This window comes from Phytohabitans flavus, from assembly GCF_011764545.1.
GTDB classification, from domain to species: domain Bacteria; phylum Actinomycetota; class Actinomycetes; order Mycobacteriales; family Micromonosporaceae; genus Phytohabitans; species Phytohabitans flavus.
The window spans coordinates 5,660,803-5,718,473 of sequence record NZ_AP022870.1; the positions used below are offsets into that span (position 1 = coordinate 5,660,803).

Sequence of the window (57,671 nt, forward strand, 5' to 3'; positions counted from 1 at the left end):
CTCAGGTCGAGGATCGCGCGCCAGGCGGGCTCAGGGTAGGCACCCCAGTACCGCGCCCAGCCTTCGGCGACCGCGGACCAGCGTTGCGGGTCGGCTCCATCCACGGCCCCAAGCCTGCCAGCGGTTGTCAGAAATCCAAGCAGCGAGCACTGGCCCGCCGGCGGCATGGGCCGGCGGGCCCGCCCCGCGTGGGCATGGCTGGTCTCAGCCCAGTCGCGAGCGGAGCAGCTGCTTGCCCTGCTCGGCACCCTTCCGGCTCTCGCCCTGCGCGCGCCGGAAGAAGTCGGCGAGCTGGCTGTCGCCATCGCGCTCGGCATCCTGGATGTACACCTCCAGGCGCAGCGCATTGCGCAGGCACGCCTCGGTGAACCCGATGATGTTGTAGTCCTTGTCCTTCGTGCCGGTAATCTGGCCGGTCTCCTGCATCATCGTCATGCCTACGGCCTACCCATGACGGCCCGATCCATGCGCCAGACGCCGCCGATGGGCACCGCGCACGCCCGGCAGGTAGTCAGATGTCGTCGAAGGGTGCGGCGTACGCGAACGGGCCGCGCAACTCCGGGCGGTACGCGCTCAACGGCCGCGCCTGGAAGTGCGCTCCCCACTCCTCCACCGGCGGCGTGATACCGAGCTCGCTGGCCAGCTGGAAGCCGAAGCGCGGGTAGTACCAGGTGTGACCCAGGAGCACCACGACCGGCTCGTCCAGCGCGTCGGCGGCGCCGAGCACGGCGTGCATCAGCGCGGAGCCGACGCCCCGCCGCTGCCAGGCGGGCGCTACACCGAGCGGGCCGAGGCCGAGCGCCACCGGCTCGCCCGCGATGCGGGCGCGGGTGCAGACCACGTGCCCGACGACCTCGCCGTCCGCGCCGGCACAGACCAGCGACAGCGCGGGCAGCCAGGCGTCGCTCGCACGCAGCGCGTCGACCAGGCCGGCTTCCACGGGTACCCGATCGGGAGCAGCGGGATCGGCGAAGGCCGCGGTGTGGACGGCCCGGACCGCGGCGGCGTCCTCGGGGGTTTCGCGTCGGATGAGCATCCGGGTCACCGTAGCCGGGCGTCCGACCCTCGGCAGCCGGGTTTTCGCCGGCCCAAATAAAGATCAGGCATGGGCCGGTACCGGCTATAAGATCGCGGCCGTGCGACCTGTGACTGACGAACTGCTTCTCGGTATCGCCGGCGTCGCCGCGACGGTGATCGGTCTCTTCTTGGTGGGCGTGCTGTTCTTCGTGGAGGGTGGCATGCGCGGGCCGGCTCGGGAGGGCCGAGCCGAGCTGTGGCGGTACATGCGCTCGGGTACCCGGATTGTCATGCTCCTCTTCGCGATGGCCCTGCTGCTCTCGCTCGCGCTGGTCGCGCTGGAGCTGCCGTGGGCGCGGGCGCTCTTCGTGGTGCTGAGCGCGGTGCTCGTGGTGGCCAATGTGGAGACCGCCCTCAAGGTGCGGGCCACGCTGGTCACCCAATCGCGCACGCTGCTGCTCAACGAGATTGCCGGTACCGTCGGCGTGGTCGCGATTGTCGCGCTGCCGTGGATCCTGGGCGGCCTGCGACCGAACCGCGAAGACCTCACGCTGGCGGCACTCATCGCGCTGGCGACGGCGTTCACGAGCGTGGGCGCGATCGCACTGTCCACTTTCGACATCGCCCGATTGGACGCCGTGCCATCGGGCGGCGGCCGTGCCCCGCAGCGGGCAGGGACCGAGGCGCTCACCGAGGTGCGGCTGCTGCGCCCGGCCGGCGGGATCTACCCGGCGACCGACGACTACGCGCACGGTGTGGAGATCCGCAACCCGCAGCGCCTCGTCTTCGTCGCCGGCACGATGGGCCTGGATTCGGCCGGCGCGGCCGGTGCCTCACTGGAGGAGCAGCTGAGGCTCGTCTGGGACAACGTCCGCGCGGTCCTCGCGGCCGCGGGCATGACGCTGGACAACGTGGTACGGGTGACGAGCTACCTGCGCGACGTCGACTACGCGGAGGAGAACGCCAAGGCCCGCGTCGCCGCCCTCGGCCGCGCGGTGCCGACCACCGCGATCGTCACGCAGACCCTCGCCGAGGACTGGCTCGTCGAGATCGAGGTCATCGCCGCAGGCTGAGAGGCTGCCACCGCAGCCCGATTATTACAGGTTCTTGACATAGTTAGTCAACCTTACTTACCGTTCTTCATCGACACCCCTCATATCGATGGAGGAGACTATGGCGAGGGTGCGAATCCTGTTGGCCACGCTGGCGGCTTTGGCCGTGGGCGCCGCCGGCATCGTGTTGGCCGGTCCGGCGCAGGCCGCCGCCGTGACGGCTACGTTCAGCAAGGTGCAGGACTGGGGATCCGGCTACGAAGGCAAGATGACCATCACGAACGGCACCGGCGCCACGCTCACGGGATGGACGGTCGCCTTCGACCTGCCGGCCGGCACGAGCGTCGGCAGCTACTGGGACGCGCTGCTGACCAGTTCGGGCGGCCGGCACTCGTTCCGCAACCGGGAGTACAACGGCACGCTTGCCGCCGGGGCGAGCACCACGTTCGGCTTCATCGGCAACGGCTCGGGCGTTCCGGCCGGCTGCACGATCAACGGCTCGGCGTGTGGCGGTGGGCCAGGGCCTTCTACGCCCCCGCCGTCGTCACCCCCGCCTTCCTCACCGCCGCCGACGTCGCCTCCCCCTGGCTCCGGGACGCCGGTGGCGAACAACGGCCAGCTCAGGGTGTGCGGCACCAAGCTCTGCAACCAGCAGGGTCGCCCGGTGCAGCTGCGCGGGATGAGCACCCACGGCATCCAGTGGTTCCCGAACTGCTACAACAACGCGGCCTTCGACGCGCTGGCCACCGACTGGCGGGCCGACGTGGTGCGGATCAGCATGTACGTGCAGGAGGGCGGCTACGAGACCAACCCGCGCCTCTTCACCGACCGGGTGCACAGCTACATCGAGCAGGTCAGCGCCCGCGGCATGTACGTCATCGTGGACTGGCACATGCTCGACCCGGGCGACCCCAACTACAACCTGTCGCGCGCCCGCACCTTCTTCACCGAGATCGCCCAGCGGCACGCCGGCAAGCCCAACATCATCTACGAGGTCGCCAACGAGCCGAGCGGCGTGAGCTGGTCGAGCATCAAGTCGTACGCCGAGCAGATCGTCCCGGTGATCCGCGCCCAGGACCCGGACGGCGTGGTGCTTGTCGGCACGCGGGCCTGGTCGTCACTCGGCGTTTCCGAGGGTGCGAACGAGAACGAGGTCGTCAACAACCAGGTCAACGCCACGAACATCATGTACACGTTCCACTTCTACGCCGCCTCGCACGGACAGTCCTATCTGGACACGCTGTCGCGCGCGGCCGACCGCATCCCGATGTTCGTGACCGAGTTCGGCACCCAGACCTCCAGCGGCGACGGGGCCAATGACTTCAACCGTGCCCAGCAGTACCTGAACCTGATGGCCACCAAGCAGATCAGCTGGGTCAACTGGAACTTCTCCGACGACTCCCGGAGCGGCGCCGTCTTCACGACCGGCACCTGCCCGAACGGCCCGTACGCCGGCACGAGCCGCCTCAAGCCGGCCGGCTCCTGGATCCGCGACCGGATCCGCAACCGCTAACTCTCTTGGCGAAACGAGCGGGCGGGGCCTCGCGGCCTCGCCCGCCCGCCATGCTGACGCCGTGATGACGTGCCGGTGGGACGCTGCGGCACGGGTCGCTGTCTGGCGGCTGGAGCAGCAGGAAGGGACCGATCATGAAGGCACGAGCAATGGTCGTGGCCGCTGTCACCGTGGCGGCGGCGCTGCTGGCGCCCGTAGGCGGGCCGGCGCAGGCGGCAATCGTCCAGTGCGACATCGTGGGGGACGTCATCGAAGGCGGACCGGGCGACGACATACTTTTCGGAACGCCCAGGGCCGATGTGATTCGCGGCCTTGGCGGCAACGACGAAATCCACGGTGGCGGCGGCAGCGACACGATCTACGGCGGAGATGGCGTGGACTCGCTATTCGGCGACGACTGTGCCGACACGTTGCACGGTAACGAGGATGGCGATCTGTTGGCCGGGATCGACGGCGACGACACGCTGCTCGGAAATCGGGGCGATGACTACCTGATCGGCGGGAACGGCACGAACGACGTCGACGGCGGAGTGGGTACCGATGAGTGCTCCGACCTCACCTCAACCACCTCGTTGGACATCATCTACATCGTCGGCGGCGGATGGGACACCCCGTACGCCTGCTGACCGCCGCTCAGCGGCCCGGTGGTGGCCGGCGGTGGCCACTCAGGAGTGGCCACCGCCGAGCAGGTCACCACGCGCAGGTCGGGGCCGTGTTGTAGGTGAGCTGGTCGTTGCAGGTCCCGGTGATGAGGCAGGACAGCGGGCCGCAGTCCCTCGGCTTGAGCGCGTGATCCTCCGTCGTCTCCTCGGGCAGCATCTCCAGTGCGGCGATGTCAGACATCGGTACTCCCATCGTTGGTTGCTTGTGGACTGAGAGATCGGTCGGATGGAACGGACGGCCACGCCGGCAGCCATGGGTTGGCACCGCCGTGCCGCAGCCTGAGGAGGAAGTCCAGGACGCCGGCCGAGCCGTGTCCGTAGTCGAACCCGGTGTCCGGCGCGCGGACAAGCTCCACCCCGTCCACCACGTGGCGCTGGGCGTGGATGACGGCCGCGATCTCCTCGGCCTGGACGCGGTACCGCTGCTCCCCCGTGAGCTCGGCCAGGTCCAGCAGAAACTGCCCGTCGCCGGCCAGGCCGCAACATGCGCTCAGCGAGGCACCCCACATGTCCTGGCGCACCGCGACGGCGGCCCCCTCGGCGAGATCCGCGAAGCGCCGCTCGCCGGTCGCGGACCAGAGTCGGGCCAGGAAGATGCCGATGCCCGCCGAACCGCCGCACCAGTGGCCGATCGAGCTCGCCGGTACCCGCGCGTGGGTGCCGCCGGCGCCGGCGGGCCAGCGGGCCGCCGTACCGTCGAAGCGGGCCGCCCTGGCGAGGGTGTCCCCCGCGCCGGCCGCCGCCGCGAGAAACCGCCCGTCCGGGTCCGCCCGCGCCACCGCCAGCAGGAACGCGCCCACGCCGGCCACGCCGTGCGCGAAGCCGTACACGTCGATCCCGGCGAGCACGGAGTCGGCCCGCGGCGAGGTCGGCCAGTACCAGTCCGGGCCGTCGCGCCGGGCGGCGGCGACCACTTCCTCGGCATACACCCGGGCCCGGCGCAGCAGGATGGGGTCGCCGCTGGCCTGCCACAGGTGCAGGTGCGCGAGGCCGGCGCCGGCGAGGCCGTGCGTGACGTCCGGGCTCGGCCCGCGCAGCGGCAGCCGCCGGGCGAGCGCGACCGCACGGGCGGTGGTGAGCTCGTCGCCAAGCAGGCTGGCCGCGTCGTGCAGTGCCCAGGCCGTACCGGCACGGCCGAAGCAGAGGCCGGGCAGCAGCCGGGGTGCGGCGTACAGCCGCTCGTCGATCCACGCCACCGCATGTTTCACCGTGTCGCGAAGTTCCGCCGGCTCGTCGACGACGCGGGCCGCACGCGCCAGGGTCGCCAGCACTCCAGCGGCTCCGTACCAGGCGGCGCAGTCGTCGCTGTCGCCCGCCTCGCTGCGCCGGCGCCACAGTACGGGGACGTCCGGCGTCATGCCGGCGCACAGGTCGGCGAGACCGTCCGCGAGCAGCCGATCCAACTCCCCTGGTGTCACCCGAGCCCCGGCGCCGTCGTACCCGATCCCGCCCGCGGCGCGCGGGAGTCCATGCCTTCGAGGTACTCCTGGGCGCGCGGCAGTGACCAGCGGTGCTCCGGCTCCGCCGCGGCGAGGCCGGCGATGAGTGGGATGAAAGCGTCGAGCACCGGGTGGTCGGCGGCGATCCGGGCCAGCACCTGCTCCAGGTCGGCATCGCTCGGCGGCGCCGCGGGCTGACCGGACACCCAGGCGGCCGGCAGCGCCGTGAGAGCGCAGAAGAGCGTCACGCCGAGGCTGTAGAGATCGGCCTGCGGGGCCGCGGTCAAGCGGCGTCCCTGCCGGCCGGCCGCCCACACCTCGGGTGCGAGGAAGCCGGGCGTACCGGCCGCTCGGCACTGCTCGCCGGCCGCGGCCACGAACTCGGCGTCGATAAGCTTGACCGCTCCGGCTGTACCGACCATCACGTTGCCGGGCTTGAAGTCGCGGATCACGAGCCCGGCACTGTGCACTATGGACACAAGGTCTACGAGCCGGCCGGCCATCGCCATCGCATCGGGCGGCGCGGGCGTACCGCCGTCGGCCAGGTCGCGGATCCATCCGCTCAGCGGCGTGCCCGGCAGCTCCTCCTCGGCCAGGAAGAGATCGTCCTGCTCGGTGAAGAGCGCGACCACGGCCGGCGCGACGCCGAGCGGGGTTAGCAAATCCAGCATGCGGGCCTCGGTACGCAGGAGGTCCCGCACGTCCGAACCGTCCAAAGTGGAACCGACATGGGCGCGCGCCTGCTTGACCACGACCCGCGCGCCGTCCCGTTCGTCCAGTGCCCGGTACACGCCGCCCTTGTTCGCGTGCCGGATGGCGCCACGCACGCGGAACCGCCCGCCCAGCAGCACTGACTCCGGCGCGGCGGCAGCCGCCACCGCCGGGCCGGGAAACGGCGAGCCCGCCCAGTCCGGCGGCGAGAACCACGGCCGCCGCTCGTCCTCGATCTGCGTGCCGTCCGGGCCGGCCATCCGGGTCCGGAAGGTGCCGTCGTCGGTGAACACCCGTACCGCGACGAACTCGCCGTAGCGGAAATGCACGAGGCTTCCGGGCTCGAACTGCCGGTCGGACAGGATCCGCGGGCCGGGCAGCCCGTCCGTCGCGCGGTGCAGGTCTGCCGCCACCGCCCGGAACTGCGCGTCGTCGCGCGGGTAGCAGGTGATGAACTTCCCCGCCGCGGCACGGTCGTACCGGCCGTCGACGAGCGCGGCCACGCGGGCGATGTCGGTACCGAACTTGAACGCGCATCCGTGGCCCACCAGCAATTCGGCCGAGCGGGCAAGCACCAGCGGCGCGGACAGTGGCGTCGCCGCGACGTGCAGCTTCCAGCCGTGCGGGCGTGCCACGGTGGACGGTGGCCGCACCCGGCACCACTCCGGAGCCGGTTCGACCGTCCATCCCGGACGCTCGTGCCGGGCCAGCACCGCGTGTACCAGGTCGACCAGGAGGTGGGCGTCCGCCGCACTCCCGGGCCGTTCGGTGCTGTCCATGCCACCGAGCCTGACCACGCCGTGTGGTGGCCAGCTTGGTAGCGATCCTTCGGAAATCTTGCGGTCGGCGGGCCAGCACGTTTCAGCGCTGCTTCAGCGGGGGCCTGCACGCTCCGATGACCGGCGGATGCCGGTACTGGGGGGATAAATGAACAAATTGGAGTTTCGTCTGCTCGGATCGGTGGAAGCCCGGGTGGACGGACAGCCCATTGACCTGGGCTACGCGAAACAGAGATGTGTACTGGCGCTCCTCTTGGTCGATGTGGGCAGGGTGGTACCCGCGGGGAGGCTCATCGACCGGATCTGGGGACCCGCGCCGCCGCCATCGGCCCGCAGTGTCCTGTACGGTCACGTCGCCCGCCTGCGCCGGGCACTTGCCGAGGCGGGCGGCAGCGCTGCGGGCGTGCACCTGCACCGGCGTTCCGGCGGCTACCTGCTGGACGCCGACCCGGCAAGCATCGACCTGCACCGGTTCCGCGCACTGACCGCCCGGGCCCGCCGCTGCGGCGGCACCGGCGACTTCGCGGCGCAGGTGTCCCTGCTGAACGAGGCGCTCGACCTGTGGCGCGGACCGGCGCTCACCGGCACCGACGGCCCGTGGGTCGAGCAGATCCGGTTCGGCCTCGAACGCGAACGGATAGCCGCGCGGCTGGCGTACTGCGACGCCCGGATGCGGCTGGGCGGGCACGACGACGTGGTGTCGGAGCTCGCCGAACTCGCCGCCGACGACCCGCTGAACGAGGGCGTGATCTCCCGCCTCATGCTGGCGCTCTACCGCACCGGCCACATCGGGGCGGCGCTGGACTCCTTCGCCCAGGCGCGGCAGCGGCTCGTCGACCAGTTGGGCACCGATCCGGGCGTGGAACTCGACGAGCTCCACCGGAGCATCCTGCGCCGGGACGCCGCCCTGACCGGGCTCTGGGAGGCGACGCCGATTCCGGCCGCTGGGGGCGGATCAGACAGCGGGGGACGAAACTCCTGACAACGAAGCTCGATCCCGGACGCGTCACGTAGTTCATCTGACCGCCGTACCGGAATCGGCTTTTGGGGGTTTCGTGCAGGTGAGGCTTTTAGGGCCTGTTGATGTGACCGTGGATGGCGTCGCGCGGCCGGTCTCCGGGCTGCGCCGCAAGGGGGTGCTGGCCATCCTGGCACTGCACGCGGGCACGATCGTCAGCGTCGACCGGCTGGTGCACGCCATCTGGGACGAGCACCCGCCGGCGACGGCGCTGAACACGTTGCAGCGGCACATGTCGTACCTACGCCGCGTGTTCGGCGTGCGGGACGCGATCGTGGCGCGCCCACCCGGCTACGCCCTGGAGATCGGCGCCGAAGCGACCGACGCCGCGGTGGCCGAGCGCCTCATCCGGCAGGCGAGGCAGTCGGAGGACTCCGCGGCGAACACCACACGGCTCCGGGCCGCCTTGGCGTTGTGGCGCGGTCCGGCGCTGATGGACGTCACCGGCCTGCCGTGGATGGAGGAGCAGTCGCGGCGGCTAACCCTGCTCGAGGTGGAGGCCAGGCACGCGCTGATCGAAGCCCGCCTGGCGCTCGGCGAGCACACCGAGCTGGTACCGGAGCTGCGACGGCTCACGTCCGAGCAGCCCTACCACGAAAACATGCACGGGCACTTGATGCTCGCCCTCTACAGGTCCGGGCGGCAGGCCGAGGCGCTGGACGCGTACCAGGGGTTGCGACGGGCGCTGCGCGAGGACCTCGGGATCGAGCCCAGCTCGGCACTACAGGATCTCCAAACCGACATCCTGCGGCACGCCCCGTCTCTGGACCCGCCGGGGCAGTCGGTGACCGTGACGCCGGCCGCGTCGACGGCGACCGTGCCGTCGCAGCTCCCGCTCGCGGTCCGGACGTTCGTCGGTCGCGAGGCGGAGCTAGCCCGCCTGGACGCCATCCTGGCCGAGTCCGACCCGGCTCGTCCCGCGGCGGTGCTCATCTCGGCGGTGTCCGGTACCGCCGGGATCGGCAAGACCGCGCTCGCTCTGCATTGGGCCCACCGGGTCGCCGAGCGGTTTCCGGACGGCCAGCTTTACGTCAACCTGCGCGGGTTCGACGAGGGCGGCTCGACCCTCGACCCGTTGGCGGTGCTGCGCTCCTTTTTGGACGCACTCGGGGTGCCGGCCCAGCGGATCCCGGCCACTGTGGACGAACAGGCGAGCCTCTACCGCAGCCTGCTGGCCGGCAAGCGACTTCTGGTGGTCCTGGACAACGCCCGCGACGTCGCCCAGATCCGGCCGCTGCTGCCCGGTTCAGGCGGATGTGTCGTGGTCGCGACAAGCCGGCGGCAGCTCACCGCGCTTGTCGCGACCGAGGGCGCGCACCCGCTGACGCTGGACCTGCTGACCTGGCCTCAGGCGCGGTACCTGCTGGCCGCCCGGATCGGCGGGCATCGGGTGGCGGCGGAGCCGGAGGCGATCGACGAAATAATCGAACGCTGCGCGCGGCTGCCCCTCGCCCTGGCGCTCGCCGCCGCCCGCGCCGCGACCCGCCCCACCTCCCGCTGTCCGGGCTCGCCGCCGAGCTGCGCGACGCCGGTGCGCTCGATCCCTTCGACCGCGACGACCCCGCCACCGACCTGCGCGCGGTGTTCTCGTGGTCGTACGGCGCGCTGAGCCCGGACGCGGCACACATGTTCCGCCTGCTGGGCCTGCATCGCGGGCCGGACATCACCGCCGAGGCCGCGGCCAGCCTGGCCGGCCTCCCCCTGTCACGGGTACGCCCGCTGCTGACCGAGCTGACCGACGCGCACCTGCTCGCCGAGCACGCGGCGAACCGGTACACCTTTCACGACCTGCTCCGCGCGTATGCGGCCGAACAGGCGAGCCGGCTCGACGACCACGAGACCCGGCGGCTGGCTGTTCATCGGCTCCTCGACCACTACCTGCACTCGGCCCACGGCGCCTCGCAGCTGCTGGACCCGCTCCATGTCCCGATCGAGCCGGCGCAGGTCCAGCCGAGCGTCATCGTCCAGCGGCACGGCGGCCACGACGAGGCCCTGTCCTGGTTCACCGCCGAGCACGCGTCGCTCCTGGCCACGGTCGACCTCGCCGCCGACGCGGGCTTCGAGCAGCATCCGTGGCAGCTGGCCTCGACGCTGACCACGTTCCTGCTGCGCCGTGGCTCCTGGCACGACCACACGCGCGCACACAGCACCGCCCTGGCCGCCGCGCGGCGGCTCGGGCACCGTACCGGTCAGGCCCACGCCCTGTTCAACCTCGGTATGGGGCACGCCAGGTCGGGCCAGTTCGACGATGCCCACCCGTTGCTCAAGCGGGCTCTGGACCTGTTCGGGCACATCGGCGACCCCGTCGGCGCCGCCGTCGCGCTGGAGACCATGTCATGGATCATGGAACGGCGAAACCGCCTCCCCGAGGCTCTCCGCGAGGTGAACCGCGCGCTCAGCCTCGTACAGGCCTCGGGCCATCGGGCATACGAGGCTCGGTTCCTCAACGATCTCGGCTGGTTTCACAGCCTGCTCGGCGACCACCACCAGGCGATCGCCCACTGCGAGAAGGCGCTCGCGCTCTGCCAGGAGCTGGACGACCTGAACGGCCAGGCGGCGACCTGGGACAGCCTCGGCCAGGCCCACCGCCAGCTCGGCGAGTACCAGCAGGCCATCACCTGCTACGAGTACTCGCTCGGCTTGTACCGCGAGCTGGCCGACGCGTACAACGAGGCGATCACCCTGGCCGACTTCGGCGACACCCATTTCGACGCGGGCGACCCCGACGCCGCCCGGCTCGCCTGGCAGGAGGCGCTGGACATCCTCACCCGCATCGACCACCCCGACGCCGAGGATGTACGCGACCGCCTCGACCGGCAGCCGGGGTGATGCCCTGAGGATCAGGCGGCGGCCGGGATCGTGGCGTCGATGAGGTGCGGGCCCGGCTCGGCCAGCGCCTGGGAGAACTGCTCGGCGAACTCTTCACCGGTGGTGGCGCGGCTGGCGGGTACCCCGTACGCCTCTGCCAGCCGTACGAAGTCGATCGCCGGGTTGCTCAGGTCGAGCAGCTGCTTGGTGTCGGGAGTGGTGACGCCGCGACGGTTGTCGAAGTGTCCCCACTCCTGGCGCAGGATCGCGTACGAGTGGTTGTTGAGGATCACGGTGGTGACGTTCAGCTGCTCGCGGGCCTGGGTCCAGAGCGCGGTACCGGTGTACATGGCGCAGCCGTCGGCCTCCAGGGCCACCACCGGCCGGTCGGGCGCGGCAACGGCGGCGCCGACGGCGAGGGGCAGGCCGTCACCCATCGCGCCACCGGTCTGCATCAGCACGTCGTGCCGGGGAGCGCCCGCGGTGGCGTCCGCCAGGGTGGTACCGGAGCTGATGGTCTCGTCGATGATGATCGCTCGTTCGGGTAGCAGCGCCGCCACGACGTCGGCCCAGTTCTGAAGCGTGAGTGGCCCCGTGGGCAGCTGCGGTCGACGGGGCTCGGTGACCTGGGCGGCCGTGCCGCCGGCGACCAGGTCGGCGAGTTGGACGAGCGCGGCGACGGCGTCCTGGCCGACCTCGGCCAGCATGTGCGTCTGGGCGCCCTCGGGTACCAGGTAGCTCGGCTGGCCGGGGTAGGCGAAGAAGGCGACCGGCGCTTTGGTGCCCGCGACGATGACGTGCCGTACCCCGTCCAGCTGCGCGACCACCTGCTCCGGGTAGAAACCCAGCCGGGGAAAGGCGGGCAGGCCCGCCCCGCGTTCGACCCGGTTGGAGTAGAGCTCCTGTAGTACCCGCACCCCACTCGCGGCGGCGATGCGGCTCGCGGCGGACAGACCCGCTTCCTGTACCGCCGGTCCGCCGATGACGAGGGCGGTCGGGTCGCCGCTGCGAATGATGTCGGCGATCCGCCCGATGACCTCCTGCGTCACGATCGGCGCCGGCCGAGGCATCACCGGTACGCCGATCACGCCGCCATCGGACCAGGCGACATCCGACGGCACGATCATGGTGGCGATCTGCCCGGGTGCTTCCAGCGCCGCCGTGAGCGTCGCCGCGGCGTCGGTGCCGGCGCCGGAGGCGTTCTCGGGACGGCGTATCGGGCCGCGCAGCCAGCCGCTCAGGGCCTCGATGTCCGAGTTCAGCGGCGGGTCGAATGTGTTGTGGTAGGTCGCGTGGTCGCCGACGATGCTCACCACCGGTGAGTTGGCGCGCCGGCTGTTGTGCAGGTTGGTCAGGCCGTACGCGAGCCCCGGCCCCAGGTGCAGCAACGTCGCGGCGGGCTTGCCCGCGATGCGGGCGTAACCGTCAGCGGCGCCGGTGGCCACGCCCTCGAAGAGGGCGAGCACGCCGCGCAGCTCTGGAACCGAGTCCAGCGCTCCGACCATGTGCATCTCGGTGGTACCGGGGTTCGTGAAGAGAACCTCCACCCCACCGTCGACCAGCGTCCGCAGCAGCGACTCAGCCCCGTTCACCCCTACATTTAAGCCGCATATCGGACTCGACATGCGGGCTTCCAGGATTCCCAGCGGGACGGGCCGGCTTGATCGGTTCAGGAGGCCGACAAAATCCTACAGTCATGATATGTCCGATTCGATCGGAAAACCGCAGCGGTACCGGGGGGTGGCGCGGCTCTGGTGGCGAGCCGTGTCGGATCGCCTGCGGCAGAGCCTGCTGTTCGTGCCCGCGGTCATGCTGATCGGGGTCCTGGTGATCGGCTTCGCCCTCGACTGGCTGGACGGCCGCCTCACCCGCCTGTTGCCGCAGCGGCTCGCGTTCGCGCCCGATGTCGCCGTGTTGCTGCTCAGTACGATCGCCGGGGCGACGATCACCACGGCCGGTGTGGTCTTCTCCCTGCTGGTGGTCTCGCTCCAGCTGGCCAGCGGCCAGTTCTCGCCTCGGGTGCTGCGCCGTTTCTGGCGGGATCGCTTCAGCCATGTCCTCATCGGCCTGCTGCTGGCCACGTTCGCGTTCTGCGTGCTCGCGCTGGCCCGGGTCAACACCCATGAGGAAATCGCACCGCCCTACACGGTGCTCTTCGCGCTGCTGCTCACCGTCGCCTCGGTGATCGTGATCGTGGTCTACCTCGACCGGATCATCCTCCAGCAGTACGTCGGCGACATCATGCACCGGGTGCTGGAAGAGACGCTGCGGCTCATCGCCGAGCTGCCCTACGGCCCGCACATCGGCGAGCGCCGGGGCAAGCCTGTGAGCCCGCCCGACCCCGACACGCTCGGCCCGTCCTTCGTCGTCCCGGCAAGGATCAACGGCTGGGTCCAGCAGATCAGCACGCGCAGCCTCCTGGCCACCGTGCCCGCGCACACCGTCGTCCGGGTGGAGACAAGGGTGGGTGCCTACCTGACCTTGGACACGCCCCTGTTGACGCTCTGGCCGCCGCCACCGCCAGACCAGCGCGAGCGGATCGGCCGGCTGGCGGCACGAAGCATGATCGTCGCCACCTCCCGCAGCATGCAACAGGACATCGACTTCGGGATACGCCAGCTCAACGACATCGCCTTGCGCGCACTGTCGGACGACAACGACGCCACCACCGCCGTCGAGGCCGTCGCGCGGCTCGGCTCGCTGATGCGTCCCCTGCTGCTGGCCAGCCTGCCCGCCCGATCGGTCGAGGACGACCGCGGCCGGATCCTGCTCACCCTCCGCGACCCCGACCACGCCACCTACGTCCGGCACGCGTTCGCCCAGCTACACGTCTACGCCGCCCGCCACCCCCAGGTCAGCGACGTCATCGCCGACACGATACGCATGCTTCAAATGGCCTGCGAAGGCCTGCCTGGGCGGGAAGCGGCACGGGCCGAACTCGACCGCCAACTGACCATCACCCTCGCCAACCTGACCGACTGAGGTGTTTGGGGTTGGGATCATCGCGTCTGCGCGGGCGTCCTCCGCGCGCAGACGCTCCACGACAGAGATTTCAGCGACCGCGACGCCCGCGGTGGTCCGGACCGCATGCCGCTCGGCCTAATTTGATACAGAGGGTCAATTCCAAGGCAGATCTGGGCTACCGCGATGTCCGCCGGGGCCAAGGCCGCTGCTCCCGCGGCCTCACCCTCCGCGGCGACAAGCCCATCCCGCCCGCATGGTACGGCCGGATGTATGCGCCTTGATGAACAGATCATGGTACGCAGATGCCCCCACGGGGGCCGGTAGGTACCACGATCTGCCCAGATGGCTTCCGGCCATCTGGCATCGGACAAAGCGCAGCAACAGCCCCGCCGTAGCCTGCGGTTCGGCGCGGCGTCGGGCTGCGCGATGCCGGTGGCGGGTTTGGTTGTGAAACGCGAAGGGTGAGGCCGCGGGAGCAGCGGTCCGGACCACAACGGGCATCGCGGTAGCTCAATATCTATTTCGAAGTTTGTCGGTAGAGAAGACTCCGACAGCTCTCTGGAGCCAATGTGCACAGTGCGGCCGGGGCACCAGGTGCCCCGGCCGCGGTCGTGTCGAACTGTCGGATCAGCTGTCGGAGATGGTGGCGAAGGCGCGGTTCCAGTTCTTGGCGTCAGTGTCCGGGCGGTAGTTGTTTTCGATGTTGCCGGCCGCGTCGACCGAGAACCAGAAGACCTTCGCGCCGTACGGCACCGTGAGCGTCTCGCCCGCCTCGCGGACACCCGCGGAGGCGTACAGGGTCGAGGAGTAGGTCGGCTTGCTGCCGTCCAGCGTGTAGAACACGGCGGCCGGCTCGCTCACGTCGAACTTGACGTCGACCATGCCCTCGGTGGCGCTGGGCGCGGTGACGAGCGTGCTCGTCGGGCGCTTCTTGTCCTTGTCGTAGTCACGTGCGACGCGCAGGAGCTCGACGAGGCCGTTGGAGAACTCCATCGTCTCCGCGTGCGCCTCGTCCCAGGTCGGCTGGAAGGAGGTACCGACCTCGAAGTTCCAGGCGTAGATGCCGTACTTGTACCAGAGCATGTCACCGGAGTTGCCGGCCGCCGAGTAGAGCACGTCGGCGATCGGGCCGGTGCGCGCGGGGGTGACCGCCATGTTCCGGTGGCGCTTGATTTCGGTCAGGATCCGCGAGGAGGCGCCCCAGAAGAACGACTCCTCGGCCAGGGTCGGCCGCGGCGCGCTGATGCGGTTGGGCAGGGAGTACGCGCCCGGCGACCACATGAAGTAGTTGCCGGAGGAGTGGAGGTTCATCGAGAACTTGATGTTGGTGCGGCTGGCCAGCCAGTCGACGTTCTTGTCCTCCGGCTCGGAGAGCTCGCTCGGGCCGGCGTACGTGTCGCTGGTGCAGCTGGACGAGGCGCCCGAGTAGCCGTCGAAGAGGCTGTACTCGGTGTAGTTGCGGTTGTTGTCCACGCCCCACGAGTTGCGGGCCAGCGCGTCCGTCGAACCACCCTCGGCGCAGTGGTTGGTCATGTTGCGGCGCTGGGAGTTGAAGTCGTAGAAGGAGTAGTGCCCGCCGTCGGGGTTGATCGACGGGACGATCCAGATGTCGAGGTTGCGCAGCAGTTCCTGCGTCTTGGGGTCGTGCTTCTGGTTGCGCAGCAGCCGCTCGGCGGTCTCGATCGTGACCAGCGGGGGCACCCACTCGCGGGCGTGCTCCTGGGCGTAGGCGAGGACGCCGGTGCGGGAGCCGTCGCGGTACTTGCCGATCCGGATCGCGTACACCGGGTGCGGGTCGCGGGAGACGGAGGCCGGCGCCTTCAGGTTGTCGGTCAGCGGCGTTACCGCGACCGGGGTGACCACGCCGTCGCCGACGCTGCCCCGGTACGTGTACGCCTTGACAAGGCTGCCCGCCGCGCCGTTGATGACCGCGGCGACCTGGGCGGCGGTGCTGGTGACCGCGCCGGCGGCGTCCGTGGCCAGGCTCACCCGGATGGCCTTGCCGGTCAGCGTGGCGTTGAGCGGCTGGTTGGCGGCGCCGGGGTTGGCCAGCTCGACGGTGATGTCGTTGCCGCCCTGGTGGCCCCAGGCGAGCGAGTCCACCGCGACCCGGCTGGCGTTGGCGGAGCCGAGCACGACCTGGGCCTTGCGCCGGTAGCCGTTCGTCTTGTACGGCAGCTCGACGATCTCGGCCAGCTGCGGGTACTCGGCGGCCAGCCGCTTGATCCGGTCGTACAGCTCGGTCGGCGTCAGGTAGCTGGTGACGAAGTCCTTCTGGTAGCCAGGACCCTCGGGGGCCTCCCCGTCGGTCGGCAGCCACTCCTTGACCTGCGCGACCGCGACGTCACCGGTCGGGCTGGTGATCTGGATCTTGTCGGGCCGGCTGGTCACGTTGGAGGCGCCGCGGTGGTACAGGTACACGCCGGCGTCGACGAAGCGGGAGATGGACTGGGTGCCGCCGGAGCCCATCGGGGTGCCGGGGCCGCTGTCCCGGGACACGGTCAGCGTGCTGGTCGAGGTCTGGCCCTGGGCCCATTTCGCCTCGACGGAGAGGACCTGGTTGGTACCCGAGGTGTAGTAGTCGGCCCGCACGATCTTGACGTCGGAAACGGCCGCGTTCGTCGCGATGGTCGCGGTGAACGCCTGGTTTTCGGCCTTGTGCTCGGCGATCGTCGCCTCGCGCTCGGCAATCCGGCCCTCACTGTCGGCCGGGTCGAAGAGCGTCGGGCCGACCCGGTAGCCAAGCGCCTTCAGGCCATCGACCTCGTTGGGGGTGATGACGGCGTGGACCACGATGCCCGCGTCCGTCTGGGAGACGTGGTGGTCCAGGTCGACGCCGGTGGCAACGAGCTTGTCCAGCTCGTCCCGGTCGGCCACGGTCACCTCGACGACGCTCGCTTCCTCGCCGGCGAACCGTTCGAGGACTGCGGGGGCCCCGCCGGGGTCGGCCGGGGCGATGGCGGGCACGGCGGTGGCCGGACCGGCAAGGAGGAGGAAGGCGGCCGTCGCGGCAGTCGCCGCGAAAGCACCCCTTCGCCATCTGGGCAGAGATGAAGGAGACATTTTGGTACCTTTCGTCTGCTGCGCCACTGAACCCTTGAAAGTGTGCGGACAGGCGAGTGCCGACCATCCACTGTGGATGGCCGCTCGGGGGTCGCGCCCCCGCGAGGAGGGGGCGCCATGGACGGTGGGTTGGATCATCCTGGATGCCGCCGACTTGACCTGTCAATGATCAAGTCAGCCCGCTCGTCAGGTGTAGCAAGGAATGGCCTCCACACTGGACGCGAGCCTCGACACCTGGCGGAAGGCCGCCGGGCAGCGGACGACCCTCGTCGGCTCAGGCGCCGTGCGACCGGCGTACCAGGTGTAAGAACTCGTCGGCGCGGACAACGCGGTACCGGTCGTCCAGCTCCGCGGCCACCATGGCGATGTCGGCCGGGGTCAGTGACCAGGCGAGCACGCCCACCGACACGAACCTTGGGCCGCGGCTCGGCCGAGCGGCGGCGCGGGCGAGCAGGCGGCGACATTCGTCCACTGTGGATACGAGCTGGCCGGTCGCGACTGGGAGGCCGGCCACCATCCTGACCCGGTGCCGGAAGGTCCAGTGCTGGAGGAGCCCGACCGGCTGTACGTCCCTGGCGTACGCCTCCACCTGGCGTGACGTCAGGTCGCGGTCGATGCGGCGGGCGCGGTTGAACACGTTGACCACCACCGGGTCGCCGAGGTCGCGCGTGTACTCGCCGGTCTGCCTCGTGAAGGCGCCCAGGTCGCGGTCCGGCCACACCCTCGGGTACGCGTACCCCGCACCGGAGGGCCCGGCCACGAGCAGGTCGTTCGGCGTCGCGGTGCGCTGGTAGTAGGCCAGGATCGCGGGTGCGGCGTCGCGCAGCAGCGGGCTCACCGTCCAGTTGAGCGGGACCCGGCCGCGCTCGGGCATGTCCCACAGGCGCCGCATGGCGTGCTGGCAGTACTGGAGATTGTCGCCGTCGGTCATCGTGAACGTGACGTACGTGCACTCCTCCAGCGGCGGCGGGGCCAGAGCCGGCGGCGGCGCCAGGGAGGCTGGCACGCCGCCGAGCACGGTCAGGTTGTGCGAGAAGTCGGCGGGCACCACGTACACCGCGTGCCGGGAGGCAAGCTCGGTGCCGCGGCTCTCGCCGGAGACGCCGCTCGGCCACCATCCCACGTACGCCGCGTTCGCCGGCATGTCCGACAGCAGCCGCTTCAGCAGCGCGCGGTCCCGCCGGGCGCCGGGGTGAGCCCAGACCACGAACGCACGGTTGGCGACCGCGTAGTCCCGCAGAAAACCCGGGCCGTCGGGGTCGAGCCCGACGAGCATGCGGCGGGTGGCGAGTGGCCACAACCGATCGACCGCCCAGCGGTACGCCTCACGGCCGCCCGCGAACCGACCGCGAAGGTCCGCGACCACCGGCAGTCCCAGCCGCTCGGCCGCGTCCGGATCGGCCACGACGGCGCCCTCCAAGCCCGCGATCGTGGTAGCCACGTTGACGGTGGCGGGCACGGCGGGGTCGGCCAGGACCGCGCCGGCGATCTCCTCCCGGTACCGGTCGACGAGGGCATCCACCCCGGCGACCGGGTCGGTCGGGAGCGCGAGCGTGTCGAGCCAGGTGTGGCTGCCCTCGTCGGCGTCGCGCACCAGCCAGATCCGCGGGCGGCTCCGGTTGACCACGCCCTGCGCGGTCGTGGCCAGCAGCACGTCGGCCGGTGTCGCCTGTCTGAGGTCGACGACGTCCAGGACTGTCGGACTGTCGAACCTCGGCAGAGCCTGCCCCTCCGGCCAGATCACGCCCTCAAGGCTACGGAAAGGAACTCCTCCCAGCTGCGGCCGCCGGTCGTACCCTCGGTGGCCAGGTTGGCGCCGGCACGCATGGCGGCCGCGGCGGCGCCGGGCATGCGCATCGGTAGGAGCGGGCGGCGCTTGCCGGTCGCGCGCAGGTAGTCGCGGATCAGCTCGTCCATGCCGTATACCCGGGGTCCGCCCAGGTCGGGCACGAGGCCGGCGGGCGCGCCGAGGGCGAGCTCGACCATCCGGGCCGCCACCTCGCCGGAGTCGACGGGCTGTACGCGGGTACCGGCCGGCACGGGCAGCACGGGCAGCTTGGCCAGCTGGCGGGCGGTCAGCAGCACCAGGTCGTGAAACTGCGTGGCGCGCAGCGTGGTCCAGGGGATCCCCGACTCGGCGACCGCGACCTCGCCGGCGCGCTTGGCGGCGTAGTACCCGAACATCACGCGGTCGGCCCGGCTGGTCACCGGGACGCGGTCGGCGCCGACCACGGAGATGTACACGAGATGCTGGACGCCCTCCCCCGACGCGGCCCGCACCAGGTGGCGGGCCTTGACGTCGTCGCCCTTGGCGCTGCCGGCGCAGTGCACGACGGTCTCGACGCCGGTGACGGCGGCGTCGATGCCTTCCCCGGTGGCGAGGTCGCCGGTGACGTACTCCACGCCGTCGGCGTCCTCCCGCGCCCCCGGCTGAGCACCCGGACCTTCTGGCCGGCCGCGCGCAGCAGCGGGAGCATCTGGCGGCCGAGCGTGCCGGTACCGCCGGTGAGCAGGATGGGTGTGGTCATGTCGAACTCCCGGTCACATCGGTTGGGTTTGTTGGGTCTACTCGCTGTGACCCGGAGCGAGGAGGAAACGTGACAGGGGTGGGATACGGGGACTGGCTGACGGAGCGGTTCGAGGAGCACCGGGGCCGGCTGCGCGCGGTGGCGTACCGGATGCTCGGCTCGGTCAGCGAGGCCGACGACGCGCTCCAGGACGCCTGGCTGCGGCTGCGCCGCTCGGACACCAGCGAGGTGGACAACCTCGGCGCCTGGCTGACCACGGTCGTCGCCCGCGTCTGCCTCAACATGCTCCGCTCCCGCCAGACCCGCCGGGAGGCGCCGCTCGACGTACACGTCCCCGACCCGATCGTGAGCCCCGAGTCGGGCGTCGACCCGGAGGCCCAGGCGGTGCTCGCCGACTCCGTGGGGCTGGCGTTGCTGGTGGTGCTGGAGACGCTGACCCCGGCCGAGCGGCTGGCGTTCGTGCTGCACGACATGTTCGCGGTGCCGTTCGAGGAGATCGCGCCGATGGTCGAGCGCTCGCCGGAGGCCGCGCGGCAGCTCGCCAGCCGGGCGCGGCGACGGGTGCGGGGGCAGGCGCCGGCACCCGACCCGGACGTCCAGCGGCAGCGGGAGGTGGTCGACGCCTTCTTCGCCGCCTCCCGCGCCGGCGACTTCGAGGCGCTGGTCGCCCTGCTGGACCCGGACGTCGTCCTCCGCTCCGACGGCGGCCACGCACGGCCCGGCATGACGTTCACGCTGCGCGGCGCCCAGGCGGTCGGCGGCCAGGCATTCACGTCCGGACGCCTCTCACCGTTCGTGCGCCGGGCACTGATCAACGGAACACCGGGCGCGGTGATCGCGATGCGCGGCCAGGCGCAGTTCGTCATGGCGTTCACGGTCGCGGCAGGCCGCATCATGGCAATCGACGTACTCGCCGACCCCGAGCGCCTGCGCACCCTCGACCTCAGCGCCCTCGACGAGCCAGCGTGACGCCCCAGATCCATCCACGACAGAGATTGAGCTACCGCGATGTCCGCCGTGGTCCAGACCGCTGCTCCCGCGGCCTCACCCTCCGCGCTTCACAACCCCGCCGCCCGCCTCGGCCGGTGGCGGCGAATTTCCGTGATCGGCGCAGCAGTGCCGTATCGCGCTGCGTCCGTGTCGAAAAATTGCCCTTGGAGGGGAAACTTCTCGCCACGGACGACCAGCGCACGCAGCGATCAAGATGCGCCGGCCCTGGGCGTTGCGAGCGCCGGGTGGGCCGCGGCCTCGCCGCCGGCCGTGCCGGCCGGGGTTGGCTTGTGTATCGCGGAGGGTGAGGCCGCGGGAGCAGCGGTCTGGACCACAGCGGACGTCGCGGTAGCTCAAATCTTCATCAGGCAAATGAGCCCGCAGCCGCCATTGTGACGGACCCGATGACCCCGCTGGCCACTGTGGACAGATCTCTAGCTGGAGAGTGAGACGCCGGTGAGGTCGGCCGTGTACGTCCAGAGGCGGGCGGCCTGGTCCGGGTCGACGGCGTGCGGGCGGACGCCGGGACCGTCGGCGTCGGCGGGTACGACGTCGGCGACGTCGCAGTCCTCGCAGTAGACGCCGCCCAGGCCGGCGAGCTGGGGCGAGGTGGCTGCCCACACCTGGGTCGCCGCGCCCTGCTCCGGGGTCTTGAACGACGGGTCGATCCCGTTGCCCTCCTCGTCGGTCCAGCCGGCGGCGACCATCTCGGACCGTGCCAGGTGGCGCTGCAACGGGGTCAGGATGCTGCCGGGGTGTACCGAGAACGCTCGCACCCCGGCGTCCCGCCCGAGCGTGTCGAGGTGCAGCGCGAAGAGGATGTTGGCGGTCTTCGCCTGGCCGTACGCGGACCACTTGTCGTACCCGGACGTGAAGTGGATGTCCGCCCAGCGGATCGGCGAGATGCGGTGACCGCCGGACGAGACGGAGACGACGCGGGCGCTCCCGTCCCGGGAGACGGCGGGCCACAGGCGGTTCACGAGCGCAAAGTGTCCAATGTGGTTGGTAGCGAACTGGGCCTCCCAGCCCGGCCCCACGCGGGTCTCCGGGCACGCCATGACGGCGGCGCTGTTGACGACAAAGTGGACGGTGCGGCCGGATTCGAGGAAGCGCTCGGCGAAGCCGCGCACGCTCCCCAGGTCGCCCAGGTCCATATCGTCGACCTCGACGCCCTCGACGCCGGCCAGTGCCTCCGCGGCAGCGGCCGGGCGCCGGGCGGGCACCACCACGTGCGTGCCGGCGGCGGCCAGCGCGCGGGTGGTCGCGAGGCCCAGGCCCGAGTAGCCACCGGTGACGATCGCGAGCTTGCCGGACAGGTCGATGCCGCTCAGGACCTCGGCGGCGGTGCTCCGGTAGCCGAACCCGGAGCCGATTTTGTGCTGTCCCGTTGCCATGGCTGGAACGGTACGACTTCGAGAACGCTCGAACGCAAGCCCGCGCGTCAACCCTCCTGGTAGAAGCGCCGGGCGCCGGGATGCAACTGTACGACCCCGGTGCGGCCGGCGCTCTCCCGCTCGATCGAGCCCCACTCGGGGTGGCCCTCGACAAGCTCCTGCCGGTACTTGAAGATCAGCGCGGTCAGGTCGTGGGCGAGCTGCTCGGGCATGTCCGCGTCCACGACCACGAGGTTGCCGACCGTCACGGTGGGGATGTCACCGGACAGCCCGTACGTCGCCGCTGGAATGCTGCCGGCGCCGTACGTCGCCGGGTAGAGCCGGTCGAGCTCTGGCTGGAGCCCGTCGAGGGGCAGGAAGCGCACCTTCTCCTTGGCGGTACCCATCAGCTCGGTGATGCCCACGGTCGGCAGGCCACCGGACCAGAACGTGGCATCCAGCGTGCCGTCGGCCAGCCCGCGGGTCGTCGCGGCCAGGGAGAGGCTGGAGCGCTTGATGTCGCGGTCGGGGTCGAGGCCGGCGGCCCGGATCAACCGCAGCGCGAGGAACTCGGTGCCGGAGTTGACCGTACCCGTGGAGACCCGCTTGCCCCGCAGGTCGGCGGGTGTCTTGATGCCGGCGTCGGCGCGCACCACAAAGTGGGTGTAGCCGTTGTACACCACCGCGAGCGCGCGCAGCGGCCGGGCGCCGTCGGCGAAGGTGCCACGCCCGCGCACCGCGTCCGCGGCTACGTCGCCGAAGGTCAGCGCGATGTCGACGTCGCCCCGGCCGAGGCGGAGCAGGTTGTCGGCCGAGCCGGCGGTGGGCGCCACGATCGCCTCGTAGCCGGACAGGTGGGTGGTGATCACGTCCGCGTACGCGCCGCCGACCTGGTAGAAGACGCCGGTCGTGTTGCCGGTGCCGAGCACGAGGTGACCGTCGCGCAGGTCGCTGGGCGGCTCCGGGGCGCAGCCGGCGGCCAGCCCCACCACCGCGAGGAGCGCTAGCGCGGTCCTGCGTTTCACGACGGGCGGGCGCCGGGGTCCAGCGCGGTGGCCACGCGCCGGGCGAGCACGGCCGTCTCGTATCCCACCTGGCCCAGGTCGGCGCCGGACTCGGCGAGCACGGCAAGGTACGCCCGGTCGGCCACCGACATGATGAGCAGCACGCCACCGTCCATGTCCAGCACGGACTGGCGGATCTGGCCGGTCTGCAAACACTTCGCCGCGCCGACCGAGAGGCTGGCCAGCCCGCTGGTGATCGCGGCGAGCTGGTCGGCCTGGTTGGGCTCGAGCCGCTCGGAGGCGGCCAGCGCGAGGCCGTCGACGGAGACCGCCAACGAGTACACAATGGACGGCACCTTGCGCGCGAACGACGTCAGCAGCCAGCTGAGGTCACCGTAGTCGACGGGGCCCGCCGGTAGGGAGTCCGTCGCGTGGTTCATGTGTGTCCTCCCGGGGCGGCTGCGGGCTGGCTGTTGTCGAGGTGCTGTGGCGGCCGGCGGCGATGCCACTGGCCAAACTGGACAGTCGGGCGCGGACCTCGTCCGGGTCGGGCGTGTCACCGCGGGCTGGCGTCGCGGCGGGCCGCCGCCCGGCGAGAGCCGCTGAGGGCAACGCCGTGGCGGGCGCCCGCCTCGGCAGCCCGGAGGGGGTCAGCCCGTCGATCGAGGCGGGCACCATGGCCGGCGACACCGGCTCCTCGACCCTCGTCAGGAGGGCGCGCGGCGGCGCGGCGGACGGGGTTGGCTCGGGCACGGGCCCGAGCAACTGTCCACGATAGAACCGGGTCGGCGGCGGGAGCGGCGCGAGGATGCGCTCCGGAAGTATCACGGTGGCCGCCGTGCCGCCGCCCGCCACGCTCGTAAGGCGCACCTCGATGCCGTGCCGCGCGGCCAGCCGCCCCACCACGAGCAGGCCCATCGTGCCGACCAGCGTGCTGGTGAGGGCGGACGGGCGGGCGATGCGCTGGTTGGCCTCGGCGAGCCGGTCCGAAGTGAGCCCGATGCCCTCGTCGAAGACGGTGAGCGCCACGTGGTCGACGGCCTGCCGGGCGGCGACTCGCACGGTCGTGGTGGGCGGCGAAAAGCTTGCCGCGTTTTCCAGCAGCTCGGCCAGCAGGTGCACGACGTCGCCGACGACGTGCGCGGCGACCGCCAGCAGCGGTGTCGCCACGGCGTCGACCCGCCCCGGCTCCTCGATCTCCGCCGCCGCTAGCTCGATCACCTCGCGCATCGGCACCGGCTGGGTGAACCGACGACCCGGGTCGCCGCCGGCGAGCACCAGCAGGTTTTCCTCGTTGCGCCGCATCCGGCCGGCCAGGTGGTCGAGGGCGAAGAGCCGGGCCTGGCTGGCCTTGTCGCCCTCCTGCCGGGCAAACTCGCCGATCAGGTGAAGCTGCCGCTGCACCAGCGTCTGGCCGCGCCGGGACAGCGCGGAGAACGTCGCCGTGGTTTCCATCCGCTGCAACGCCTGCTCGGCGGCGAGCCGCAGCGCCTGCTGGTGCACCCGCGCGAACGCGGCGGCCAACTCGCCGATCTCGTCGGCGCCGGGCGGGAGCATGGCCTCGACGCGGGTACCGGAGTCGTGCAGCGTGCCGCGCACGGCTGGCTCGTCGGGCGCGGCCGAGACGCGGGCGACGGCGTCGGGCAGCTCGTTGTGCGCGACCGTGAGCGCGGCGGCCCGCATGCGGCGCAGGCGGCGGCTCGTATGCACCGCTTGGATGATCGCGACGGTCAGCGCCAGGAGGACGAGCACGCTGGTCAGCCCCGCGGTCACCAGCGTGCGGGTGTGCGCGGCGACCTGTACGTCGTACGCGTCGCGCTCCATCTGCGTGGAGAGCTCCGACTGCATCAGCCGCAGCCGGCGCAGCAGCCCGCTCTGCGCCGCGTACCAGACGTCGGGGTCGACCTGGAGCGAGGCGGGTGCGCCGCCGGTGGCGAGGACCTTGTCGCGCATGTCGCGGGCCCGGATCACGTCGTCGCCGGTCACCAGCGTCGCGAAGCGCTCCTCGGTCGCGCCGGGCAGCCGCTCGATCACCTCCAGCTGCTGGTGCTCGGCGCCCTCCCAGGCGGCAAGCTGCACCAGCTCGCCCGGCTCCAGCCGCTCCCGCGTGAAGACCCGGCGCAGGAAGTCGAGCTGCTCGGCGGCGAGGTGCTCGAGCTCGGTGACGAGTACGACGGCGCGGGCGCTCTCCAGCAGCCGCGGCTCGCTCAGCTGGCTGGGCACCGCGTCGGCGACGCCGATCATCGCGTGGGTCACCGCGTTGTACGCGTCGAAGACCTCGGGCGACCCGTCCGGCGCGCTGACCGCGATCGCCCGCACGCTGGGCAGGACGTCGAGCACGGCGTCGGCCGCGTCGAGCTTCGCGCCCAGCGCCGGGGAGACCCGGCGGGCCTCGAGCGCCGCCTCCTTGTACCGCGCGCGGGCCGCGTCGGTGCGGGCCCGCTGCGCCTCCAGGAGCTGCTTGCCCGCCACGCCGCCGCGCAGCCGCAGGGCGATGGTCTCGGCGTGCTCCAGCTCGGCCTGGTGCGCGACCGCGATGCCCGCACTGGCGGTACGCGCCAGGATCCGCGCGTCGCCCGCACGGGCGGACTCGGTCAGCGCGTCGCGGGTCTGGATCACGCCGAGCGTCACCAGGCCGCCGGTCGCCAGCAGCACGGGCAGGAGAATGCGCACGCCGATCGAGCGCAGCGGCCCGGGCCCGGACTGGTGCCCGGCGACCCGCGCGACCGGCGGTGGCGGGGTGTCGCCCTGCTGTGCGCGGTGCGCGGCCTCCTCCGGCGCGCGGTGCGCGGGGCGGCGAACGGCGGGCAGCCGGGCGGCGGCATGAGCCGGCTCCCGCGCAAAGCCGCCCATAGCCGCACACTCCGTCCGCCGGCCAAGCAAAGTCACCCCCGCGGGCAACCACGCCTACGATCGGCCCATTCGGGCCCTTAGCGACATCCCCTGCACAGCTACCTCGCGCGAACCGATCGTGCCAGCGTGTAACGACAAGTGCCGATCTTGATCGGATTGGCTCGGATGATCGGCGGGTGCCCCCTCCTCCAACCGGCGACCAGGGCGGGCGCGAATTCGATTTCATTCCGGAATGGCACCGGCTAATAGCTGCGGAATTGCTCAGGCATTCATGAGTTACTGTGTGCTCTGTGACGCGACGTACGGCAGAAGTCCGCCTGGATGCGCTACTCAGCACCGCCTGCGAGGTGATCGTGGAGCGCGGCCTGGCAAACACTCGCACCTCCGACGTGGCCACCGCAGCGGGCGTGAGCCAAGCGCTGGTCTTCTACCATTTCGCCACAAAAGAAAATCTACTCGCGCGAGCCTTCGCGTACGCGGCCCAGCAGGATCTGGACCGCCTCGACGCGGTCGTCCAGTCCACCGCGACACCGCTGGAAAAGCTGAAGAAGATCCTCCGGCTGTACGTGCCGCAGGGCCGTTCCAAGTCGTGGGCGATGTGGATCGACGGCTGGTCGGAGTCGCTGCGCACGCCGGAGCTGGAAAAGGTTTCCCGGCGGCTGGATCTGCGGTGGAAAGAGGCCCTCACCGAAGTGATCTCGGAGGGTGTCGACGCGGGGATGTTCAAGTGCGAGGAGCCGGCCGGCGCCGCGTGGCGGATCCTCGCGCTCATCGACGGGCTCGCGGTGCAGGTCACGGTCCACGACCGGGTGATCAGCCGCCGCCAGCTCAGCGAGTGGATCCGGCTGACCGCGGCCCGCGAGGTGGGGCTGGAGCCGGCCCAGCTGGTCTAGGGCCTGCCCCTGGCGACAGGCCCTAGGCTCTCCTAGCTAGTCGAGCAGTTCGGTGACCGAGCCGGCGGCCACCGTCCGGCCGCCCTCGCGCACCGCGAAGCCGAGCCCGACCTCCATCGCCACCGGCGCGCCCAGCGTGACCGTCAGGTCGACGGTGTCACCGGGCATGACCATGCTGATCTCGCCCAGGTCGACCGAGCCCGGCACGTCCGTGGTCCGGAAGTAGAACTGCGGCCGATAGTTGCCGAAGAACGGCGTGTGCCGGCCGCCCTCGGCGGTCGTCATCGCGTACAGCCGCGCCCGGAAGCGCGTGTGCGTGTCGATCGAGCCGGGCGCCGCGACCACCTGGCCGCGCCGCACCTGGTCACGCTTCACGCCACGCAGCAGTACCGCCGCGTTGTCGCCCGCCTCGGCCCGCTCCAGCGACTTGCCGAACGTCTCCAGCCCGGTGGCCACAGTGGACGTCGTCGGTACGAAGCCGACCACCTCCACCTGCTCGCCGGCGCGCAGCGCGCCGCGCTCCACGGCGCCGGTGACGACGGTGCCGCGGCCGGAGATGGTGAGCACGTTCTCGATGGGCATCAGGAACGGCTCGTCCAGCACCCGGGGCGGTACCGGCACGTACCGGTCGACCGCGTCGAGCAGGTCCACGATGGACTGTGTCCAGCGCGGGTCACCCTCCAGCGCGCGAAGGGCGGAGACCCGCACCACGGGTACCTCGTCGCCGGGGAACCCGTACTCGGACAGCAGCTCACGCACTTCCAGCTCGACCAGGTCGAGCAGCTCCTCGTCCTCGACAGCGTCGGCCTTGTTCATCGCCACCACCAGGTACGGCACGCCGACCCGCCGGGCGAGCAGCACGTGCTCGCGGGTCTGCGGCATCGCGCCGTCCTGTGCCGAGACGACGAGGATCGCGGCGTCGACCTGCGCCGCCCCCGTGATCATGTTCTTCACGTAGTCGGCGTGGCCGGGCATGTCCACATGCGCGTAGTGCCGCGTGGCCGTCTCGTACTCGACGTGCGCGATGTTGATGGTGATGCCGCGTGCGACCTCCTCCGGCGCCCGGTCGATGCCGTCGAACGACACGAACTGGTTGACGGACGGGTCCCGCTGGGCGAGGACCTTGGTGATGGCGGCCGTCAGCGTGGTCTTGCCGTGGTCGACGTGCCCCATCGTGCCGATGTTGAGGTGCGGTTTGGTCCGCACGAACTGGCTCTTGGCCATGGTGGATAGACCCCTGTTTCGGGAAGGAAGATCGGCTGGGAGAAGGCGGGGCACCCCCCACCCGGCGTCCGCGTGCGAGTCACTGTCCGTCCTGTGTGGACGGCATGCCCGCGGGAACGGGTGGAGGGTCAGGTATCCAGACGGACCGGCGACGCACACGCGGCGGCCACGACCGGCAGGCCTATGCCTGCGGGCCGCACGAAGCCAGCCGGGGCGAACATGACGATCACGCTAGCGGTGAACGCGCATGGCGCGCACTCTATTTCCCGCTGGTCGCGCGGCGCGTCCCGCCACCAACTCCCTGATCAACAGCGCAAAGCGAGGCGGGGAGCCAGTTACCTGGCTCCCCGCCTCTGTGTGGGACTTGCGAGGAGGTCTAGCCGAGGCCGGTGCGCATCGATCCGATCAGCTCGCCGTTGGTGGTGTCACCGGAGAGCTCCCAGAAGAAGGCGCCGCCGAGGCCCTGGGTACGGGCGTAGTTCATCTTGCCGCCGATGGTGGCCGGGGTGTCGTAGCTCCACCACTGGTTGCCGCAGTACGCGTACGCCGTGCCGCCGACGGTGCCGTTGGCCGGGCAGCGGGTCTTGAGCACCTTGTAGTCCTCGATGCCCGCCTCGTACGTGCCGGGTGCCGCACCTGTCGCCGTACCGCCCGGAGCGCTCTGCGTCACACCGGTCCAGCCACGGCCGTAGAAGCCGACACCGAGGAGCAGCTTGCTGGCCGGCACGCCCTTGCTCTTCAGCTTCTGGATCGCCGCGTCGGAGTTGAAGCCCTGGGTGGGGATGCCCGAGTACGACGTGAGCGGCGAGTGCGGAGCCGTGGGGCCCTGCGGGGCGAACGCGCCGAAGTAGTCGTACGTCATCGGCATCAGCCAGTCCAGGCTGCCCACCGCACCGGCGTAGTCGGCCGCGTCGATCTTGCCGCCGTTGCTGCCGTCGGCCGTGATCGCCGAGGTCACCAGCGCGCTGGAGCCGAAGCGGGTACGCAGCGCCGAAATCAGGTTCTTGTACGAGTTGGGCCCGCTCGTGTCACAGCTGAGGCCGCAGGCGTTCGGATACTCCCAGTCGATGTCGATGCCGTCGAAGACGTCCGCCCAGCGCGGGTCCTCGACCAGGTTGTAGCAGGAGTTGGCGAACGCGGTCGGGTTTTGCGCCGCCTGGCCGAAGCCGCCGGACCAGGTCCAGCCGCCGAACGACCAGATCACCTTGATGTTCGGGTACATCCGCTTGAGCTTGCGCAGCTGGCCGAAGCTGCCCCGCAGCGCACCGGCGTCCCAGGTGTCCGCGACGCCGTCGATGCTGTTCGCCGCCGTGTAGGCCATGTCGTAGTCGGCGTACGAGTCGCCGATCGTGCACTGGCCGTTCGTCACGTTGCCGAACGCGTACAGGATGTGGGTCAGCTTCGAGGCCGACCCGCTGGTGTGGATGTTCTTCACGAAGTACTGCCGCTGGTAGACGCCCCACTGGGCGAAGTAGCCGACGAGCTTGCGCCCGGCGGGCGGCGGCGGACCCGTGGTCGGCGGCGCCGTGGTGGGCGGGGCCGTCGTCGGGGGTGCGGTGGTCGGGGCGCCGTGGTCGGCGGCCGTGTGGTGGGCGGGGCGGTCGTGGGGGTGGTGCCGCCGCCGCAGGATGCGCCGTTGATGGTGCAGTTGAGCGGGGCGCGGAAGGCGCCGGTGCCGACGTAGCCCCAGGTCTGCGAGCCGCCGGGCGGGATGGCGCCGGCCCAGCTCTTCTTCGTGGCTACGTAGTGGTTGTTGGTCCGGGTGACGTCCGCGTCCCAGAAGCTACTGATGGTGGTGCCCGCAGGCAGGTCGAACTCGATCCGCCAGGTGGCGACCGAGGCGTCCGAGCCGTTGGCTACCGTGACCCGGACCTCGTGGCCGGTCCCCCAGTCGGAGGTGGCCGTGAACTGTGTGGTGACGCTCCCCGCGCCAAAGGCCGACGCGACGGGGATCGCGGCGACTGCCACAGCGACCACCGTGCTGGCCCACAGCGCACGCCGTAGGGATCTCCTCATCCGACGTCTCCCTTATTGTTAGGAAACTTTCCAAAAGGTTGATGCGACGTTACTCACACGCGCGTGAGGTCGTCAAGATGCGAATTTCTCGATCCGTGCAGGGGCTCAACCGCTGGCGCCTCTCGTACGTACGTAGAGATGAGCGATCGGCCCGGACGGCGCCAACCCATGCGGCGGCTCGGGCGGGCGCTCCAGTCGAGGGGAGGGACGGCCCATGACGGCCCAGCCAGGCGAACGGATGCTGTCGTGGCTGGACGAGGACGACCCCAACCGGGGTACCGAGCCCTACGTTCCGGTGGAGTCCGTGATCGAGCTGACGCTCTCCGACGGCGAGCCACCACCGAAGAAGTCGCGGCGTGAGAAGGCGCCGAAGCCCCAGAAGCCGCCCCGCGAGAAGTGGTGGCGGCGTGAGAAGGCGCCCAAGGCGACCGAGGAGAAGCCCCCGCGTGAAGACCCACCCCGCGACGTGACCCCGCGCGCTGAGGACTGGCCGCCGCGGGCCAGCGAAGACTGGCTCACCAAGCTCCGCGGCCAGGCGACCCGCCAGGAGTGGGCGGAGTCCCGCGACACCAAGCCCCGCGACGCCGGCCCGGACCGGGAGTGGACGGCGGTACCGGACGAGGCGCCCCGCAACACCGGCCCGCACCCGGCCTGGGCCGGTGCCCCGGAGGAGCCGCGTGACGACGAGAGGTGGACCGCCGCCCCGCCGCTCCGGACGCCACCCCCGACCGCACAGGCGGGCCGGGCGACGCGAGAGGAGGCGGCCCGCGAGGACTGGTTCGTGCCGCCCTCGGACGGCCCGCAAAGCGGCGCGCCCTCTGGCGGCCCGCAAAGCGGCGACGCGGACCGGGCGGAGTGGAGCGAGCCGGCCCCGCGCGGCGAGTGGACCTCGGCTCTGGAGGCAGACTGGGATCCACCACGCGAGGCGGCTGCCAGGGCGGACTGGGATGCCGCACCGCCATCGGACCAGCCGCGCTGGAACGCCACAGGCCCGGAACAGCCCGATCCACGAGACGGCTGGGATCGCACCCCTGAGCAAGCGGATCGCCGCGACGGCTGGGAGCGCGGACCGGAGCAAAACGACCGCCGCGACCTCGGCCGCGAGCAAGCGATCGACTGGGAACGCGGACCGGTGCAGGACGAGCGCCGGGAGGGCTGGGACCGGAGCCCCGAGCAGGACGACCGGCGCAACGGCTGGAACGGCGGGACGGAGCAGGACGAGCGCCGCTTCGGCCGGGGCGGCGGCGCCGAGCGGAAGGCGCGCCCCGACTGGGTGGCAAGCCCTGTCCCCGCTGGGCCGGCGGCGGCGCCGAACGGCGGCTGGACGGACGCCGAGCCGGGTGAAAACCCGGTCCCCGAGGCGTGGCCCGCTCCCCTGGACATCACGCCCGACGACGACCTCGACGAGCCGCCGGCGAAGCGGCGGCGCGGGCCCCGGCCGAGCGGCCCGCCGACGGGGGGACGGCCAAGCGGGCGTGACGGCGGGCGCGGGCCGAAGCGCCGGCGCAAGAAGCTGATGGTGCTCGCGATCGCCCTGACCGCGGTGGTCGTCGTATCGGCGCTGGTCGCCGCCGGCAGCGTCTACGGGCTCATCTTCGACCGCGGCACCCCGGGATCGCACACGATCGCGGCGCCGGTCGGCGGCCGTACCAAGGCCCAGCTCGAACTCGCCAGCGGCGCGGCGAACGTCACGGTGAGCGGCGCGGACCTCGGTGACGACCTCTTCCAGGTGACGACCCCGGACACCGACGACGCGATCCCCCGGGCGACGATCCGCGGCGAACGTACGACGGTGACGCTTGTGTCGAACCGTGGCGAGGCGGCCAGCGCGGTCGAGATACGGCTCAACTCCCGGGTGACCTGGGGGCTTGTGTTCACCGCCGGCGCTACCACGCAGACAGTGGACTTCGGCGCGGGGCAGCTGTCCGGGCTGGAGATGGCGGGCGGGGCGACGCGGCTGGAGCTGACCCTGCCCAAGCCGGCCGGTACCGTGCCGATCAAGCTCCGCGGCGGACTCGACGAGCTGCTGATGCACGCGCCGGAGGGCGTACCCGCGCGGGTGAAGCTCACCAAGGGTGCCACCAACGTCACGCTCGATCGCCTCAACCGGTCCAAGGTCGCGCCGGACACGACGTTCACGCCGAGGGGTTGGGGGCAGGCGAAGGCGCGGTACGACGTGGACGCGGCGGAGGGCATCGGGACGGTGAAGCTGGACCGCCGCTGACCTGTTGTCGCATTCCGCCCCGGGTGACTGGTTTCGCGCTCCCGGTTGACAAATTGCTGACAGAAGCCGCTCTTGCCATCTGTTAGACGGTCGCGAATCGTTTCCCACGAGTCGCGCCGACGAGGGGGCTACGCCGGCGCTGAAGTCACCAATTTGGGGAGGGACAGTGACTTCTGTACTCCGTTCGCTCCAGCGCACAGCGGCTCTCACCGGTGCCCTGCTGCTCGGCACCGGGGCCTGCCTCGTCGCCGCCGCACCGGCGGGCGCGGCGAGCGTGGGCTACGTCCGGCTGGCGCATCTATCACCGGACACGCCCGAGGTGGACGTGTACCTCGACGACCTGTCCGGGCCGGCCGACACGCAGGTGTTCAAGGCGGTCGGATACGGCGTGATGTCGGCATACCTGCCGCTGCCGGCGGGGCGTTACGCGGTGTCGATGCGCCAGAAGGGGGCCGCCGCCTCGACGCCGCCGGTGCTCACCACCGACGTGACCGTGACGACCGGTGAGGCGTACACGGTGGCGGGCGTGGGCCGCTACGCCGACCTTGGCCTGCGGATCCTCGAAGACGACATCTCCGCGCCAGCCGAGGGCAAGTCGAAGGTACGGGTCGTGCAGGCGTCGGTACGCGCGCCGGTGCTCGATATCGGCAGCGCCTCGGGGACCACGATCGCCAATGGCGTGCAGTTCGCGACCACCACTGACTACCGCGAGGTGGCACCGGGCGACTGGCAGGTACGCCTCCAGCCCACCGGCGGGGACCCCACGGTCGCCAAGTGCACGATGGCCGAGGGCGGCGTCTACTCGCTGATCGTGCTCGACGCCAAGTCCGGCGGCCTCACCACCGAGCTGCGCGAGGACGCCAAGGGCGGTGCCGTGGTCCCGGCCGGGGGTGTCGACACCGGCGCCGGCGGCTCGGCTGGCGGCCCAGTGCCGTACCCGATGATGGTCACGGGCCTGGTGGGCGTGCTGGTGGCCGCTTCCGCGGCGGCCGGCCTGGTCGTCCTGCGGCGGCGCACCGTCCTCGCCCGCGAAGGGTCCGGACCCAAGCTCTAGTGCGCGCGTTCATCAGGAGGTGTCCGGCGGGTCTTGTGGGTGCGAGGCGAGGTCCAGGCGGCGTCCGGCGCCACCGGTCGTCGTCTGGGCCCGCCGCAGCGCCGCAAGGACCCGCCGGATACCTCCTGGTCACCGCGGGCGCGATCGGGCTCGCGGCGGCGATCGTCGGCGCGGCTACCATCCCGCGCGGGATGGCGGCCGCGCCCGCGTGGGAGGAGCCGGTGCCGTCGCCCGCGCCGGTCGCGATCACCACCGCTCCCGAACACCAGCTCCAGGGGCCGCCCACCCGGGTCCGCGTGCCCCGCATCGGCGTCGACTCGGCGCTGGTCAAGCTGGGGCTGGACAAGGCCGGCAAGCTCGAGGCGCCGACGGTGTACGACAAGGCCGGCTGGTTTGGCGGCGGGCCGTCGCCCGGTGACGTGGGACCGGCCGTGCTCGCTGGCCACGTCGACTCCAAGGCCGGCCCGGCGGTCTTCTACCGGCTGCACGAACTGAAGGTCGGCGACAAGATCGAGGTGCGGCGGGGCAAGGACACCGTCACCTTCACGGTGACGGGCGTGACCAGGCATCCGAAGGACAAGTTCCCCACCGCCGCCGTGTACGGCCCGACGCCCGGCCCCGAGCTGCGGCTGGTCACCTGCGGCGGCGTCTTCGACCGGGTACGCAACTCGTACCGCGACAACATCGTGGTCTTCGCAATAACCCAACCGCGCGAGCTAATCCCGCGGTCAGCGGCGGACTAGCGGTTGATCAGGGAGTTGGTGGGGCGACGCGCCGAGCGACACGCCCACCAACTCCCTGATCAACACGTCGGGCGGGCGGGGGCTAGGCGTTTAGCTTGCGGCGGCCGGCGAAGCCGCACTCCAGGCGGTGGTACCAGCCGATGTCGCGGTCACCCTCCAGCCAGCACCACAGCACCGGCCGGCCCTCCCGCTCGCCGGCGAAGTCGAGCAGCACCGGCGCATACCCCTTGACCTGGATGTCGTGCTCGCCGAGCTCGTCGAGGATGCCGTAGATGCGGGCCTCGAGCGCCTTGACCTCGGGCAGGCCGCCGCGCGGGCTGCTGCCGCCGTCGGCCAGGTCGGCCTGCAACTCGGCGAGGTCGGCACGGAGCACGATCAGCTCGTCGATGCGGGGGCGCAGCGTGGCGAGCAGGTGGCGGGCCTGGGCCAGAGTGAACACGTCCGACAGTATGGGGCATTCATTTTTGACTCAGGGACCTGCCCGATTTGTCATGATATGACGGAGTGTACGACGGCGGGCGGTCACCGCCCTCACGCCCGGCGAGCACATCTGCCCACCGAACCGATGACCGGCCCGCCGTCGGGTGGGGCGCGCGCTCCGGGTCCGGATGCATGTCCTGCCGACGGTCGGCGGGCCGGAAGGACTTGGACCTCTGGCCGCCGCCGGCCGCGTGCGCGACCGACAGCGGGTCCTGAGCGGGGCGCTGCCCCAGGCCTCTATTGAGTTGTGCACTTCACGTCACTGGCGCCCGCCGCTGCGGGGGAGACGGGCGCCCACGCTCCGGGTGGAGCGTGCCTAACGGGGTGCGTGCGCCGGCGCGGGGGAAGGCGCGATCCGGCGCACGTACAGCAGAGATGCCGCAGTCAGTCCGAGCCCACTCAAGAACGCGACGGCGTGCAGGGCCGGGTCGCGCACCTTGTCGTGGGCGAAGGCGGACGCCGGCGAGGAGACCCAGAGCGCCGCCGCCACACCACCGAGGATCACCGCGAGACGTCGCATGGCCGTACCTCCCTGAGTACTAGCACCACTACTCCCTGTCATGAACATTAGGAGCGTGATGTTCGACCCGGAAGGGATGAACGCGTGAGTGAATCAGGAGCACCCGAGAGTGGCGCGCGCTCCTGATCTTCGTCCTAGCCGCTCTGCTGGGCGAGCTCGCGGGCTCGGTCGCGGGCGGCCTCCAGCGCCGCCAGCAGTGCCGCCCGCACGCCGTGGTTTTCCAGCTCGCGGATCGCGGAGATCGTCGTCCCCGCCGGCGAGGTCACTGCTTCACGTAGCTTGACGGGGTGCTCGCCGGAGTCGCGGAGCATGATCGCCGAACCGATCGCGGTCTGGACGATCAGCTCGTGCGCGACCTGGCGGGGCAATCCCAGCAGAATTCCCGCGTCGATCATGGCCTCGACGAGGAGGTAGAAGTACGCCGGGCCGGAACCGGAGAGCGCCGTGACCGCGTCCTGCTGCGACTCGGGGACGCGGAGCGTGGAGCCCAGCGGCTTGAACATCTCCTCCGCGAGCGCCAGGTGGGCCGCCGTCGCGTGCGGACCGGCCGAGATCGCGGTCATCGCCTCGTCGACAAGGGCGGGCGTGTTGGTCATGACCCGCACGACCGGGGTGCCCTCGGGGAGCCGCCGGCCGAAGAAGCTGGTCGGCAGGCCGGCACAGAGTGTTATCACCAGCTTGTCGGCCGGGACCTTCGCGCCGATGTCGTCCAGCAGTGCGCCAGCGTCCTGCGGCTTCACCGCGACCGCCAGCACCTCGGCCTCGGCGACGGCGGTGAGGTTGTCGACCATACGCACGCCGTACCGCTGGGCGAGCTCCTCGGCCCGGGCGGGGCGGCGGGTGGTCGCCATCAGCTTGGCGGCCGGCCAGCCGGCGCGCAGGAGGCCGGAGAGCATCAGCTCACCGATCTTGCCCGCGCCGATCACGGCGACTGTATGCACTCCGGGTGCCATGAGTCCCATCCTCCTCCACGCCCACACAACGGCGCGCCGCCATCGAGGCCGGCGCGCCGCGTTGCGCTGGGGTATCAGCTGCCGAAGAAGACCTCGGCCTCGGTGTACCGCTCGAGCGGAACCGTCTTGAGCTCGCCGGTGCCGTCCTTGAGCGGCACCCGGACGATGTCGGTACCGCGCAGGGCCATCATCTTGCCGAAGTCGCCCTCGTGCACCGCGTCGATCGCCTGAAGGCCGAAACGGGTGGAAAGCACCCGGTCGAACGCGCTGGGCGTGCCGCCGCGCTGGATGTGGCCGAGCACGACCGTGCGGGCCTCCTTGCCGGTCTTGGCCTCCAACTGCTCGGCCAGCCACTGGCCGATGCCACCAAGGCGCACGTGACCGAACGAGTCCAGCTCCTGGTTGTGCAGCACCATCTGGCCGTCGAGCGGCTGGGCGCCCTCGGCGACGACCACGATCGGGGCGTACTGGTGCTGGAAGCGCTTCTCGACGTAGGTGGCGACCTGGTCGACGTCGAACTGCCGCTCGGGCAGCAGGATCACGTTGGCACCGCCGGCGAGACCGGCGTGCAGGGCGATCCAGCCGGCGTGGCGGCCCATGACCTCGACGACAAGCGTGCGGTGGTGACTCTCCGCAGTGGTGTGCAGGCGGTCGATCGCCTCCATCGCGATGTTGACCGCGGTGTCGAAGCCGAACGTATAGTCGGTCGCGTTGAGGTCGTTGTCGATGGTCTTCGGCACGCCGACGACCTTGACGCCCAGCTCGTCGAGCCGGGTGGCGACGCCGAGCGTGTCCTCGCCGCCGATGGCGACGAGCGCGTCGACGCCGAGGCTGGCCAGGTTTTCCTTGATCTTCTCCACGCCGCCGTCGATCTTGAACGGGTTGGTGCGGGAGGAGCCCAGAATGGTGCCGCCACGTGGGAGAATGCCGCGCACCTCCGCGATACCGAGCGGCTTGGTCAGGCCTCCAGGGGACCCCGCCAACCGTCCCGGAAGCCCACGAACTCATGGCCGTAGGTGGCCACGCCCTTACGAACCACTGCCCGGATCACCGCGTTCAGACCTGGGCAGTCACCGCCGCCGGTGAGCACGCCGATACGCATGATCTCTCAGTCCTCCTGGATTGTGCGATGCCTGCCTGGCGTAGCGCCAAGCGCAGAGAAAGCCCGTCGGCGTCGTTGCCGGGCCCGGGGCGAAGCCGTCAATGCTGACTGTAGTCGCCCATTCTGAACTCAGGGTGGCCGGGTTCAGCCCATCGCCCGCCAGCGCGCGAGGTTGTGACGGGCGTCCACGAGGGCGTCGTGGCGGTCGGCCTCGGCGTCCGGCAGCGCGGGCCGGCTGCGGTCGTCCCAGCGCTGGCGGAGATCCTTCGTGAAGCGCGGAATCTCCCGGGGCAGCGCCGGCATCGGCCCCAGAGCTGGGCGAGCGCGACGTGGTCGTACGCCGCGTACCACGCCCACAACTCCATGCGCTCGTGTGGCCGTCCCTTGATCGGCTCGATCAAGAACTGATAGAGGTCGTCCCGGATCCGCTCGCGCGAGCGCCACGCGGGGTCGCCTGGCGAGGGAAGCCGGTCGAGTACGTTGCGGCGGACCCAGGGCACCGCCTTGGTGTCGTCGAACTCGGTCGAGATCGCGTAGAACTCCCGGCCGTACTCGTCGACGACACCGATCGAGACGAGGTCGACCACCTGGCCGTCCTCGATGAACTCACAGTCGTAGAAATAGCGGTAGACCATCGGGGCCATCATGCCCCCTACCTCGATCGAGTTCTAATGCGACGAGCCGATCGGGTAAAAGCAGGCCCCCTCGCTTTACCCGATCGGCTCCTCATCCCCGCCGCCGGACCCGCCGTGGCCCCGTAAGTCCCCACCTGCGACGGATCTGTCCTCTAGCCTGCACGTATGCTGAGACTCTGACTGTCACCGATGTGATCGCTGGGGTGTACAGCACGCGACACGCGGTACATCATCTGGTGTTGACAGGCCCGCCAGTGGCGGTGATTGTTGTGTGTTCGACCTGTTTCTGCCCTGATTTAGGGCGAAACGGGAATGTGGTCCTTACCGGGGAGGGGTTGGACCGTGGAAGGTCGCCTGCCGGATCCTGGCGACGCACTGACGGGTGTCGAGATGTTCGCCGGTCTCGAGCTCGAGGCGCGACAGCGTGTCATCAACGCGGCCGTGCCGCGCACCTACCGCAAAGGTCAGCTCTTGTTCGTCGAGAGTGACCCCGGCGACTCACTCATCGTCCTCAAACGCGGCGCCGTCGCCGTCTTCCGCACCTCGCCCACCGGCGAGCGCGCCGTCCTGTCCGTCGTACGGCCGCCTGACGTCATCGGCGAAGTGTCCCTCTTGGACGCATCCACCCGATCCGCCTCCGCCGAAGCCATCGAGGACTGCACAGCCCTCGCTCTGTCCCGCCCGGCATTCATGGAGCTGGTGCACAACAACCCACGCATCCTGGACGCCGTGATGCGCTCCCTCGGCTCCCTGATCCGCCGCCTCACCGAGCAAAATGCCGACCACGTCTTCCTCGACCTGCCCGGCCGGGTCGCCAAGACGCTCGTGCGGCTCGCCGGTGAGAGCCAGGCCCCGATGATCACCATCGAGCTGAACCAGAGCCAGCTCGCCGAAATGGCCGGCGGTTCCCGCCAAAGCGTCAACCAGGCCATCGGCTCCTTCGCCAGTCGCGGCTGGCTGCGCACCGAAGGACGCCGGATTGTGGTCACCGACGTGGCGGCCCTTCGGCGCCGGGCGGGCATGGCCGACCGCTAACAGGGTGATTCGACCAACTGCCCGCTTCCGAGGGTGGCGGGGCACGGCGATACTCAGTTTGGTAAGGGCCCAAACGCCCATCCCAGAGAAGGGCCCTACCTTCCTTGGAGGACGGCATCTCCGCCCCATGCCCTCGGTGCGCCCGACCAGCCGCCGCCGCTGACCGCTTCTGCGCAGGGTGCGGCGCAGAGCTCAGCCCAGCGTGCGCGCGGTGCGGCCGGCAGCTTACGGCCGGCGCGGCGTACTGCACGGCGTGCGGGGCGGCGGTCGGCCCGGTCCAGGCCGCCACGCCACAGGAGGACCGGCGGCGGATCAGCGTGCTGTTCGTCGACCTCATCGACTTCACGCCGTACGTGGAGAGCAGCGACCCCGAGCTAGTCCGTGGCATGCAGACCGGCTTCTTCTCGGCCGCTCGGCGGGTCGTCGGTCAGTACGGCGGGGTGGTCGAAAAGTACATCGGCGACGCGGTGATGGCCCTCTTCGGCGCACCGGTGGCCACCGAGAGCGACCCGCTCCGGTGCGTGCGGGCCGGGCTGGAGCTCCAGCGGGTGCTCACCGGGTTCGCCGGCGACCTGCGCTTCCGGGTGGGCGTGGCTACCGGCGAGGCGCTCGTCGACGTCTCCGCCGCACGCGACGGCGGGCAGGCGATCGTGGCCGGCGACGTGGTCAACACCGCCTCCCGGATGCAGGCGGTCGCGCCGCCCGGCGGGGTGCTTGTCTGCGGCACGACGTACGCGCTGACCCGTAACCAGGTGCGGTATGCGGCCCGGCCGGCGGTGACGCTGCGCGGCCGCTCGTCGCCGACCGAGGTATGGCTGGCGGAGGCGCCGCTGCGGGTGGCGCGCGCCGACCGTGCCCCCGACGCGACCCCGGTGATCGGCCGCGAGCACGAGCTGCGGCTGCTCGACAACGCGCTGCACCGCGCGCTCCAGGATCGCGCGCCGCAGCTGGTCACCCTCTTCGGCCACGCGGGCATCGGAAAATCCCGGCTGGTACGCGAGCTGCACGCACTCGCCCTTTCTGCCTCCCCGGAGGAAGCGGCCCCGGCTGTCACCTGGCACGTGGGCAACTGCCCGCCGTTCGGGGATGACGTGGCGTTCGCCGCGCTGGCCGACATCGTCAAGGCGGAGACCGGCATCCTCGACACCGATACCGCGCCGGCCGCCGCTCGCCGGTTGGAGGAAACGGTGGCTGGGCTGGTGCCGCAGGCCGAGGCGGGACGGCTGCTCGACGCCCTCCGCCCGCTCGTCGGGCTGGATGGCAGCCGCATGCCGGCCGAGGAGGCCGAGTCGGCCTGGCGGCGCTTCCTCGTCGCGCTCGCCGCCCGCCGCCCCACCGTGCTTGTCTTCGAAGACCTGCACTGGGCCGGCGAGACGATGCTCCGCTTCCTGGAGCTGCTGGCCGCCTCCGCCCGTGACGTACCGCTGATGCTGCTCTGCACCGCCCGCCCCGAGCTGCTCGACCAGGCGCCCGGCTGGGCTGGTACGAGCTCGCTGGCGATCACGCTGCCGCCGCTGCCGGACGCCGGCATCGCCACCATCTACAGCCACTTGTTCGGCCGCGGGCCGGTGTCCGCCGACATGCTCGGCCCGCTCGTCGAGGTCGCCGACGGCAACCCGCTCTACGCCCACGAGTTCGTGCGGATGCTCATCGAGCAGGGCGCACTGCGCCAGTCCGGGCGCGGGTGGTCACTGGACGCCGAGCGCGAGCTGCCCATGCCCGACAGCGTCCACGGCGTGATCGCCAACCGGATCGACCTGCTCGACCGCGACGACCGCCAGGTGCTGCTGGCGGCCTCGGTGGTCGGCGCCTCGTTCTGGCCCGGCGCGGTCGCCGCCGCGCTCAGCCGCCCGGTCGAGTGGGTCGAGCGCTGCCTGCGCCGGCTCGAACAGCGCGACTTCGTACACGAGCGGACCCAGTCCACGATCGCCGGCCAGGCCGAGTACCGCTTCCGCCACGTGCTCGTCCGCGACGTCTGCTACCGCCGCCTCCCCCATACCGAGCGGGTCGCCCGGCACGAGCGCACCGCCGACTGGCTGGACGCCCTGTCGAGTACCCGGGACACGGATCTCGCGGAGGTCCTGGCCCACCACCGGTGGGCCGCCCACGACATGGCCGGGCGCCTGGGCGTGCGGGCCGAACGCCACGCGGTGGCCGCCCGCGAGGCCCTGCACCGCGCGGCCCGGCGCGCGTACGCCCTGCACGCGCTGGACGCCGCGGCCGCGCACGCCGAGCGGGCCCTCGCGCTGCCCGGCATTCCCGGTCTCGACTTGGAGCTGCTGGCGGCGGAGATCTCGTTCCACCGGCTGGGCTCACTCGATGTCGCGTCCCTGACGTCGCTGGCCCAGCGCCTCTTCGGCGCCGGCGACCACGCCGGGGCGGCCCGGGCCTGGACGCTGCTCGGCCAGGCCGCGTGGGTACGCGCCGACCGCTCGGCCGCGCTCGCCAGCCTCGACCGCGCGGTGGAGCTGTTCGACGCGCTGCCGGACAGCGCGCAGAAGGCCGACGCGTACGCCGAGCTGGGCCGCCTCCACATGCTCAACTACGAGCGCGAGCCGGCCATCCAGGCAGCCGCCGCGGCGGCCGAGATGGCCGAGCGGCTCGGCGCCGTCGAGGTGGCGGCCAACGCCCGCATCACCGTGGCCGCCGCCCGCTACCAGGCCGGCGAGCGGGCCGGGCTGGACGAGCTGCACGAGGTCACGACCTTCTGCCGCGATCGCCGGCTGCTCGCCCTCCCCCGCGCCGTGCAGAACCTCGCCTGGGCGGTACGCGAGGAGGGCGACTGGGTCGGCTCCGACACGCTGCTCGGCGGTGGCTCCGACCCGGGTGTGCTCGTGACCGGGTACTCGGGCGACGCGATGCGGGCGTACTTCGCCGGCGACTTCCCCGCGCTGATCACCGCCGCCGACGCCTTCCTGCACACCCCCACCGGACGCTGGGACATGCAGGTACGCGGCGTCCGCTCGGTCCTGCGCATCCTCCGCGGCGAGCAGCAGGCCGACGACGTGTACGAGGCGCTGGACTCGGCGCGGGGCAGCGGCTTCCACCGGCCGTACTGGACCGCGCTGGGGCTCGGCGCCCTCTGCCGCGCCCTGGCCGGATACCGGACCGAGGCGGCCGCCCTGCTGGACGAGCTTGTGGCGGCGTGGCGGCCGGTGCCCGCCCTGGCCAGCGGCGAGTGGGTGGCCGCGGCCGCGCACGCCGCGGCGCTGACCGGCCCGGACGCGGCGGCGCTACTGCGGTCGGCGCTCGGCGAGGTACCGCACCGGACGCCGTGGGCGGAAGCCGCGCTGCACACGGTGTCGACCCCGGCCCGGCCAGGCGTGGGCTTCCTCGCGGCGGCGGAGATCTACGCCGGCATCCCGGACGCGACCGACCGGGTGCTGGCGCTGGCGCTCGCGGCGGGCGAGCTGCGCCGGACCGGCGACCACGCGGCGGCGGCCCAGCCGCTCCAGGAGGTACGCGCCTTCGCCCACCGCAACCAGGCGCCGGGACTGCTGCGCCTGGCTCACGGCGCTTCCCCGGGCACCAACTACACGCCGATCCTCGCGTCCTGACTCAGGCTGCGCTGCTCCGGAGCGCGCGGGACTTCGTAATCACCCCGACCGGATGACGTCAGACGGCGACCGGGGCGGGTGGCGGCTCGGCGCCGGTGTCCGTGGGGGTGGGCGCGGTCTTCGACTGCTGGGTCTTGACCTTCTGCGCGTAGATGTCGACGTACTCGCGGCCGGACAGCTCCATCAGCTCATACATGATCTCGTCGGTGATGGCGCGCTCCACGAAGCGGTCGCCGGCCATCCCCGCGTACCGTCCGAAGTCGAGCGGGCGGCCGAAGCGGATCTTCACGCGCTGGATCTTGGGGATGATCTTGCCGGGCGGCTGGATCTCGTCGGCGTTCAGCATCACCACCGGGATGACCGGGGCGCCGCTCTCCAGCGCGAGGCGCGCCACGCCGGTCTTGCCGCGATACAGGCGGCCGTCCGGCGAGCGGGTGCCCTCCGGGTAGATGCCGGCCAGGTTGCCCTCGCGCAGCACGCGCAGCTGGGTGTCAAGTGCGGCCTGGGCGGCCCGGCCGCCGGAACGGTCGACCGGGATCGTGCCGGTGCCGACGAAGAACATCTTCACCAGCCAGCCCTTGATCCCCTTGCCAGTGAAATACTCGGCTTTGGCGACAAAGGTGACTTTCCGCTTGACCATCAGCGGCATGAAGATCGAGTCAGAGAAGGACAAATGGTTGCTGGCGATGATCGCCGCCCCGCTTTCGGGCACGTTGTCGCGACCCTCGACCTGCGGCCGCCAGATCAACCTGAGCCATGGCCCCAGCAGGATGTACTTGAGCAACCAGTACAGCACAGGCGTCCTTCCCGCAGGGCTCCGCGCACGGAACCGTCGACATGAGCCTACGAAGCGGGTACGCCGCGCCACAACGCACTCCCCGAACCAGTCCTCGCCGTGTCACGATTCAGTGCACGGCCCGCACACCCGCGTGGGGCCCGAAGCCTGAGCCTGAGCCGACCCGGCGCCACGAGCGCCAGCGAGGAGTGTGTGCGGTGTCAGCGGGTGGTGCCCGGCGGGGGCGGCGGGACAACGGGCTCGACGCCTCCGAGTACGCCGTGGCCGGCGACGTCGACCCACGGGTCGGCGAGCACCTCCTCGACGTGCTGGCCGCTGGTGGCATCGCCGCCTATCTCCAGCCCTCCGCCGACCTCAACCCTGTGACCCGCACGACGACGATCCCGCCAAGACCCACCGACCGGCTGTACGTGGATCGAGCCCACCTCGCGGTCGCCCGCGACCACCTCGCCAAGCTGGCCGAGGCGCCACCGCAGCCCGAGCAGCCCGACGTAAACGTCGATGTCGAGGCGGAGTGGCAGCGCATCGTCGCCGGCTTCCACAACGACGTGGCCGATCGCACACCCCCGTGGCCGTCCGCAGAGGAGGCCCCGCCGAGCACCAAGAGCGACCCGAGCGAGCCGCTTACCGACGCCACCCGGGTGAGCGGGGTGACGCTCGGCAGCCGCCACGAGGAGCCGTCCCTTCTGGACGGTCTGGACACGTTCGGCGCCGACCTGCCCGACGATGACGACGACGAGGGGTATACGCCGCCCCCGCCGCCGCCCCTCCCCCGCATCTCGAAGTACGCGGTGCTCGGGATCGTCGCGATCATCGGCGGCTTCGTGCTCTTCCTCTTTCCCGAGCTGCTGCCGGCCGATCGAGGCATCACCACGCTGCTCGGGTTCACCGCGATTCTCGGCGGTTTCGTCACATTGATCTGGCGGCTGCGCTCTGGCGACGAGGAGGACGACGACCCCGACGACGGGGCCGTGGTCTGAAAGCTCGCATCACGCAAGACCTCACGCAGAGAAATTCATCTACCGCTGTCTCCGTTACGTAACGCTTGTGTAACTTGGCGTCAGTAGGAATACTCCTATCACGCCAATTCCCCAGACCATGACGCGCGGTATTCGATGGGTCCCTCGATCGTCGCCCCGCTGAAACGAGGTGCCGAATGCGGCAGACTTCCCTCGTGGTGGTGGCCAACCGCCTGCCCGTCGACGACACGGTCGCGCCTGATGGCGCCTGTGAGTGGCGACGCAGTCCAGGCGGCCTGGTCAGTGCCCTGCACCCGATCCTTCACCACACGCCCGCGACATGGGTGGGCTGGGCCGGTGGCACCGGCCCGGCGCCGAGCCTCCCCGAGGTCGACGGGGTGCGCCTGCACACGGTGGCCCTCAGCGCCGATGACGTGCGCGACCATTACGAAGGCTTCGCCAACGCCACCCTTTGGCCGCTTTACCACGACGCGGTCGAGCAGCCCGTCTACCACCGCCGCTGGTGGGAGTCGTACCAGCGGGTCAACCAGCGCTTCGCCGAGGCGACCGCGGAGATCGCCGAGCCCGGCGCGGTGGTGTGGGTGCAGGACTACCACCTCCAGCTGGTGCCGGGCATGCTCCGCGAGCTCCGCCCGGACCTGCTGATCGGGTTCTTCCTGCACGTGCCCTTCCCGCCGCCGGAGCTGTTCATGCAGCTCCCCCGCCGGGCCGAGCTGCTGCTCGGCATGCTCGGCGCCGACCTTGTCGGCTTCCAGCGGGCCCAGGCCGCGCACAACTTCGCCCAGCTCTGTGCCAAGGTGCTCAACGTGCCGGCCACCGACCGCCGGATCGCGGTCGAGGATCGGGTGGTGCGCATCGGGGCGTTCCCCGTCTCGATCGACATGGCCGAGATGGAGCAGCTCGCCCGGCGTCCCGACGTGGTCGCCCGCGCGCAGCAGTTCCGGGCCGACCTCGGCGAGCCGCAGCACATGATCCTCAGCGTCGACCGCCTGGACTACATCAAGGGCATCGAGCACCGGCTGAAGGCGTACAGCGAGCTGCTCGCCGACGGCCACGTCAAGATGAGCGACACCGTGATGGTGCAGGTGGCGGTGCCGAGCCGCGAGCGGGTCGGGCAGTACCGGGTGCTCCGCGACCGGGTAGAGCGCGAGGTCGGCCGGATCAACGGCGAGTTCGGGCGGGTCGGCGAGCCGGCGATCCACTACCTCAACCAGCCGTTCGGCCGGGCCGAGCTGGCCGCGCTCTACCGGGCCGCCGACGTCATGGTCGTCACCCCGCTGCGCGACGGGATGAACCTCGTCGCCAAGGAGTACGTGGCGGCTCGCGTCGACAACACCGGCGCGCTGGTGCTCAGCGAGTTTGCCGGGGCGGCTGCCGAGCTCACCCAGGCATACCTGGTCAACCCGCACGATCTCGACGGCCTGAAGCTGACGCTCATGCACGCCAAGGAGGCGGCGCCCGGCGACGTCAGCGCCCGGATGGGCGCGATGCGCGAGCACCTGCGCGGCCACGACATCCAGGCGTGGGCCCGCTCCTACCTCTCGGCGCTGGACCACACCGGCTCGCTCGCCGCGCGGCTGCGGGCGGACTAGACGCTCTATTCCAAAACCGAGATTCTGAGCTGCCGCGATGTCCGCGGTGGTCCAGACCGCTGCTCCCGCGGCCTCACCCTCCGCGGTTTCACATAGATCGCTTAGGTGCTCCTGGCCGATTGGTCAGGAGCCGCCTTTTTCGAGCCAGTCGAGGATCGCGTCGATCGGCTCCCGCCACCGGGCGTCGAGCATCAGGTCGTGGCCCATGCCGGGGAAGAGCAGTGGCGCGCCGCCATAGCGCCGGGCGGCGCGGGTCAGCGCCGAGGCCGGCACCACGCGGTCGTCGGGGCTGCCCACCACCAGCACCGGCGGATCGCCGACCGCGGGCTCGGGCGCCCGGTGCAGGAGCAGCTGCCACTGCGCGCGGGCCGATGCGCGGCCGAGGCGGCCCGTGTACCCACGGGCCACCGCGTCCGGTACCTCCCGGCTGAAGAGCTGGCGGCGGCTGAGTCGCAGCCGGCCCCCGAAGACCGCCGGCAGCGTGCCTCCGGGGTTTCTCCGCAGCGCCGCGCCGAACGTCGGCCAACCGCCCAGCACCGGCGCCGCCAGCACCCCGGCGCGTGCGGGGTAGCGGGCCAGCGCCCGCTCCACCACCAGGGCCCCGGCGCCATGCCCGACCAGCACGGCCTGGCGGGGCAGGCTCGCCGCCGCCTGCACGACATCGTGCGCGTACGCCCGAAGGGATGCCCCGGGTGTGTCGCCGCTGCCGCCGTGGCCGCGAAGGCTGACCGCGTGCGCCGGGAAGCCTCGGCCGGCGGCGTGCTCCAGCCAGAACTCGGCGAACGCCCACGCGCCGTGCCCGAAGCCCGGCACGAACAGCACCGGCGGCTTGCCCTCGTCGAGCTCTGGCGTGGCGCTCAGGACCTCGCGCCGCACCGGCGGCACCGGATCGGCCCAGTCGTCGAAGCGGATGATCTTCATGCTCGGACTCCCGCCAGACCGTCGATCATCTTTTGTAGCGCCCGCAGGTAGTCCACGTGGCTCACCTCGAACCAGTGCCGCGGCGTGTCCTTGACCTTCGCGCCGGTCCACGGGCGGTCGGTCTCCTTGGCCACCGTGCCGGCCCAGAACTCGCCGGCCCGCTGCGGCGCCGCCTCGCGGAGCCGCAACCAACGCGCGATCGCCACCGTCTGCCAGTGCACGAGCGGGAGGATGCCCGAGTCGGACTCGACCAGCCCGGCCACGGCCAGCGTGGGGTGCCGCCGCGAGAACGCGTGCAGGTGCAGCCTCGGCCGCCCCTCCGTCGTGGCGGCCAGCGCCTCCGGCGCCAGGAACTCGAAGCGCGGCCGGTACCCCGTCGCCGCGACCACCACGTCGGGCTCGACCTCGGTGCCGTCGTTGAGCTCCACGCTGTACTGCCGGAAGCGGACGATGTCGGGCACCGGGGCGATCCCGCCGTGTCCCACGTGGTAGATCAGCTGGCTGTTGACGATCGGGTGGGTCTCGAAGACCTTGTGGTCCGGCCGCCGCAGGCCGAAGCGCCCCAGGTCACCCACCGCCAGCCGGAGCATGCGCTGGAGCAGCCACTGCCGCGTGCGCAGCGGGAGGCGCAGTCGCAGGATCGCGTCGTTGACCTGGTCGGCGGGGCGGCCGAGCAGGTACTTCGGCGCGTACCAGTAGCCGCGCCGCGTCGAGTGCCAGCAGCGGGATGCGTGCTGGGCCGCCTCCACCGCGATGTCGCACCCGGTATTGCCGCCGCCGACCACGAGCACCCGCTTGCCGCGCAGCTCGGCCGGATCCTTGTACGCCGACGAGTGGACGACCCGGCCCTTGAAGTCGTCGAGCCCCTCGTACGCCGGGAGGTTGGGCGACCAGTTGTGACCATTGGCGACCACCACCGCCGCGTACCGATGGGTGCGCTCCGCGCCATACCCACCCGTGCTGCGTGTGGTCACGTCCCACCGCAGCCCGTCGGCGGGCTCCACTTTGACCACCTCGGTGCCGAACCAGATGTGCGGCCGCAGGTCGAAGTGGTCCGCGTAGCGCTCGAGGTACGACAGCACCTGGCTGTGGTGCGGGTAGTCCGGCCAGTCGTCCGGCATCGGGAAGTCGGGGTACTGCGTGAACGGCTTGGACGAGATCAGATGGGCGCTCCCGTAGACCGGGCTGCGGTCATGGCGCCAATTCCACCCCCCGCCGACGCCCGTCTCCCGCTCGTAGCAGTCGACGCCGAAGCCGTGCTCCCTGAGGTTTTTGATGGCGACGAGGCCGCTCGGCCCGGCGCCGACAACACAGACGGTCTCGCCCCGGTCGTAAACCGGGCGCCCATCCCGCCACAGGGTCGCGCTGTCGTGGTCGGTGGAGGTGGTCACCCGAGTCTTCTCCTTGAAATGGCGGCTGCGAAATCCTCTCGACTGTCCGCCCCCTTTGTCCACCCCCGGGGAGAGTGTTTCAGCGTTCGTGTGGGCGGAGGAGGGTGCGGAGGAGGATGACTGTCAGGGCCATGAGAGCGACGTACAGGGGCACGCCGGCCCCGAGTTGTTGTGCCATCGCGGCCAGCGGCGGGTAGTCGGCGGTCGGTGGCAAGGGGGCCGATGGGTCGCCCATGGCCTGGGTGACCTGGTCGGCCACCCACGTGCCGCGGCCGACGACCAGGTCGTGTGCCAGCGGGCCGGGTGTGGTCGCCAGCGCGAACGCCGTGCCCGCCACCGCGGCGTACAGCCACGGGATCAGGTGGTTGGAGGCGGGTGCGACCGACCGCGCGACCCACACCGCGAACGGCATGATGAGCGCCAGCGCCGGTGTGAGCGCCACGAACGCGAAGGACGAGTCGAGCAGCCAGTGCACGACCCAGCTGATCGCGGGGCCACCCTCGTCGAGGTAGATGGCGTGGAACCAGAACATCGCGATGCCGCCGGCGTAGCACATCGTGATCGCGGTCACGAGCAGCGCCAGGCGGGACGCCGGGTCGCGGTAGAAGGTGACGTATGCGCGCGGCGAGAGGGGCGGTCCGGAGGTGGGGGCTGGGGTCAGGACGGTACGGATCGAGGGTGACACGACACACTCCATAGATACATGTGAATGCTTCTATGGCGAGTGTCGTGGTGGGTAGCCATGAACACAGCTCCCCCCAAGGGATTCACGTGAGGTCGAGATGTGCCACCACGGGGAAGTGGTCGCTCGCGCGGAGCGCCTCGGGCGTGTCGACGACGTCGTACCCGAGCACCGTCACGCGCGGATCCACGAAAAGCGCGTCGATGCGTTCGCGCGGGTTTGCGCAGGAGAAGGTGGGCCGCTCCGCCCCGCCGGCAGCGGCAGCCGCGTCCGTCATCCCCTCCTGGAGGATGCGCCACGCCTCGCCGGAGGACGACTCGTTGAAGTCCGCGCCGAGCAGCACCGGGTGGTCCACTTTGGACAGCTCGGCCCGCAGCGCCTCGGCCTGTGCCGGGCGCTCGTCCGCGTGGGTCGACAGGTGCGAGCCGGCGACCACGAAGCGCACCGGGCCCACCGAGCACTCCGCGAACGCCGCGCCCCGCATGTGCCGCCCAGCCGTGTGCGGCAGGCGGATGGACCAGGCGTCGTGCACCCGTACCCGAAGGTTGGTCAGCACCACATTGCCCAGCGCGGGCAGCCCGCCCGCCGCGACAAGCATGTCGAACGACCGGGCCAGCGCGGCGGTCTTGCTCTGCCAGCGGAAGCGGCGCGGCCCCTCCTGCACGATGAGCACGTCCGGCGCGACGTCCTTGACCACCGCGGCGAGCGCGTCCCGGTCGTCCTTCTGGCCGTGCACGTTGTACGTCAACACCCGCAGATCCACGGGTACGACCCTAACGGCGGCGAGCGAGATCTCCCGCACCGACCACGCCGGCCGCGTTTCCCATCTCGGCGGCCTTGATCTCGGCCACCGGAACGCGGACGCGCTGCGCCAGAGAGTCCATAAAGGACCGTCGGGTGGGGCCGAGCAAAAGCTCGCCCGCCTCCACGACACCGCCACCCACGACGAGCATCTGCGGGTCGAGGATCTGCACCATGTCGGCGAGCGCGACGCCGAGCCAGTGGCCGATCTGCGCGAACGCCTGCCGCGACACCGGATCGCCCTCCATCGCCGCCGCCGTGACCATCGGCCCGGTGATCGCCTCGGCGTCGCCGTCGGCCAGGTCGAGGAGGGCGGCCGCGCTGCTCGGATCCTGGCGGGCGCCGGCACGGGCGAAGCGGACCAGCGCGTTGCCGCTCGCGTACTGCTCCAGGCAGCCGTGCCGCCCGCACCCGCACAGGTGGCCATCCGGCACGGCCAGCATGTGGCCCAACTCGGCCGCGACGCCGTGGGTACCGCGGACGAGCTCACCACCGAGCACGATCGCGCCGCCGACGCCGGTGCCGATCGTGTACATGACCATGGAGTCCTCGGCATGCCGCGCCGCGCCGAAGCGGAACTCCGCCCAGGCGGCCGCGTTGCCGTCGTTCTCGACGATGACCGGCAGGCCGGTGGCGGCCGTGACGTAGTCGCGGAGCGGCTCGTCGCGCCAGGCGATGTTGGGGGCGAAGAGCACGGTCGAGCGGGTGGCGTCGATCCAGCCGGCGGCGCCGATGCCGACCGCCTCGATCTCACGCCCCCGGGCCAGCTCCGCGACTGCCTCGATGATCACGTCGCGGGTCTTGGCCACGTCGTCGGCGGGGGTGTCACGGCGGGTCTGCGCCAGCACCGCACCGGCCTCGTCCACGACGCCGGCGGCCACCTTCGTGCCGCCGACGTCCACACCGATGGTCAGCGTCACGTGGATTTCCCCTCTAGGAAAAGAAAGCGCCCCTACTCCGGGCCTGGAGCATGACTGGCCCGTGTCGCCGCGCGCCACACGTCCTCCCCATCGTCCCGCGAACCGGAATCCGGCGTCGTGGGTTCGGGAGCGGAAGGAGGCGGCGTGGAGAGCGACCGCAGCAGGCTCGCCACCCCGGCCGCGAAGTCGCCGGCGCCGGTCGCCACCCGCTCGGCGAACTGCGGGGTGGGCTCGCGCATCGCGGCGATCACGCGGCACAGGGGGCACACGCAGCACTCGGCGGAACCTGTCGCGATCGGCCCATTCGCCGCGCCGACGCCGAAGAGGGCGCCCGACGACATCGTGGCCAGCACGGTGGCCACCAGCCGCTCGGCCTCCTCGCGGGCGGAGGCGGGATCGGTCGGGTTCATGCTGACTCCCCCTCGGCCCGGCGCTTGAGCTGCTTCAGGGCCGCGTCCATGATCATCTTCTCCGCCTTGCGGCGGAACATTCCCAGCATGCCCACCGACAACTCCACTTCCAAGGTGTAAGTGACGGTGGTCGTGCCATCACCGTTGTCGAGGATGTCGTACGACCCGCTCTGCACCTTTTGCATCTTTGACGGCGCGACAAGGTGCCACTCGATCCGGGAAATGTCCTCGGCGTACTCGTATACCAAGGTGTACTCGTCGGCGATCACACCGGCATCGAGCGTGAAGCGCACCTGGCTGGCGTAGCCGTCCTCGTACTCTTCGACGACCTCGACCCGCTTCATCGCGTCGGTCCACTCGGGGTAGCTGGCGAAGTCGCAGATCACGGCCGCGACCCGCTCGGGCGGCACGGCGACGACAATCGACTGGGTGGAGGAGTCCGCCATGCAGCGCAGGCTACCCCTTCGCCACGCGGGTCTTGGTGAGCGGAGTGGGCCTGCTCCCGGGTAGGTTGCGGATAGTTTTCCGTGAGGAGTGCCGTGCGCGAGTTCGCCGTACCGCCGGTGGTGACCATCGGCCCCGCCGCCAATCTGACCGACCCTGTCTGGGACAACGCCGAGGCCGCCCCGGACACGGTCCAGTTCTCCCGGCGTACGTCCGGCGGCGGGTGGACCGACGTCACCTGCGCGCAGTTCCGGGACGAGGTCGTGGCGCTGGCCCGCGGGCTTGTCGCGGCGGGGATCGAGCCGGGCGACCGGGTGGCCCTGATGAGCAAGACGCGCTACGAGTGGACCCTCATCGACTACGCGATCTGGTCGGTTGGCGGCGTGACCGTGCCGATCTACGAGACCTCCAGCGCCGAGCAGGTCGCCTGGATCCTCTCCGACTCCGGCGCCACCGCCTGCTTCGTGGAGACCAACACCCACGCGCTCGCCGTCGCCGGGGTCCGCGAGTTGGCGCCCGCCCTGGAGCAGGTGTGGCAGATCGAGACCGACGACCTGGAGGCGCTGACCGGGCGGGGCGCGAGCGTCGACCCGGTCGAGATCGACCGCCGCCGCGCCGCGGTGGGTGCTGACGACCTCGCCACCATCATCTACACCAGTGGCACCACGGGTCGCCCCAAGGGCTGCGTGCTCACCCACCGCAACATCTACGCCGACATCAAGAACGCCATCCCGGGGCTGCACCACCTCTTCCGGCAGGAGGCGTCCACCCTGCTCTTCCTGCCGCTGGCGCACTCGTTCGCCCGGCTGATCCAGGTCGGCGTGGTCACCGCGCGGGCCCGGATGGGGCACACCGCGGACACGAAGAACCTCGTGGCGGACCTTCAGGTGTTCCGGCCGACGTTCGTGCTCTCGGTGCCGCGGGTCTTCGAGAAGGTCTACAACACGGCCAAGCAGCGGGCGCACGGCGACGGCAAGGGCAAGATCTTCGACCGGGCCGAGGCGGTCGCGATCGCGTACAGCGAGGGGTTGGACAAGCCCGGCGGGCCGAGCGTCGGCGTCAAGCTCCAGCACGCGCTCTTCGACCGCCTTGTGTACAGCAAGCTCCGCGCCGCCCTCGGCGGGCAGTGCAACGACGCGATCTCCGGAGGGGCGCCGCTGGGCGCGCGGCTCGCGCACTTCTTCCGCGGCATCGGGGTCACGGTTTACGAGGGGTACGGGCTCACCGAGACCTCGCCAGCGGTCGCCGTCAACCTGGAGAACGCGATCCGCATCGGTACGGTCGGCCGCCCGCTGCCCGGCGTGACCGTCCGGATCGCCGACGACGGCGAAATCCTGATCAAGGGTGACATCGTCTTCGGGCGGTACTGGAACAACGAGGAGTCCACCGCCGAGGTGCTCGACGACGGGTGGTTCCGCAGCGGCGACCTGGGCGCGCTCGACGACGACGGGTACCTCTCGATCACCGGCCGCAAGAAGGAGCTGATCGTGACCGCGGCCGGCAAGAACGTCGCGCCCGCGGTGCTCGAAGACCGCCTCCGGGCGCACCCGCTGGTGAGCCAGACGGTCGTGGTCGGGGACCAGAAGCCGTTCATCGCCGCGCTGGTCACGATCGACGAGGAGGCCTGGCCGAAGTGGCTCGCCTCGGCGGGCTACCCGGAGACCGACACGATCGCCGACCACCGCGAGGACGAAAAGCTGCGCGCCGAGGTCCAGAAGGCGGTGGACGACGCCAACAAAGCGGTGTCGCACGCCGAGGCCATCAAGGTGTTCCGTATCCTGCCCCATGACTTCACCGAGGCCACCGGCGAGCTGACCCCGTCGCTGAAGGTCAAGCGCGGCGTGGTGCAGAAGACGTACGCCGACGAGATCGCCGCGATATACGGAGGCTGAGTTGCTCCCGTCACCGGTCGCGGCCCGACCGCGCACCCGCCCGCACGGGCCGCCCCGGCCACACCCGCTGGCCGTGGCCGCCCGGCTGGTCGTGCTCGCCCTTGTCGCGGTGCTCACGCTGATCACCACGCACGAGGTGGAGCAGCTGCGGTGGATCGGGCTGCTGGCGGTCGCGGGGATACCGGCCGTCCTGGCGCCACGGCACGTGCTGCTCGGGCCGCTCGGCCGCTTCGCCGAGGTGATCATCGTGGGGCTGGCGGCCGGCAAGGTCGCGGCCGAGGCGCAGATCCAGGGGACGCTCGGCTCCGGGCTGGGCGCCGAGGCGATGCTGCCGTACCTGGCGGTCCCGCTCACCGTGGCCACCCTGTACCGGCACACCCGCGAGGCGCTCGCGCTGCTCGGCGTCGCCGCGGCCACGCTGACCTTCGGCGGCGCGGTGACCGAGGTCAACGACGAGCGCCTGATCACCGACGGCGGCTACCTGCTGGCCTCGGCGCAGTGGCTGATCCTCGCCGCCGTGGGCATCACCGCGGCCGGCACGCTCCAACGCGTGCTTCAGGCGCGCGGGGAGAGCCGGCCGCCGCAGCCGTACGCCGAGGCCACCCGCCTGCTCACCCAGCTGCGCAGCGTCGCCCGCCAGCTGCCCGGCGCCACGCTCGACCCGGGCGGCATCGCCGAGCACCTGCTCGACGAGCTGCGCACGATCACCCGGGCCGACCGGGCGGCGGTGCTTACCGCGAGCGGCGGCGGCCGGCTTGTCGTGCTGGCCCAGACCGGCGTCGACCGGGTCGACTGGGAGACCACCCTCGACGCCGACTCCGCGATCGCCGACGCGTGGGCGAGCCAGCAGCCGCAGACCGCGCACCGGTCGCAGGCGCGGTCGCATCGCAAAGGTGACGTTTCGGCCCTAGTGGTACCTCTTGTGGCTGGCGTCCGTACTGTCGGATTAGTGACTCTCGAGGCGGATGTCACCAACGCGTACACCTCTTCGGTCGTAGATAGAGTGACGGCCGTGACGCGCCCCGCGGCGCTCCGGCTGGAGGCCGCGCTCCTCTTCGACGAGGTCCGTTCGCTCGCCACGAACGAGGAGCGCCAGCGCCTCGCGCGGGAGATCCACGACGGCGTGGCGCAGGAGTTGGTGATGGTCGGCTACGGCATCGACAACGCCCTCGCGCTCCTGCCGGACGAGGCCAAGGAGAGCGGCGAGGAGCTTCGCTCGCTCCGCGCTGAGGTCACTCGCGTCATCACTGAGCTGCGTCTCAGCCTCTTCGAGCTGCGCAGCGAGGTCGATCGGCACGGTGGCCTGGCGGCCGCGATCTCGGAGTACGCGCGGCAGGTCGGCGGCTCCGCCGGGCTCCGCGTGCACTACACACTCGACGAGTCCACGGCCCGGCTGCCGGCCGCCACCGAGGCCGAGCTCCTCCGCATCGCCCAGGAGGCGATCACCAACGCGCGCAAGCACGCGGGCGCGTCGAACCTCTGGGTCACATGTGCTGTCGATCCTCCGTACGCCCAAATCGAAGTGTCGGATGACGGTCAGGGCATCGCTGACCAGCGGCCGGACGGGAGGTACGGTCTTGCGATCATGGCCGAGAGGGCGGAACGTATCCGTGGCCGGCTAGAGATCAGGCCACGCCATCCAAGCGGTACAACTGTCGCTGTAGTGCTGGGAAGCTCGCCCCGGCGCGATAGCGTGCGCGATAGCGTAAATGCACCTGAAGGGGAGTTAGCCCAGCATGACCACCAGCCCCACGCCACCGACCACCCGTACCAAGGTCCTCCTCGTCGATGACCACGACCTGATCCGCAAGGGTCTTCGGCACGCGTTCGAGCGGGACCGCCAGTTCGAGGTCGTGGGTGAGGCGGCCACGGCTGCCGAGGGGGTCCGCCAGGCCGGCGCGCTACAGCCGGACGTCGTGATCATGGACCTGCGCCTGCCCGACGGGAGCGGCCTGGAGGCCACCCGCGCGCTGCGCAAGTCCTCCGCGACCATGGGCATCGTCGTCCTGACCATGTACGCGGGTGACGACCAGCTCTTCGGTGCCCTGGAGGCGGGCGCCAGCGCGTTCGTGCCGAAGACCGCCCCGGCCGACGAGGTGGTGGCGGCCGCCCGCCACGCGGCCTCCTCCCCCAGCGCGTTCACCGCGGCCGACCTGGCCGAGGCGATGAAGCGCCGGCTCGCCCCGTCCGGCCCGCAGCTGTCGCCCCGCGAGGGCCAGGTGCTCCGCCTGCTCGCCGACGGCATGAGCGTGGCCGGCATCGCCAAGCAGCTGTTCGTCAGCGAGTCGACAGCGAAGACCCACATCTCGAAGCTGTACGAGAAGCTCGGCGCCGCCAACCGCGCCCAGGCCCTGATGACCGCGCTGCGGCTGGGCCTGCTCGAGGCCCCGGACGCACCGAAGTTCTAGTCCAGCGCTAGCGCGTGGACCGGGCGGCCAGCGGCCGCCCGGTGAGCCGCCGTACCGCCAGGAAGGCCACGTCCGTGTAGACCCACCGGACGGCCCGGCCGCGCAGCTGGGTGCCCGCGTGCCCTCCTCGATCAACCTCACACCGACCCGTTCGGGCGTAGTCTGCCCGTACGGGCGGGGTATGACGGGCGCTCTGGAAGGCGGCACACTCTTACGGGCAGAATGGCGGCGACCACCCAAGCGGGCCTATTGCCCCCCGGACAGGACAGAGGGGACGGTATGCGACGTCCGGACTGGGCACCGGAGACGATCGACATCGATCGGCCCAGCGCAGCCCGCATGTACGACTACTTCCTCGGTGGGTCACACAACTTCGCGGTCGACCGCGAGGCCGCCCAGGCCATGCTCGCGGCGATACCCGAGACGCCGCTGATCGCCCAGGCCAATCGGGCGTTCCTGCGGCGGTCCGTGCACTTCCTGGTGGAGGCGGGCGTCCGGCAGTTCCTCGACATCGGCTCCGGCATCCCCACCGTGGGCAATGTGCACGAGATCGCCCAGGCGATAGCGCCCGAGTCCACGGTGGCGTACGTCGACATCGACCCGGTGGCGGTCGGGCACAGCCGCGAGATCCTCGCCGGCAACGACCTGGCGGTAGCGATCCAGGCGGACATCCGCGACCCGGACCGGATCCTCGACCACCCCGAGGTGCTCAAGCTGATCGACTTCGGGCAGCCGGTCGCCCTCATGATCGTGGCGGTGCTCCACTACGTCCGGGACGAGGACCGGCCCACGGAGATCGTCGCCCGCCTCCGGTCCGCCCTCGCGCCGGGCAGCTACCTGGCGCTTTCCCAGGCCTCCGGCGAGGGGCGCACCTCGGCCGAGTGGGACCAGGCGAACGCTGTCTACCAGCGCACCGACCGCCCGCTGCACAACCGGGGGCGTGACGAGATCGCCCACCTCTTCGACGGCTTCGCGCTCGTCGAGCCGGGCGTCGTGTGGGTGCCCGAGTGGCGGCCGGACAGCTCACACGCCTTCGAGGAGGCCGAGCGGGCCATCTACATCGGCGGCGTGGGTCGGCTCGGGTGATCCCCGACCCGGACGCGATGCCGTACCCGCTGGCCACGCCCGGGTACGAGACAACCGCGCCCGCGGTACCCGACGCCGGCGGCGGCCGGCACCCGCAGAGTCCTGGCCTCGCGATCTTCGCGCGGGCCTGGGCGAAGGCGGTGACCGGCACGAGCTACCTGCCGGTGACGCCGGCCCAGCTCGAGGAGTTCCTGGAAGGGCTGACGATCCGCCTTGTCGAGGCGCTCTACGCCGAGCCGTTCAGCCTCCGCCGCGGCTACCAGATCGGCGCCGCGCTCGTCGGCGCGCACATCGCCTCGGCGGAGGGCCTGGGCCGCACGATCGAGGTCATCGAGCTACACCTCCTGCGCGACCTCGGCCTCGCCGGCGACAACCTGCGCGACCGGATGGCGCGGCTGCTCGGCTGTGTCGCGATCGGGTACACCCGGGCGCTGCGCGACCGCACGCTCGACGAGCAGGAGTCGATCCGCCGCGCCGCCATGGTCGCCCGCGAGCACGCCGAGCAGGCGCTGCGCGAGAGCGAGGCACGCTTTCGCCACCAGGCCACCCACGACCCGCTCACCGACCTGCCCAACCGCGCCCTCTTCACCGAGCGGCTCGAGGCGGTCTTCGACCGCGACGGCGCTTCGGGCCGCCGCCTCGGCGTCTGCTTCGTAGACCTCGACGGCTTCAAGATGGTCAACGACACGCTCGGCCACCACGCGGGCGACCTGCTGCTGACGTCGGTGGCCGCCAAGCTGCGCCGTGGCGTCGGGGAGCACCTGGTGGCCCGGATGGGCGGCGACGAGTTCGTCATCCTGGTCGAGGACACCACCTGTACCGACGACGTGCTCAAGGTGGCCGACGCCGCGCTGGCCGCGATCAGCGAGCCGTCCATCGTGGACGGACAGGAGCTGCACGTCTCGGCCAGCATCGGCATCGTCGAGCGCCCGGTCGCCGGTACCACGCCGAGCGAGGTGATGCGGGCCGCCGACATCACGCTGCACTGGGCCAAGAGCTCCGGCAAGAGCCGGTGGGAGCTGTTCGACCCCGAGCGCAACGAGCGCGAGGTAACCCGGTACGCGCTGTCGTCGGCGATGCCCGCCGCGCTCGAACGGGGCGAGTTCTGCCTCGACTACCAGCCACTCGTCTCCCTCTG

Annotated in this window: 45 protein-coding genes and 5 pseudogenes (2 of these 50 only partly in view); 21 read left to right on the forward strand and 29 right to left on the reverse strand. The window is 71.2% G+C overall.

The genetic code is table 11. The features are described 5' to 3' along the window. The 3 genes from Pflav_RS24750 to Pflav_RS24760 all read right to left on the reverse strand — a co-directional run. Positions 1-104, reverse strand: the 5' end (the start) of a protein-coding gene (locus Pflav_RS24750) for a class I SAM-dependent methyltransferase (protein ID WP_197938738.1). 652 nt of this gene lie to the left of the window's left edge; the window shows 104 of its 756 coding nt (coding positions 1-104); it begins with the start codon at positions 102-104; its stop codon lies beyond the left edge, outside the window. A gap of 100 nt (positions 105-204) precedes the next feature. Then, entirely contained in the window at positions 205-435 is a 231-nt protein-coding gene (locus tag Pflav_RS24755; protein ID WP_173038608.1) for a hypothetical protein, read from the reverse strand. 76 nt (positions 436-511) lie between these two features. Beyond that, positions 512-1,036, reverse strand: coding sequence for a GNAT family N-acetyltransferase (locus tag Pflav_RS24760; RefSeq protein WP_173038610.1), 525 nt, complete (start codon positions 1,034-1,036; stop codon positions 512-514). Between the two features lie 100 nt (positions 1,037-1,136). Between Pflav_RS24760 and Pflav_RS42945 the strand changes: the two genes are divergently transcribed. The 3 genes from Pflav_RS42945 (at position 1,137) to Pflav_RS24775 (ending at position 4,208) form a co-directional block, all read left to right on the forward strand. Further along, a complete protein-coding gene (locus tag Pflav_RS42945) occupies positions 1,137-2,090 on the forward strand; it encodes a RidA family protein (RefSeq protein WP_232071876.1) in 954 nt (317 codons plus the stop codon). A gap of 100 nt (positions 2,091-2,190) precedes the next feature. Beyond that, positions 2,191-3,582, forward strand: a complete 1,392-nt coding sequence (locus tag Pflav_RS24770) for a cellulase family glycosylhydrolase (protein ID WP_173038612.1) — start codon at positions 2,191-2,193, stop codon at positions 3,580-3,582. Positions 3,583-3,737: 155 nt separating this feature from the next. After that, positions 3,738-4,208 carry a calcium-binding protein gene (locus tag Pflav_RS24775; RefSeq protein WP_232071877.1) on the forward strand — a complete coding sequence of 157 codons (471 nt, stop codon included), beginning with the start codon at positions 3,738-3,740 and terminating at the stop codon, positions 4,206-4,208. 64 nt (positions 4,209-4,272) lie between these two features. Here Pflav_RS24775 and Pflav_RS24780 read toward each other — a convergent pair whose 3' ends face one another. From Pflav_RS24780 to Pflav_RS24790, 3 genes are read right to left on the reverse strand one after another with little or no spacing between them, the layout of a single operon-like run. After that, positions 4,273-4,425: a hypothetical protein gene (locus Pflav_RS24780; protein WP_173038616.1), complete on the reverse strand. Its 153-nt coding sequence runs from the start codon at positions 4,423-4,425 to the stop codon at positions 4,273-4,275. Further along, on the reverse strand, positions 4,418-5,647 hold the full coding sequence (locus tag Pflav_RS24785) for a lanthionine synthetase LanC family protein (RefSeq protein WP_173038617.1): 1,230 nt from the start codon (positions 5,645-5,647) through the stop codon (positions 4,418-4,420). The genes Pflav_RS24780 and Pflav_RS24785 overlap by 8 nt, the downstream gene beginning before the upstream one ends. Positions 5,648-5,658: 11 nt before the next feature. Further along, positions 5,659-7,173, reverse strand: coding sequence for a class III lanthionine synthetase LanKC N-terminal domain-containing protein (locus tag Pflav_RS24790; RefSeq protein WP_173038618.1), 1,515 nt, complete (start codon positions 7,171-7,173; stop codon positions 5,659-5,661). A 148-nt stretch (positions 7,174-7,321) separates the two neighbouring features. Here Pflav_RS24790 and Pflav_RS24795 point away from each other — a divergent pair, with 148 nt between their 5' ends. The 3 genes from Pflav_RS24795 to Pflav_RS24805 all read left to right on the forward strand — a co-directional run bounded on the left by Pflav_RS24795 (position 7,322) and on the right by Pflav_RS24805 (position 11,020). Further along, complete coding sequence (locus Pflav_RS24795) at positions 7,322-8,155, forward strand: AfsR/SARP family transcriptional regulator (RefSeq protein WP_269474536.1); 834 nt, start codon at positions 7,322-7,324, stop codon at positions 8,153-8,155. 109 nt (positions 8,156-8,264) lie between these two features. After that, positions 8,265-9,800, forward strand: a complete 1,536-nt coding sequence (locus Pflav_RS24800) for an AfsR/SARP family transcriptional regulator (RefSeq protein ID WP_173038620.1) — start codon at positions 8,265-8,267, stop codon at positions 9,798-9,800. After that, positions 9,773-11,020: a tetratricopeptide repeat protein gene (locus Pflav_RS24805; RefSeq protein WP_173038621.1), complete on the forward strand. Its 1,248-nt coding sequence runs from the start codon at positions 9,773-9,775 to the stop codon at positions 11,018-11,020. Before Pflav_RS24800 ends, Pflav_RS24805 begins: the two co-directional genes overlap by 28 nt. 11 nt (positions 11,021-11,031) lie before the next feature. Here the strand turns inward: Pflav_RS24805 and Pflav_RS24810 are convergent, their stop codons facing one another. After that, the gene (locus Pflav_RS24810) at positions 11,032-12,591 is read right to left on the reverse strand and encodes an acetolactate synthase large subunit (RefSeq protein WP_232071879.1); all 1,560 of its coding nucleotides are present in this window, start codon (positions 12,589-12,591) and stop codon (positions 11,032-11,034) included. Between the two features lie 109 nt (positions 12,592-12,700). Between Pflav_RS24810 and Pflav_RS24815 the strand changes: the two genes are divergently transcribed. Continuing rightward, positions 12,701-13,981, forward strand: a complete 1,281-nt coding sequence (locus Pflav_RS24815) for a DUF2254 domain-containing protein (protein WP_173038623.1) — start codon at positions 12,701-12,703, stop codon at positions 13,979-13,981. A 609-nt stretch (positions 13,982-14,590) separates the two neighbouring features. On the opposite strand, the gene Pflav_RS24820 is transcribed toward Pflav_RS24815, so the two are convergent. The 3 genes from Pflav_RS24820 to Pflav_RS24830 all read right to left on the reverse strand — a co-directional run bounded on the left by Pflav_RS24820 (position 14,591) and on the right by Pflav_RS24830 (position 19,429). After that, a complete protein-coding gene (locus tag Pflav_RS24820; protein WP_232071880.1) occupies positions 14,591-16,930 on the reverse strand; it encodes a M14 family zinc carboxypeptidase in 2,340 nt (779 codons plus the stop codon). A gap of 370 nt (positions 16,931-17,300) precedes the next feature. After that, the gene (locus Pflav_RS24825) at positions 17,301-18,770 is read right to left on the reverse strand and encodes a GxGYxYP domain-containing protein (protein ID WP_173038627.1); all 1,470 of its coding nucleotides are present in this window, start codon (positions 18,768-18,770) and stop codon (positions 17,301-17,303) included. Then, complete coding sequence (locus Pflav_RS24830; RefSeq protein WP_232071881.1) at positions 18,767-19,429, reverse strand: SDR family oxidoreductase; 663 nt, start codon at positions 19,427-19,429, stop codon at positions 18,767-18,769. The genes Pflav_RS24825 and Pflav_RS24830 overlap by 4 nt, the downstream gene beginning before the upstream one ends. Before the next feature lie 194 nt (positions 19,430-19,623). On the opposite strand from Pflav_RS24830, the gene sigJ reads away from it, so the two are divergent. Further along, positions 19,624-20,523 carry an RNA polymerase sigma factor SigJ gene (gene sigJ / locus Pflav_RS24835; protein WP_269474537.1) on the forward strand — a complete coding sequence of 300 codons (900 nt, stop codon included), beginning with the start codon at positions 19,624-19,626 and terminating at the stop codon, positions 20,521-20,523. A gap of 455 nt (positions 20,524-20,978) precedes the next feature. On the opposite strand, the gene Pflav_RS24840 is transcribed toward sigJ, so the two are convergent. Genes Pflav_RS24840 through Pflav_RS24855 form a run of 4 tightly spaced genes read right to left on the reverse strand, consistent with a single transcriptional unit; the run spans position 20,979 to position 25,774 of the window. After that, the gene (locus Pflav_RS24840; protein ID WP_173038629.1) at positions 20,979-21,938 is read right to left on the reverse strand and encodes an SDR family NAD(P)-dependent oxidoreductase; all 960 of its coding nucleotides are present in this window, start codon (positions 21,936-21,938) and stop codon (positions 20,979-20,981) included. Positions 21,939-21,985: 47 nt separating this feature from the next. Then, the gene (locus tag Pflav_RS24845; RefSeq protein WP_173038631.1) at positions 21,986-22,942 is read right to left on the reverse strand and encodes a TAXI family TRAP transporter solute-binding subunit; all 957 of its coding nucleotides are present in this window, start codon (positions 22,940-22,942) and stop codon (positions 21,986-21,988) included. Continuing rightward, positions 22,939-23,361 (reverse strand): roadblock/LC7 domain-containing protein, encoded by a 423-nt coding sequence (locus tag Pflav_RS24850; protein WP_173038633.1) that lies wholly within the window; start codon positions 23,359-23,361, stop codon positions 22,939-22,941. Before Pflav_RS24850 ends, Pflav_RS24845 begins: the two co-directional genes overlap by 4 nt. Further along, positions 23,312-25,774: a nitrate- and nitrite sensing domain-containing protein gene (locus Pflav_RS24855; protein ID WP_173038635.1), complete on the reverse strand. Its 2,463-nt coding sequence runs from the start codon at positions 25,772-25,774 to the stop codon at positions 23,312-23,314. Before Pflav_RS24855 ends, Pflav_RS24850 begins: the two co-directional genes overlap by 50 nt. A 290-nt stretch (positions 25,775-26,064) precedes the next feature. Between Pflav_RS24855 and Pflav_RS24860 the strand changes: the two genes are divergently transcribed. After that, complete coding sequence (locus tag Pflav_RS24860) at positions 26,065-26,667, forward strand: TetR/AcrR family transcriptional regulator (protein ID WP_173038637.1); 603 nt, start codon at positions 26,065-26,067, stop codon at positions 26,665-26,667. A 36-nt stretch (positions 26,668-26,703) separates the two neighbouring features. On the opposite strand, the gene tuf is transcribed toward Pflav_RS24860, so the two are convergent. Further along, positions 26,704-27,891, reverse strand: coding sequence for an elongation factor Tu (gene tuf / locus Pflav_RS24865; RefSeq protein ID WP_173038639.1), 1,188 nt, complete (start codon positions 27,889-27,891; stop codon positions 26,704-26,706). Between the two features lie 376 nt (positions 27,892-28,267). After that, positions 28,268-29,907: pseudogene (locus tag Pflav_RS24870) on the reverse strand (glycosyl hydrolase family 18 protein). A 214-nt stretch (positions 29,908-30,121) separates the two neighbouring features. On the opposite strand from Pflav_RS24870, the gene Pflav_RS24875 reads away from it, so the two are divergent. From Pflav_RS24875 to Pflav_RS24885, 3 genes are all read left to right on the forward strand, one after another. Next, on the forward strand, positions 30,122-32,131 hold the full coding sequence (locus Pflav_RS24875) for a hypothetical protein (RefSeq protein WP_173038641.1): 2,010 nt from the start codon (positions 30,122-30,124) through the stop codon (positions 32,129-32,131). Between the two features lie 166 nt (positions 32,132-32,297). Further along, positions 32,298-33,185, forward strand: coding sequence for a DUF4397 domain-containing protein (locus Pflav_RS24880; protein ID WP_232071882.1), 888 nt, complete (start codon positions 32,298-32,300; stop codon positions 33,183-33,185). A 191-nt stretch (positions 33,186-33,376) separates the two neighbouring features. Then, positions 33,377-33,928 (forward strand): class F sortase, encoded by a 552-nt coding sequence (locus tag Pflav_RS24885; protein ID WP_173038643.1) that lies wholly within the window; start codon positions 33,377-33,379, stop codon positions 33,926-33,928. An 82-nt stretch (positions 33,929-34,010) separates the two neighbouring features. Here the strand turns inward: Pflav_RS24885 and Pflav_RS24890 are convergent, their stop codons facing one another. The 5 genes and pseudogenes from Pflav_RS24890 to Pflav_RS24910 form a co-directional block, all read right to left on the reverse strand. After that, positions 34,011-34,367 carry a DUF2203 domain-containing protein gene (locus Pflav_RS24890; RefSeq protein ID WP_173038645.1) on the reverse strand — a complete coding sequence of 119 codons (357 nt, stop codon included), beginning with the start codon at positions 34,365-34,367 and terminating at the stop codon, positions 34,011-34,013. A gap of 357 nt (positions 34,368-34,724) precedes the next feature. Beyond that, positions 34,725-34,928: a hypothetical protein gene (locus Pflav_RS24895; protein WP_173038647.1), complete on the reverse strand. Its 204-nt coding sequence runs from the start codon at positions 34,926-34,928 to the stop codon at positions 34,725-34,727. A 134-nt stretch (positions 34,929-35,062) separates the two neighbouring features. Then, entirely contained in the window at positions 35,063-35,881 is an 819-nt protein-coding gene (proC, locus tag Pflav_RS24900; RefSeq protein ID WP_173038649.1) for a pyrroline-5-carboxylate reductase, read from the reverse strand. A gap of 74 nt (positions 35,882-35,955) precedes the next feature. Then, positions 35,956-36,983: pseudogene (locus Pflav_RS24905) on the reverse strand (6-phosphofructokinase). 144 nt (positions 36,984-37,127) lie between these two features. Next, positions 37,128-37,618 (reverse strand): annotated as a pseudogene (locus tag Pflav_RS24910) (polyadenylate-specific 3'-exoribonuclease AS). 342 nt (positions 37,619-37,960) lie between these two features. On the opposite strand from Pflav_RS24910, the gene Pflav_RS24915 reads away from it, so the two are divergent. Continuing rightward, entirely contained in the window at positions 37,961-38,653 is a 693-nt protein-coding gene (locus Pflav_RS24915) for a Crp/Fnr family transcriptional regulator (RefSeq protein WP_173038652.1), read from the forward strand. Positions 38,654-38,757: 104 nt separating this feature from the next. Then, a complete protein-coding gene (locus Pflav_RS24920; protein ID WP_173038654.1) occupies positions 38,758-42,210 on the forward strand; it encodes an ATP-binding protein in 3,453 nt (1,150 codons plus the stop codon). Between the two features lie 58 nt (positions 42,211-42,268). Here the strand turns inward: Pflav_RS24920 and Pflav_RS24925 are convergent, their stop codons facing one another. Next, entirely contained in the window at positions 42,269-43,006 is a 738-nt protein-coding gene (locus tag Pflav_RS24925) for a lysophospholipid acyltransferase family protein (protein ID WP_173038656.1), read from the reverse strand. A gap of 197 nt (positions 43,007-43,203) precedes the next feature. Between Pflav_RS24925 and Pflav_RS24930 the strand changes: the two genes are divergently transcribed. Together Pflav_RS24930 and Pflav_RS24935 are read left to right on the forward strand one after the other, a co-directional pair. After that, positions 43,204-43,986 carry a DUF308 domain-containing protein gene (locus tag Pflav_RS24930; RefSeq protein ID WP_173038658.1) on the forward strand — a complete coding sequence of 261 codons (783 nt, stop codon included), beginning with the start codon at positions 43,204-43,206 and terminating at the stop codon, positions 43,984-43,986. A gap of 176 nt (positions 43,987-44,162) precedes the next feature. Beyond that, positions 44,163-45,578 carry an alpha,alpha-trehalose-phosphate synthase (UDP-forming) gene (locus tag Pflav_RS24935; RefSeq protein ID WP_173038660.1) on the forward strand — a complete coding sequence of 472 codons (1,416 nt, stop codon included), beginning with the start codon at positions 44,163-44,165 and terminating at the stop codon, positions 45,576-45,578. Positions 45,579-45,701: 123 nt separating this feature from the next. On the opposite strand, the gene Pflav_RS24940 is transcribed toward Pflav_RS24935, so the two are convergent. The 7 genes and pseudogenes from Pflav_RS24940 to Pflav_RS24970 form a co-directional block, all read right to left on the reverse strand. Next, positions 45,702-46,499 (reverse strand): alpha/beta hydrolase, encoded by a 798-nt coding sequence (locus Pflav_RS24940; protein WP_173038662.1) that lies wholly within the window; start codon positions 46,497-46,499, stop codon positions 45,702-45,704. Next, complete coding sequence (locus Pflav_RS24945; RefSeq protein ID WP_173038664.1) at positions 46,496-47,890, reverse strand: flavin-containing monooxygenase; 1,395 nt, start codon at positions 47,888-47,890, stop codon at positions 46,496-46,498. Before Pflav_RS24945 ends, Pflav_RS24940 begins: the two co-directional genes overlap by 4 nt. 79 nt (positions 47,891-47,969) lie before the next feature. Then, on the reverse strand, positions 47,970-48,575 hold the full coding sequence (locus Pflav_RS24950) for a hypothetical protein (protein ID WP_173038667.1): 606 nt from the start codon (positions 48,573-48,575) through the stop codon (positions 47,970-47,972). Between the two features lie 82 nt (positions 48,576-48,657). Continuing rightward, positions 48,658-49,335, reverse strand: a complete 678-nt coding sequence (locus Pflav_RS24955) for an endonuclease/exonuclease/phosphatase family protein (protein WP_173038669.1) — start codon at positions 49,333-49,335, stop codon at positions 48,658-48,660. A 10-nt stretch (positions 49,336-49,345) separates the two neighbouring features. Further along, positions 49,346-50,293 (reverse strand): ROK family glucokinase, encoded by a 948-nt coding sequence (locus tag Pflav_RS24960; protein WP_173038671.1) that lies wholly within the window; start codon positions 50,291-50,293, stop codon positions 49,346-49,348. A gap of 38 nt (positions 50,294-50,331) precedes the next feature. Next, positions 50,332-50,703: pseudogene (locus tag Pflav_RS24965) on the reverse strand (hypothetical protein); the annotation flags it as partial. Beyond that, positions 50,700-51,149 (reverse strand): SRPBCC family protein, encoded by a 450-nt coding sequence (locus Pflav_RS24970; protein ID WP_173038675.1) that lies wholly within the window; start codon positions 51,147-51,149, stop codon positions 50,700-50,702. The pseudogene Pflav_RS24965 and the gene Pflav_RS24970, both read right to left, overlap by 4 nt. 93 nt (positions 51,150-51,242) lie before the next feature. On the opposite strand from Pflav_RS24970, the gene Pflav_RS24975 reads away from it, so the two are divergent. From Pflav_RS24975 to Pflav_RS24995, 5 genes and pseudogenes are all read left to right on the forward strand, one after another. Beyond that, on the forward strand, positions 51,243-53,039 hold the full coding sequence (locus Pflav_RS24975) for an AMP-dependent synthetase/ligase (RefSeq protein WP_173038677.1): 1,797 nt from the start codon (positions 51,243-51,245) through the stop codon (positions 53,037-53,039). Between the two features lie 85 nt (positions 53,040-53,124). Next, positions 53,125-54,765, forward strand: a pseudogene (locus Pflav_RS24980) (sensor histidine kinase); the annotation flags it as partial. Positions 54,766-54,775: 10 nt separating this feature from the next. Next, entirely contained in the window at positions 54,776-55,447 is a 672-nt protein-coding gene (locus Pflav_RS24985) for a response regulator transcription factor (protein WP_173038679.1), read from the forward strand. A gap of 279 nt (positions 55,448-55,726) precedes the next feature. Then, positions 55,727-56,533, forward strand: a complete 807-nt coding sequence (locus Pflav_RS24990) for an SAM-dependent methyltransferase (RefSeq protein ID WP_173038680.1) — start codon at positions 55,727-55,729, stop codon at positions 56,531-56,533. A gap of 17 nt (positions 56,534-56,550) precedes the next feature. Continuing rightward, on the forward strand, positions 56,551-57,671 hold the 5' portion of the coding sequence (locus tag Pflav_RS24995) for a putative bifunctional diguanylate cyclase/phosphodiesterase (protein ID WP_173042621.1). The gene runs 691 nt beyond the window's last position; only the first 1,121 of its 1,812 coding nucleotides appear in the window; the start codon lies at positions 56,551-56,553; its stop codon lies beyond the right edge, outside the window.

What these genes read in the sequence shown, in the direction of transcription:
- Pflav_RS24755 (WP_173038608.1), bottom strand. Translation starts at nt 435, where the DNA reads ATGACGATGATGCAGGAGACCGGCCAGATTACCGGCACGAAGGACAAG.
- Pflav_RS24760 (WP_173038610.1), bottom strand. Translation starts at nt 1,036, where the DNA reads ATGCTCATCCGACGCGAAACCCCCGAGGACGCCGCCGCGGTCCGGGCC.
- Pflav_RS24770 (WP_173038612.1), top strand. Translation starts at nt 2,191, where the DNA reads ATGGCGAGGGTGCGAATCCTGTTGGCCACGCTGGCGGCTTTGGCCGTG.
- Pflav_RS24780 (WP_173038616.1), bottom strand. Translation starts at nt 4,425, where the DNA reads ATGTCTGACATCGCCGCACTGGAGATGCTGCCCGAGGAGACGACGGAG.
- Pflav_RS24790 (WP_173038618.1), bottom strand. Translation starts at nt 7,173, where the DNA reads ATGGACAGCACCGAACGGCCCGGGAGTGCGGCGGACGCCCACCTCCTG.
- Pflav_RS24795 (WP_269474536.1), top strand. Translation starts at nt 7,322, where the DNA reads ATGAACAAATTGGAGTTTCGTCTGCTCGGATCGGTGGAAGCCCGGGTG.
- Pflav_RS24815 (WP_173038623.1), top strand. Translation starts at nt 12,701, where the DNA reads ATGTCCGATTCGATCGGAAAACCGCAGCGGTACCGGGGGGTGGCGCGG.
- Pflav_RS24840 (WP_173038629.1), bottom strand. Translation starts at nt 21,938, where the DNA reads ATGGCAACGGGACAGCACAAAATCGGCTCCGGGTTCGGCTACCGGAGC.
- Pflav_RS24850 (WP_173038633.1), bottom strand. Translation starts at nt 23,361, where the DNA reads ATGAACCACGCGACGGACTCCCTACCGGCGGGCCCCGTCGACTACGGT.
- Pflav_RS24855 (WP_173038635.1), bottom strand. Translation starts at nt 25,774, where the DNA reads ATGGGCGGCTTTGCGCGGGAGCCGGCTCATGCCGCCGCCCGGCTGCCC.
- tuf (WP_173038639.1), bottom strand. Translation starts at nt 27,891, where the DNA reads ATGGCCAAGAGCCAGTTCGTGCGGACCAAACCGCACCTCAACATCGGC.
- Pflav_RS24875 (WP_173038641.1), top strand. Translation starts at nt 30,122, where the DNA reads ATGACGGCCCAGCCAGGCGAACGGATGCTGTCGTGGCTGGACGAGGAC.
- Pflav_RS24885 (WP_173038643.1), top strand. Translation starts at nt 33,377, where the DNA reads ATGGCGGCCGCGCCCGCGTGGGAGGAGCCGGTGCCGTCGCCCGCGCCG.
- Pflav_RS24895 (WP_173038647.1), bottom strand. Translation starts at nt 34,928, where the DNA reads ATGCGACGTCTCGCGGTGATCCTCGGTGGTGTGGCGGCGGCGCTCTGG.
- proC (WP_173038649.1), bottom strand. Translation starts at nt 35,881, where the DNA reads ATGGCACCCGGAGTGCATACAGTCGCCGTGATCGGCGCGGGCAAGATC.
- Pflav_RS24935 (WP_173038660.1), top strand. Translation starts at nt 44,163, where the DNA reads ATGCGGCAGACTTCCCTCGTGGTGGTGGCCAACCGCCTGCCCGTCGAC.
- Pflav_RS24940 (WP_173038662.1), bottom strand. Translation starts at nt 46,499, where the DNA reads ATGAAGATCATCCGCTTCGACGACTGGGCCGATCCGGTGCCGCCGGTG.
- Pflav_RS24970 (WP_173038675.1), bottom strand. Translation starts at nt 51,149, where the DNA reads ATGGCGGACTCCTCCACCCAGTCGATTGTCGTCGCCGTGCCGCCCGAG.
- Pflav_RS24985 (WP_173038679.1), top strand. Translation starts at nt 54,776, where the DNA reads ATGACCACCAGCCCCACGCCACCGACCACCCGTACCAAGGTCCTCCTC.
- Pflav_RS24990 (WP_173038680.1), top strand. Translation starts at nt 55,727, where the DNA reads ATGCGACGTCCGGACTGGGCACCGGAGACGATCGACATCGATCGGCCC.